This window comes from Pseudomonas sp. V98_8, from assembly GCF_029967975.1.
Taxonomy (GTDB): Bacteria; Pseudomonadota; Gammaproteobacteria; order Pseudomonadales; family Pseudomonadaceae; genus Aquipseudomonas; species Aquipseudomonas umsongensis.
This window is the reverse complement of the sequence record NZ_JASCAE010000006.1, coordinates 1-55,911: the sequence shown is the minus strand read 5'-3', so window position 1 is coordinate 55,911 and position 55,911 is coordinate 1. Positions and strand designations below refer to the sequence as shown.

At 60.3% G+C, this 55,911-nt stretch carries 54 protein-coding genes, 2 pseudogenes and 1 riboswitch (1 of these 57 only partly in view); of the genes and pseudogenes, 20 read left to right on the top strand and 36 right to left on the bottom strand.

From position 1 onward, the window contains the following. Positions 1-162, top strand: a pseudogene (locus QLG10_RS05895) (GlxA family transcriptional regulator) (its annotated part extends 738 nt beyond the left edge of the window); the annotation flags it as partial. Positions 163-233: 71 nt separating this feature from the next. Here the strand turns inward: QLG10_RS05895 and zapE are convergent. The 3 genes from zapE to QLG10_RS05880 form a co-directional block, all read right to left on the bottom strand. Then, complete coding sequence (gene zapE / locus QLG10_RS05890) at positions 234-1,328, bottom strand: cell division protein ZapE (protein WP_043302216.1); 1,095 nt, start codon at positions 1,326-1,328, stop codon at positions 234-236. A 90-nt stretch (positions 1,329-1,418) separates the two neighbouring features. After that, positions 1,419-2,774: a tryptophan--tRNA ligase gene (locus QLG10_RS05885; protein WP_282486094.1), complete on the bottom strand. Its 1,356-nt coding sequence runs from the start codon at positions 2,772-2,774 to the stop codon at positions 1,419-1,421. A 24-nt stretch (positions 2,775-2,798) separates the two neighbouring features. Continuing rightward, positions 2,799-3,428, bottom strand: a complete 630-nt coding sequence (locus tag QLG10_RS05880; protein ID WP_110751588.1) for an alpha/beta fold hydrolase — start codon at positions 3,426-3,428, stop codon at positions 2,799-2,801. Between the two features lie 144 nt (positions 3,429-3,572). Between QLG10_RS05880 and QLG10_RS05875 the strand changes: the two genes are divergently transcribed. Beyond that, positions 3,573-4,007 (top strand): DUF1043 family protein, encoded by a 435-nt coding sequence (locus QLG10_RS05875; RefSeq protein WP_033045648.1) that lies wholly within the window; start codon positions 3,573-3,575, stop codon positions 4,005-4,007. Positions 4,008-4,109: 102 nt separating this feature from the next. On the opposite strand, the gene QLG10_RS05870 is transcribed toward QLG10_RS05875, so the two are convergent. From QLG10_RS05870 to QLG10_RS05835, 8 genes are all read right to left on the bottom strand, one after another. Further along, positions 4,110-5,495 (bottom strand): aspartate aminotransferase family protein, encoded by a 1,386-nt coding sequence (locus QLG10_RS05870; RefSeq protein ID WP_110751586.1) that lies wholly within the window; start codon positions 5,493-5,495, stop codon positions 4,110-4,112. Between the two features lie 47 nt (positions 5,496-5,542). Beyond that, a complete protein-coding gene (locus QLG10_RS05865; RefSeq protein ID WP_110751585.1) occupies positions 5,543-7,015 on the bottom strand; it encodes an NAD-dependent succinate-semialdehyde dehydrogenase in 1,473 nt (490 codons plus the stop codon). Positions 7,016-7,244: 229 nt separating this feature from the next. Beyond that, a complete protein-coding gene (locus QLG10_RS05860) occupies positions 7,245-7,712 on the bottom strand; it encodes an Lrp/AsnC family transcriptional regulator (protein WP_110751583.1) in 468 nt (155 codons plus the stop codon). A 69-nt stretch (positions 7,713-7,781) separates the two neighbouring features. Next, entirely contained in the window at positions 7,782-8,783 is a 1,002-nt protein-coding gene (gene doeB, locus QLG10_RS05855; protein ID WP_188264153.1) for a N(2)-acetyl-L-2,4-diaminobutanoate deacetylase DoeB, read from the bottom strand. Positions 8,784-8,786: 3 nt separating this feature from the next. Next, positions 8,787-9,977, bottom strand: coding sequence for an ectoine hydrolase DoeA (gene doeA / locus QLG10_RS05850; protein WP_110751729.1), 1,191 nt, complete (start codon positions 9,975-9,977; stop codon positions 8,787-8,789). Between the two features lie 56 nt (positions 9,978-10,033). After that, positions 10,034-11,026 carry an ectoine utilization protein EutC gene (gene eutC / locus QLG10_RS05845; RefSeq protein WP_110751579.1) on the bottom strand — a complete coding sequence of 331 codons (993 nt, stop codon included), beginning with the start codon at positions 11,024-11,026 and terminating at the stop codon, positions 10,034-10,036. Between the two features lie 35 nt (positions 11,027-11,061). After that, the gene (gene eutB, locus QLG10_RS05840; protein ID WP_282486081.1) at positions 11,062-12,033 is read right to left on the bottom strand and encodes a hydroxyectoine utilization dehydratase EutB; all 972 of its coding nucleotides are present in this window, start codon (positions 12,031-12,033) and stop codon (positions 11,062-11,064) included. A gap of 107 nt (positions 12,034-12,140) precedes the next feature. Continuing rightward, positions 12,141-13,535: a PLP-dependent aminotransferase family protein gene (locus QLG10_RS05835; RefSeq protein ID WP_110751575.1), complete on the bottom strand. Its 1,395-nt coding sequence runs from the start codon at positions 13,533-13,535 to the stop codon at positions 12,141-12,143. Positions 13,536-13,822: 287 nt separating this feature from the next. Here QLG10_RS05835 and ehuB point away from each other — a divergent pair, with 287 nt between their 5' ends. The 4 genes from ehuB to ehuA all read left to right on the top strand — a co-directional run bounded on the left by ehuB (position 13,823) and on the right by ehuA (position 16,960). Next, positions 13,823-14,695: an ectoine/hydroxyectoine ABC transporter substrate-binding protein EhuB gene (ehuB, locus tag QLG10_RS05830; protein ID WP_110751573.1), complete on the top strand. Its 873-nt coding sequence runs from the start codon at positions 13,823-13,825 to the stop codon at positions 14,693-14,695. A gap of 77 nt (positions 14,696-14,772) precedes the next feature. Next, positions 14,773-15,432: an ectoine/hydroxyectoine ABC transporter permease subunit EhuC gene (ehuC, locus tag QLG10_RS05825; RefSeq protein WP_056853232.1), complete on the top strand. Its 660-nt coding sequence runs from the start codon at positions 14,773-14,775 to the stop codon at positions 15,430-15,432. Then, positions 15,429-16,085 carry an ectoine/hydroxyectoine ABC transporter permease subunit EhuD gene (ehuD, locus tag QLG10_RS05820; RefSeq protein WP_110751571.1) on the top strand — a complete coding sequence of 219 codons (657 nt, stop codon included), beginning with the start codon at positions 15,429-15,431 and terminating at the stop codon, positions 16,083-16,085. The genes ehuC and ehuD overlap by 4 nt, the downstream gene beginning before the upstream one ends. A gap of 80 nt (positions 16,086-16,165) precedes the next feature. Then, positions 16,166-16,960 (top strand): ectoine/hydroxyectoine ABC transporter ATP-binding protein EhuA, encoded by a 795-nt coding sequence (gene ehuA / locus QLG10_RS05815; RefSeq protein WP_110751727.1) that lies wholly within the window; start codon positions 16,166-16,168, stop codon positions 16,958-16,960. Between the two features lie 112 nt (positions 16,961-17,072). Here the strand turns inward: ehuA and QLG10_RS05810 are convergent, their stop codons facing one another. The 7 genes from QLG10_RS05810 to QLG10_RS05780 all read right to left on the bottom strand — a co-directional run bounded on the left by QLG10_RS05810 (position 17,073) and on the right by QLG10_RS05780 (position 27,773). Further along, the gene (locus QLG10_RS05810; protein ID WP_020799779.1) at positions 17,073-17,777 is read right to left on the bottom strand and encodes an OmpA family lipoprotein; all 705 of its coding nucleotides are present in this window, start codon (positions 17,775-17,777) and stop codon (positions 17,073-17,075) included. 104 nt (positions 17,778-17,881) lie between these two features. Then, positions 17,882-18,526 carry an MBL fold metallo-hydrolase gene (locus tag QLG10_RS05805; protein WP_110751569.1) on the bottom strand — a complete coding sequence of 215 codons (645 nt, stop codon included), beginning with the start codon at positions 18,524-18,526 and terminating at the stop codon, positions 17,882-17,884. Between the two features lie 74 nt (positions 18,527-18,600). Further along, a complete protein-coding gene (locus QLG10_RS05800; RefSeq protein ID WP_282486072.1) occupies positions 18,601-21,339 on the bottom strand; it encodes a LuxR C-terminal-related transcriptional regulator in 2,739 nt (912 codons plus the stop codon). 303 nt (positions 21,340-21,642) lie between these two features. Further along, the gene (locus tag QLG10_RS05795) at positions 21,643-23,007 is read right to left on the bottom strand and encodes a DUF1329 domain-containing protein (RefSeq protein ID WP_110751566.1); all 1,365 of its coding nucleotides are present in this window, start codon (positions 23,005-23,007) and stop codon (positions 21,643-21,645) included. A 26-nt stretch (positions 23,008-23,033) separates the two neighbouring features. After that, complete coding sequence (locus QLG10_RS05790; RefSeq protein WP_188264158.1) at positions 23,034-24,971, bottom strand: DUF1302 domain-containing protein; 1,938 nt, start codon at positions 24,969-24,971, stop codon at positions 23,034-23,036. A gap of 337 nt (positions 24,972-25,308) precedes the next feature. Beyond that, positions 25,309-26,991: a fatty acid--CoA ligase gene (locus tag QLG10_RS05785; RefSeq protein ID WP_248678765.1), complete on the bottom strand. Its 1,683-nt coding sequence runs from the start codon at positions 26,989-26,991 to the stop codon at positions 25,309-25,311. A gap of 152 nt (positions 26,992-27,143) precedes the next feature. Beyond that, complete coding sequence (locus tag QLG10_RS05780; protein WP_110751560.1) at positions 27,144-27,773, bottom strand: LysE family transporter; 630 nt, start codon at positions 27,771-27,773, stop codon at positions 27,144-27,146. 91 nt (positions 27,774-27,864) lie between these two features. Between QLG10_RS05780 and QLG10_RS05775 the strand changes: the two are divergent. From QLG10_RS05775 to QLG10_RS05765, 3 genes and pseudogenes are all read left to right on the top strand, one after another. Continuing rightward, positions 27,865-28,829, top strand: a pseudogene (locus tag QLG10_RS05775) (2-hydroxyacid dehydrogenase). A 33-nt stretch (positions 28,830-28,862) separates the two neighbouring features. Further along, positions 28,863-29,861, top strand: a complete 999-nt coding sequence (locus tag QLG10_RS05770; protein WP_083349743.1) for a class I SAM-dependent methyltransferase — start codon at positions 28,863-28,865, stop codon at positions 29,859-29,861. A gap of 40 nt (positions 29,862-29,901) precedes the next feature. Beyond that, a riboswitch (yybP-ykoY riboswitch) is annotated at positions 29,902-30,024 on the top strand. 90 nt (positions 30,025-30,114) lie between these two features. Further along, entirely contained in the window at positions 30,115-30,699 is a 585-nt protein-coding gene (locus QLG10_RS05765; protein WP_020799770.1) for a TMEM165/GDT1 family protein, read from the top strand. 138 nt (positions 30,700-30,837) lie between these two features. Here the strand turns inward: QLG10_RS05765 and QLG10_RS05760 are convergent, their stop codons facing one another. The 4 genes from QLG10_RS05760 to QLG10_RS05745 form a co-directional block, all read right to left on the bottom strand. Continuing rightward, positions 30,838-31,656, bottom strand: coding sequence for a M48 family metallopeptidase (locus tag QLG10_RS05760; protein WP_110751556.1), 819 nt, complete (start codon positions 31,654-31,656; stop codon positions 30,838-30,840). 164 nt (positions 31,657-31,820) lie between these two features. Beyond that, positions 31,821-32,444 (bottom strand): SOS response-associated peptidase, encoded by a 624-nt coding sequence (locus QLG10_RS05755; RefSeq protein WP_110751554.1) that lies wholly within the window; start codon positions 32,442-32,444, stop codon positions 31,821-31,823. A 35-nt stretch (positions 32,445-32,479) separates the two neighbouring features. Beyond that, a complete protein-coding gene (locus QLG10_RS05750) occupies positions 32,480-32,740 on the bottom strand; it encodes a DUF2007 domain-containing protein (protein ID WP_020799767.1) in 261 nt (86 codons plus the stop codon). A gap of 9 nt (positions 32,741-32,749) precedes the next feature. Beyond that, positions 32,750-32,932, bottom strand: a complete 183-nt coding sequence (locus tag QLG10_RS05745) for a CPXCG motif-containing cysteine-rich protein (protein ID WP_110751552.1) — start codon at positions 32,930-32,932, stop codon at positions 32,750-32,752. Positions 32,933-33,071: 139 nt separating this feature from the next. Between QLG10_RS05745 and QLG10_RS05740 the strand changes: the two genes are divergently transcribed. After that, positions 33,072-34,238 (top strand): 1-acyl-sn-glycerol-3-phosphate acyltransferase, encoded by a 1,167-nt coding sequence (locus QLG10_RS05740; protein WP_020799765.1) that lies wholly within the window; start codon positions 33,072-33,074, stop codon positions 34,236-34,238. 175 nt (positions 34,239-34,413) lie between these two features. Here QLG10_RS05740 and QLG10_RS05735 read toward each other — a convergent pair whose 3' ends face one another. Together QLG10_RS05735 and QLG10_RS05730 are read right to left on the bottom strand one after the other, a co-directional pair. After that, entirely contained in the window at positions 34,414-34,692 is a 279-nt protein-coding gene (locus QLG10_RS05735) for a hypothetical protein (RefSeq protein WP_110751551.1), read from the bottom strand. Positions 34,693-34,952: 260 nt separating this feature from the next. Next, positions 34,953-35,537 (bottom strand): YajG family lipoprotein, encoded by a 585-nt coding sequence (locus QLG10_RS05730; RefSeq protein ID WP_282486053.1) that lies wholly within the window; start codon positions 35,535-35,537, stop codon positions 34,953-34,955. Between the two features lie 199 nt (positions 35,538-35,736). Here QLG10_RS05730 and QLG10_RS05725 point away from each other — a divergent pair, with 199 nt between their 5' ends. Together QLG10_RS05725 and mqo are read left to right on the top strand one after the other, a co-directional pair. Next, on the top strand, positions 35,737-35,970 hold the full coding sequence (locus QLG10_RS05725; RefSeq protein WP_110751549.1) for a hypothetical protein: 234 nt from the start codon (positions 35,737-35,739) through the stop codon (positions 35,968-35,970). A 741-nt stretch (positions 35,971-36,711) separates the two neighbouring features. Beyond that, the gene (gene mqo, locus QLG10_RS05720; RefSeq protein WP_110751545.1) at positions 36,712-38,220 is read left to right on the top strand and encodes a malate dehydrogenase (quinone); all 1,509 of its coding nucleotides are present in this window, start codon (positions 36,712-36,714) and stop codon (positions 38,218-38,220) included. Between the two features lie 116 nt (positions 38,221-38,336). Here the strand turns inward: mqo and QLG10_RS05715 are convergent, their stop codons facing one another. The 4 genes from QLG10_RS05715 to QLG10_RS05700 all read right to left on the bottom strand — a co-directional run bounded on the left by QLG10_RS05715 (position 38,337) and on the right by QLG10_RS05700 (position 40,224). After that, positions 38,337-38,624, bottom strand: a complete 288-nt coding sequence (locus QLG10_RS05715) for a PA4642 family protein (protein ID WP_110751543.1) — start codon at positions 38,622-38,624, stop codon at positions 38,337-38,339. 63 nt (positions 38,625-38,687) lie between these two features. Continuing rightward, positions 38,688-39,173 carry a hypothetical protein gene (locus QLG10_RS05710; protein ID WP_282486050.1) on the bottom strand — a complete coding sequence of 162 codons (486 nt, stop codon included), beginning with the start codon at positions 39,171-39,173 and terminating at the stop codon, positions 38,688-38,690. Positions 39,174-39,189: 16 nt separating this feature from the next. After that, the gene (locus QLG10_RS05705; RefSeq protein ID WP_020799759.1) at positions 39,190-39,663 is read right to left on the bottom strand and encodes a WbuC family cupin fold metalloprotein; all 474 of its coding nucleotides are present in this window, start codon (positions 39,661-39,663) and stop codon (positions 39,190-39,192) included. Between the two features lie 3 nt (positions 39,664-39,666). Beyond that, complete coding sequence (locus QLG10_RS05700) at positions 39,667-40,224, bottom strand: hypoxanthine-guanine phosphoribosyltransferase (RefSeq protein WP_020799757.1); 558 nt, start codon at positions 40,222-40,224, stop codon at positions 39,667-39,669. Positions 40,225-40,386: 162 nt separating this feature from the next. Here QLG10_RS05700 and upp point away from each other — a divergent pair, with 162 nt between their 5' ends. Then, positions 40,387-41,025 (top strand): uracil phosphoribosyltransferase, encoded by a 639-nt coding sequence (upp, locus tag QLG10_RS05695; protein WP_008060213.1) that lies wholly within the window; start codon positions 40,387-40,389, stop codon positions 41,023-41,025. A gap of 2 nt (positions 41,026-41,027) precedes the next feature. Next, on the top strand, positions 41,028-42,302 hold the full coding sequence (locus tag QLG10_RS05690) for a uracil-xanthine permease family protein (protein ID WP_020799756.1): 1,275 nt from the start codon (positions 41,028-41,030) through the stop codon (positions 42,300-42,302). Between the two features lie 97 nt (positions 42,303-42,399). On the opposite strand, the gene hemH is transcribed toward QLG10_RS05690, so the two are convergent. Continuing rightward, entirely contained in the window at positions 42,400-43,425 is a 1,026-nt protein-coding gene (gene hemH, locus QLG10_RS05685; RefSeq protein WP_110751539.1) for a ferrochelatase, read from the bottom strand. Between the two features lie 13 nt (positions 43,426-43,438). Further along, a complete protein-coding gene (locus QLG10_RS05680) occupies positions 43,439-44,341 on the bottom strand; it encodes a TIGR01777 family oxidoreductase (protein WP_110751537.1) in 903 nt (300 codons plus the stop codon). Positions 44,342-44,539: 198 nt separating this feature from the next. Here QLG10_RS05680 and QLG10_RS05675 point away from each other — a divergent pair, with 198 nt between their 5' ends. The 6 genes from QLG10_RS05675 (at position 44,540) to QLG10_RS05650 (ending at position 50,301) form a co-directional block, all read left to right on the top strand. Then, positions 44,540-45,526 carry an NAD(P)/FAD-dependent oxidoreductase gene (locus QLG10_RS05675; RefSeq protein ID WP_110751535.1) on the top strand — a complete coding sequence of 329 codons (987 nt, stop codon included), beginning with the start codon at positions 44,540-44,542 and terminating at the stop codon, positions 45,524-45,526. 148 nt (positions 45,527-45,674) lie between these two features. Continuing rightward, entirely contained in the window at positions 45,675-46,634 is a 960-nt protein-coding gene (locus QLG10_RS05670; protein ID WP_110751533.1) for a DUF523 and DUF1722 domain-containing protein, read from the top strand. Next, on the top strand, positions 46,634-47,575 hold the full coding sequence (locus QLG10_RS05665; RefSeq protein WP_188264163.1) for a MerR family transcriptional regulator: 942 nt from the start codon (positions 46,634-46,636) through the stop codon (positions 47,573-47,575). The genes QLG10_RS05670 and QLG10_RS05665 overlap by 1 nt, the downstream gene beginning before the upstream one ends. 34 nt (positions 47,576-47,609) lie before the next feature. Further along, the gene (phrB, locus tag QLG10_RS05660) at positions 47,610-49,055 is read left to right on the top strand and encodes a deoxyribodipyrimidine photo-lyase (RefSeq protein WP_282486041.1); all 1,446 of its coding nucleotides are present in this window, start codon (positions 47,610-47,612) and stop codon (positions 49,053-49,055) included. A gap of 72 nt (positions 49,056-49,127) precedes the next feature. Continuing rightward, positions 49,128-49,910: an SDR family oxidoreductase gene (locus QLG10_RS05655; RefSeq protein ID WP_282486039.1), complete on the top strand. Its 783-nt coding sequence runs from the start codon at positions 49,128-49,130 to the stop codon at positions 49,908-49,910. An 85-nt stretch (positions 49,911-49,995) separates the two neighbouring features. Beyond that, positions 49,996-50,301 (top strand): YkgJ family cysteine cluster protein, encoded by a 306-nt coding sequence (locus QLG10_RS05650; protein WP_110751525.1) that lies wholly within the window; start codon positions 49,996-49,998, stop codon positions 50,299-50,301. A 60-nt stretch (positions 50,302-50,361) separates the two neighbouring features. Here QLG10_RS05650 and QLG10_RS05645 read toward each other — a convergent pair whose 3' ends face one another. The 6 genes from QLG10_RS05645 to hemA form a co-directional block, all read right to left on the bottom strand. Beyond that, on the bottom strand, positions 50,362-50,880 hold the full coding sequence (locus QLG10_RS05645; protein WP_188264166.1) for an acyloxyacyl hydrolase: 519 nt from the start codon (positions 50,878-50,880) through the stop codon (positions 50,362-50,364). Positions 50,881-50,996: 116 nt separating this feature from the next. Next, positions 50,997-51,788: a glutamate racemase gene (gene murI / locus QLG10_RS05640; RefSeq protein WP_188264167.1), complete on the bottom strand. Its 792-nt coding sequence runs from the start codon at positions 51,786-51,788 to the stop codon at positions 50,997-50,999. Beyond that, a complete protein-coding gene (locus tag QLG10_RS05635) occupies positions 51,781-52,536 on the bottom strand; it encodes a molybdopterin-synthase adenylyltransferase MoeB (protein ID WP_188264168.1) in 756 nt (251 codons plus the stop codon). The genes murI and QLG10_RS05635 overlap by 8 nt, the downstream gene beginning before the upstream one ends. Continuing rightward, positions 52,530-53,360 (bottom strand): peptide chain release factor N(5)-glutamine methyltransferase, encoded by an 831-nt coding sequence (gene prmC / locus QLG10_RS05630; RefSeq protein ID WP_083349750.1) that lies wholly within the window; start codon positions 53,358-53,360, stop codon positions 52,530-52,532. Before prmC ends, QLG10_RS05635 begins: the two co-directional genes overlap by 7 nt. Beyond that, positions 53,361-54,443, bottom strand: a complete 1,083-nt coding sequence (gene prfA / locus QLG10_RS05625) for a peptide chain release factor 1 (RefSeq protein WP_020799741.1) — start codon at positions 54,441-54,443, stop codon at positions 53,361-53,363. Beyond that, entirely contained in the window at positions 54,440-55,729 is a 1,290-nt protein-coding gene (hemA, locus tag QLG10_RS05620) for a glutamyl-tRNA reductase (RefSeq protein ID WP_188264169.1), read from the bottom strand. Before hemA ends, prfA begins: the two co-directional genes overlap by 4 nt. Positions 55,730-55,911: the final 182 nt, after the last annotated feature.

Below are 55,911 nucleotides of genomic sequence, written 5' to 3'. Positions count from 1 at the left end.
CATTACCTGCAGCGCCTGCGCATCGAAACCGCCAAAGGCTTGCTGTCCGGCAGCCGCAAGAGCATCAAGACCATCAGCTACGAAGTTGGTTACGACGATGCGAGCTTCTTCGCACGCCTGTTCCGCCAACACACGGAGTTGTCGCCAAATCAGTATCGGCAGCTCCTACAGGGGATCTTCAGCGCACAAAAAAAGGCCTGCATCTGCAGGCCCTTTTTATTTTCCGAATCGTCCTACGGCTTGTGCGCCCGGGACAGGAATTCGTGGGACTGCATTTCGAGCAAACGACTCAGGGTTCGCTGGAACTCAAAGTTCAGGCGACCACCGGTGTAGAGGTCCTTGAGTTCGACTTCGGCAGAAATGATCAGCTTGACGTTGCGATCGTAGAATTCGTCGACCATGTTGATGAAGCGTCGGGCGATGTCGTCGGTCGTGACGCTCATCTGCTCGACACCGCTGAGCAACACGGCGTGGAAGATTTTGCCCAGTTCGATGTAGTCGTTCTGGCTACGCGGACCGTCGCAGAGTTCGCGGAAGTCGAACCACGCCACGTCGTCACAGGTGCGAAGGGCACGAATTTCGCGGTTCTCGATCATCAGCACGTCGTTTTCGATCGCTGCGGTGCATTCCGGCGTCAGCGCGCGGAAGCTTTTGCGCAGGCTTTCGTGGGAGGCTTCGTCGAGCGGGAAGTGGAACAGCTCCGCTTGTTCGAGGTGACGCAGGCGATAGTCGACGCCGCTGTCGACGTTGACGATCTCGGTGTTCTGCTTGATCAGCGCGATGGCCGGCAGGAAGCGCGCGCGTTGCAGGCCGTCCTTGTACAAGCCGTCCGGCACGATGTTCGACGTCGCGACCAGCGTGACACCGTTCTTGAACAGTTCTTCCATCAAGGTGCCAAGGATCATGGCGTCGGTGATGTCGGAGACGAAGAACTCATCGAAGCAGATCACCCGGGCTTCGGTGGCGAAGCGCTTGGCAATGATGGTCAGCGGGTTTTTCTCGCCGCCCAGGGTCTTCATCTCTTCGTGCACGCGCTTCATGAAGCGGTGGAAGTGAGTACGGGACTTTTCCTTGAACGGCAGCGCTTCGAAGAAGGTGTCGACCAGGTAAGTCTTGCCGCGACCCACGCCGCCCCAGAAGTACAGGCCCTTGACCGGCGCCTGATCCTTCTTGCCAAACAGTTTGCCCAGCAGGCCCGGCTTGTTCTGCTCGGCCGCGACCAGATCGTCGTACAGGCGCTGCAGATGACGCACGGCAGTTTCCTGCGCGGCATCATGGAAGAATTCCGGGCGTTTCAGATCAGCTTGATATCGTTCTAGGGGCGTCATAATTCGTTAGCAAGGCAACAAAAACGGGCCGTCACTGTAGCGATGGCCCGTGGGAATGGCAATCAGCCCTTGGTCGGGCTGAGCCGTTGATTATTCCTGGACTGGCGTCAGGGCGATCCGCAAAGCCTCGATCGCCGCATCACGCGCGCCGCTGTCAGCGAACGCCGGGCTGTCACCCACGCACTGATCTTCCAGCCAGACGCTGAAGCCCAGGGCTTCGCTGCGCACGTCCAATGGCTGGCCCGACTGCAGCTGCTTGGTCACCTGCCCGGCGGTTTTACCATCGGCGAAGTTGCGCGACAGCAACAGTTGCTCGCCATCGGCCGCCAGCAAACGGAAGCGGAAACTGCCGTCATCTTCACGGAAGCTGACGAAACGCGCAGCCTTCGCGGCTTTCTTCTTGGTGGTCGTTGCCACTTGGGCCTGGGCAACGAAAGAACGCAGGCCTACCGCTTCGCGCAATTCGTTGAGGAAAGGAGTCGCAACTGCACGCGCCTTTTTCGCACCGTGCTGCAGGATGTCTTCAAGATCCGCCGGGCGCTCGATCAGTTGGTTGTAACGCTCGCGAGACTCGCCCAGTTCGCTGTCCAGCAGTTGGAACAGGCGGTTCTTCGCCTCGCCCCAACCCAGCCCCTGCAGCAGGTCGCTGCGGAATTCGTCAGCTTGCGCCGGGGTGGCGAACGCCTGGAACAAGGTGAACAGGTGGGAATTATCCGGATCCTTTGCCTCTCCCGGTGCACGGGAGTCGGTGACGATACGGGAAATCGCATCCTTCATTTCTTTGGCGCTGCTGAACAACGGAATGGTGTTGTCGTAGCTCTTGGACATCTTGCGACCGTCCAGGCCCGGCAGCGTGGCCACGCTTTCCTCGATCAACGCCTCGGGCATGGTGAAGAACTCCTTGCCCTGGCCGAACAGGTGGTTGAAACGCTGGCCGATGTCCCGGGCCATCTCCACGTGCTGGATCTGGTCGCGACCGACCGGCACCTTGTGCGCGTTGAACATCAGGATGTCCGCGGCCATCAGCACCGGGTAGCTATACAGGCCCATGGTGATGCCGGCGTCCGGGTCTTCACCGGCCTCGACGTTCTTGTCCACCGAGGCCTTGTAGGCATGGGCGCGATTGAGCAGGCCCTTGGCGGCGACGCAGGTCAGCAGCCAGGTCAGCTCGGGGATTTCCGGAATGTCGGACTGACGGTAGAAGGTCACGCGGTCCACATCCAGGCCACCGGCCAGCCAGGTCGCGGCGATCTCCAGGCGCGAGCGCTGGATGCGCAGCGGGTCATCGCACTTGATCAGGGCGTGGTAGTCGGCCAGGAAATAGAACGAATCGGCATTGCTGTCACGGCTGGCAAGGATCGCCGGGCGGATGGCGCCTGCGTAGTTGCCCAGGTGCGGCGTGCCGGTGGTGGTGATGCCGGTGAGGATACGGGTACGAGTCGTCATGGGTAATCGCTTGTCAGACTGCAATCAATTCGAGAGACGCGGCAGGATCAGATCCTTGAGATCGGTCAGCTTGCCATGAAAAAAGTGTCCGCATTCTGCCACTTTCAGCAGCTCATGGGGACGTTCGAGCTTGTCGGACCATTGGTAAACCAGCTGCGGATCGATCACTTCGTCGGTTTCGGGCTGGATCAACGTCAATTCGCCCTGCTGTGGCAGTTGATCCTCAGCGCCCAGACGCATGACCGCCGGTGCGACCATGAACAGATGCTTGAGCTTCTCGCCCTTGGCCTCGAGGCGTCCGCCGAGACTTGCCGCAACAAAACCGCCGAAGGAAAAACCGAACAGGGTCAGCGGCAATTCCGGGTGTCGGGCCCGAAACCACTCGGCGACGGCCTGGGCATCGTCGACTTCGCCGGTGCCCATGTCGTGGGTGCCTTCGCTGGCACCGACGCCGCGATAGTTGAAGCGCAGGGTGACCAGTCCGGCGTCGCGCGCAGTGCGCTGCAACGTCGACACCACTTTGTTGAGCATGGTGCCACCTTGCACCGGGTTCGGATGACAGATGAGCGCCAGGCCACGCGGCTGCTCGTTGTCCAGGTACAGTGCTTCCAGTTGGCCGACAGGGCCATCAATCACTACAGGTGTTTCGCGCATAAGCAAGGAAGGAACTCCGTGACCTCGAATCGGGTCGACTCGTCTAGCAAATTGTCTGTGGCTGTCTATTGCGAGTGAATCGCGGTATACAGCGCAGGTTCGAGCCGTTAACGTAAAGCAAAGCCGTTTATAGAGGAAGGACTCGTGGAACACTCGCTCTTAGTTTGGTTGTTACCGACTCTTGCCCTGGTTGTGGGTGTCGCCATTGGGTTTCTGATCGCTCGCCTTGCGCCGAATGCCGCGCCTAGCAGCACGCAACGTCAGCTGGACGATATTCAGGAACGTTTCGACAATTATCAGAACGAAGTGGTGACCCACTTCAACAGCACCGCGACACTGGTCAAGAAACTGACTCAGAGCTATCAGGAAGTGCAGGATCACCTCGCCGAGGGTGCCAACCGCCTGGCCCTGGACGAACAGACTCGTCAACGCCTGCTGGCTTCCCTGCACGCCGATGCGACGCAGGCTCCACGGGAACGCCTGACGCCACCGCGCAATCAGGAACCACCGCGCGACTACGCACCGAAAGCCCCGAACGCCCCGGGCATGCTCGATGAGCATTACGGCCTGAAGAAGTAATCAGGTTTCGCGCAATATGAAAAGCCCCCGGACAAGTGGTTGTCCGGGGGCTTTTTGTTTTTGCCTGTAGAAGCCTGTCGAGTGCAACGGGCTGCAATCTTGTTAACCAAGCACCTCACTGGCGACCTGATCAATCGCGCCTTGGGTGATCTCGACGATCAGGTCTGCCTCGGCCTCGGTCAGGACCAGCGGCGGTGCAAAACCAAGGATGTCGCCATGTGGCATCGCCCGGGCAATCATGCCGCGCTCCAGGCATGCCGCCGAGACTTTCGGGCCGACCTTCAAGGCGGCATCGAAGGGTGTGCGCTGTTCACGATCGGCCATGAACTCGACCGCCGCCAACATGCCGTCACCCCGTACTTCGCCCACCAGTGGATGGCCCTCGAGGGTTTCGCGCATCCGCCGATTGAGATAGGCGCCAACCTTATCGGCGTTGGCCGTGAGGTTTTCCCGCTCCAGGATGTCGAGGTTGGCCAGCGCCGCAGCCGCGCAGATCGGATGCCCGGAATAGGTCCAGCCGTGGCCCATGGCGCCCTGGGATTCGGAGGCCTTTTCAATCACGTCCCACACCTTTTCGCCGACGATCACCGCCGACAACGGCGCATACGCACTTGTCAGGCCCTTGGCCGTAGTGATCAAGTCCGGGCGCATGCCATATCGTTGGCTGCCCATCTTCGAACCCAGGCGACCGAAGGCGCAAACCACTTCATCGGCGATCAGCAGCACGTCGTACTTGTTCAGCACTGCCTGGATTGCCGCCCAATAGCCGGCCGGTGGAACGATGATGCCGCCAGTGCCCATCAATGGCTCGCCGATGAAGGCGGCAATGGTGTCCGGGCCTTCGGCGAGGATCATTTTTTCCAGCTCGTCGGCGCAATAGCGTACGAACGCGGCTTCATCCATGCCCGTCGGCGCCTTGCGATACCAGTGCGGGCACAGGGTGTGCTTGATGCCTTCAGCCGGCAGATCGAAATGCTGATGAAAACTCGGCAGGCCGGTCAAACTGCCTGTCATGATGCCCGAGCCGTGATAACCGCGATCGCGGGAGATGATTTTTTTCTTCTGCGGGCGCCCCAGGACGTTGTTGTAGTAGCGTACCAGTTTGATCTGGGTTTCGTTGGCGTCAGAGCCAGAGAGGCCGTAGTAGACCTTCTTCATGCCTTCCGGTGCCCAGTCGATGATACGTCTGGATAGCTCGATGATCGCTTCGGTCGAGTGGCCCATGTAGGTATGGTAATAGGCCAGTTCCCTGGCTTGCTTGTAGATCGCATCGGCCACCTCGGTGCGGCCATAGCCGATGTTCACGCAGTACAGGCCGGCGAAGGCGTCGATCAGTTCGCGGCCTTCGTGGTCGCGGATACGGATACCCGAAGCGCCTGTGATGATGCGCCCCTTGAGTGCGCCGCTGGCGTGGTCATGGGCGTGAGTCGAGGGATGCATGAAGTGCGCACGGTCTTGTTCGAACAGCGAGTCGAGTTCTTGGTTCATGGCATGTCTCCTGAGAACGGGCCTTGGAAATGGCCTTAGAATTGGCCTTAGAATTGGCCTTGATGGTGCAGGCAAAAGTATTTGGTTTCGACAAAGGCTTCGAAGCCCTCGGTGCCGCCTTCACGGCCCAGCCCCGAGGCTTTCATGCCACCGAACGGGATAGGGTGACCGGTGAACTTGACGCCATTGACTGCGACCATGGCGTGGTCGAGTCGGCGAATCAGCGGGTAAATCAGGTCCAGGCGGTTGGAACAAATGTAGGCCGCCAGGCCGTACTCGGTGTCGTTGGCCATCTCGACGGCCTGGTCGAGGGTGTCGAACGGCATCACCCCGGCAATCGGCGCGAAATTCTCCTCGCGGTAAATGCGCATCTGCGGCGTGACATCGGCCAGCACCGTTGGCTGGTAGAACAAGCCACCAAGGGCATGGGCCTCACCGCCCACCAGCCGTTGCGCGCCGTGTTGCAGGGCATCGGCTACACGCTCGGCGGTGACATCGAATGCGGCCTGGTGCATCAATGGGCCGACATCGACCTGTTGCTCGTGGTCTCCGACCATGGCCGGACCGACCTGCAACTCACGCACCGCCGAGGCAAACCGCGTGAGAAATTGCGGATAGACAGAGCGCTCGACCATGATGCGGTTGGCCGCACAGCAATCCTGGCCGGAGGTCTGGAACTTGGCGGCCACTGCGACTTTCACCGCCAACTGCAAGTCGGCATCGGCGCAGACAATGAACGGTGCGTTGCCCCCCAGCTCCAGGGATACCTTTTTCACATCCTCGGCGGCCGCTTGCAGAACCAGCTTACCGACGCGGGTGGAACCGGTGAAACTCACCGAGCGCACGCGGGTGTCCTGCACCAGGGTTTGCATAGTCACTTGCGGTTCGCCCAGCACCACATTGAACACGCCCGAGGGAAACCCCGCCTCCTCCGCCAGTTGCGCCAAGGCGAACGCCGAGTACGGGGTTTCGTGGGCCGGCTTGATCACCACGGTGCAACCGGCGGCCAGGGCGGCGGCGGCTTTGCGGGTAATCATGGCCGAGGGGAAGTTCCACGGTGTCAGCAGTGCGCAGACGCCGACCGGCTCCTTCACCGTCCCCAGGTGTGCGCCGGGAATGTGGCTGGGAATGTTTTGCCCGTACAGGCGCCGCGCCTCTTCGGCGAACCAGGGAATGAAACTGGCGGCGTAGGCGATTTCACCTCGGGATTCGGCCAGGGACTTGCCCTGCTCCAGACTGAGAATCCGCGCCAGGTCTTCCTGATGTTCCAGGATCAGTGCGGCCCAGCGCCGCAGGATTGCCCCGCGAGACTCGAGGCTTTGTTCGCGCCAGTCAGCGAACGCGCGATGGGCCGCATCGACGGCGGCGACGATTTGCGGTGGGTCGAGCAGCGGCACATGGCCGATCAATTTTTGATCAGCGGGGTTATGCACAGCGATGCTGTGGCCGCTGTCACTGTGCACCCAATGGCCATCGATGTAGCAAAGGGCCTTGAACAGCAGTGGATGTTTGTAAGTCATGGCGTTCACTCCAATCCGTGTGCGTGGAACCATGCTAGGGCAGCCGACCCTTGGGGATTTGGCGTTTGAACGGGTGCGGCAGGTGGTTTTTTCTGATTGGGTGGGGGTGGACAGCGGATTTTTGCCGTGTGGGGATTTATCCGTCGGAGCGGGTTGGCTCGCAATGCGGGGACAAGTACAGGGGGTATCAGACATCCGGCATTTTCGTTGACGACTCTCACCACCAAGCTCACTCCTGCGGGGGCAATGCGCCGCCAGTCTTGATGGTTTTGGTGACGATGTAGGTGAAGTAACGCTCGATGCCCAGGTCATCGAGCAGCAACTGGTCGATAAAGCGCTGGTAGTGATCGATGTCCGGTGCCTGGATCATCGCCATGTAATCGACACCTCCGCCGGTGGCATAACAGAACGCGACTTCGGGCGCCTCGCTCATGCGCTGCTCGAAGCGCCGCATGTCCTGCGCGGTATGCCGGGCCAGGGTGATCTCCACCAGGACGTGCTGAGTTTTGAACACCGCTCCCCAGTCGATTTGCGCCCGATAGCCCTTGATCAGGCCGAGGACCTCGAGCTTGCGCACCCGCTCCCAGGCCGGGGTCACCGAGAGATTGATCGCCTCGGCCAGGCTCGACTTGGTGATACGCCCGTCGTCAGCGAGAATCCGCAGGATCTTCAGGTCATAGCGATCGAGTTTGTGCATGGGCAGCAAATCTCCTGAATGAAAGGGGGAACCTTGCAGGAGCCCGCTCGCTCCCACAGGGGCGTTGGTTCAGGTCAGTACATCCGCGATCACTGCCAGGGTATCGCCACACCCCACCAGCCCGGGAAAGTGCCGGGCCGCCAGCAAACCGTTGCGTGCCGCTCGATACTCCACCGGGGCCACGCCACTGCGGGTGACGTCGTAGACGCGGGCAATCACCTCACCCTTGCTCACGTTTTCGCCCAGGTCCCGGCACATTTCCAGCAGACCATCGTGTTCGCTGGCAATGAAACAATCGCTGTCGGGCATGTCGAGCATGATCGACGGCGCCGTTTGCAGTTCGCCCTCAAGAATCCCGGCGTGCACCAACAGATTGCGCACGCCGCGCTCGGCTATCGCCACACTAAGCGCCGTAGACGAACCGCCGCCGCCCAACTCCGTCGTGACGAAGACTTTGCCCTGGGACTCGGCGGCGGTGTCGTACATTGCCCCGGCATCGAGTTCGAGCATTCGCATGCTGTACGGGGCATTGAATGCACGCATGCCGGCCTCGCACTGTGCCTGTTGCTGATTATCCGCCAGCACATGACACGCGGCGAACGGCAGGAAATCCAGGGTGCGCCCGCCCGAGTGAATGTCCAGCACGATGTCGGCCAGGGGCAGCAAGGTGCGGGTAAAATAATCGGCGATCTTCTCTGTCACCGTACCGTCCGGCTTGCCGGGAAAACTGCGGTTGAGGTTGCCTTTGTCGATGGGTGAGGTGCGCCGCCCGGCATGGAATGCCGGGGTGTTCATGAACGGGACGATGATGACCCGCCCGCTGACCTCGGCAGCCGTCAGGCTTTGTGCCAGTTTGCTCAACGCCACCGGGCCTTCGTATTCGTCTCCGTGGTTACCGCCGGTGAGCAGCGCAGTCGGTCCATCGCCGCGCGAAATCACCGTGAGCGGGATCATCACCGCCCCCCAGGCGGAATCGTCCCGGGAGTACGGCAACTTGAGAAAACCGTGCTGCACGCCTTGACGATTGAAATCCACCGTGGCGCTGATCGGGTTAACGGGCAGATCGCTCATGGCTCAATCCTTCACGAACAGTTGGCGTGGCACGTTGCACAGGGTTTCGACACCCGTATCGGTGATCAGGATGCTTTCGGTGATTTCCAGTCCCCAGTCGTCCATCCATAGCCCCGGCATGAAGTGGAACGTCATGCCCGGTTGCAATACGCTGGTGTCGCCGGGACGCAGGCTCATGGTGCGCTCGCCCCAGTCCGGCGGATAACTGATCCCGATCGGGTAACCGCAGCGGCTGTCCTTGTGAATGCCGAACTTCTCCAGCACCTTGAAAAACGCTACTGCAATGTCACCGGTGGTGTTGCCCGGCTTGGCCGCTTCAAGCCCGGCGGCGATGCCTTCGACCACGGCTTTCTCGCCATCGAGGAAATGCTGCGGCGGCTTGCCCAGGTAGATCGTGCGCGACAACGGGCAGTGATAGCGCTTGTAGCAACCGGCGATTTCGAAGAAGGTGCCGGCGCCCTTTTCGAACGGGGAATCGTCCCAGGTCAGGTGCGGTGCGCTGGCATCGGCACCGGTGGGCAGCAATGGCACGATGGCTGGATAATCGCCCCCATGGCCGTCGGCACCGAGGATGCCACTGCTGTAGATCTCGGCCACCAGTTCGTTCTTGCGCATGCCCGGTTCGATCCGTTCGAGGATCCTTGCGTGCATTTTTTCGACGATGCGCGCGGCGATACGCATGTAGGCGATTTCCTGCGGCGACTTGACCGCCCGCTGCCAGTTCACCAACCCGACCGCGTCGATCAACCTGGCCTTCGGCAGGTTTTTCTGCAGCGATAGAAATGCGGCAGCACTGAAGTAATAGTTGTCCATTTCCACGCCGAGGGTCAGCGCATCCCAGCCCCGGGCGCTGATCACTTCCCGCGACAGGTAATCCATGGGATGACGTTCGCGCGACTGCACGTAGATGTCCGGGTAGCCGATGATGTTTTCCTGCTGCATGAACACCGTGCGCTTGGCACCGTTGGCGTCCTGGCCACGACCGAACCATACCGGTTCGCCATCCAGCGCCAGCAGCACGCATTGATGAACATAGAACGACCAACCGTCATAGCCGGTCAGCCAGGCCATGTTCGACGGATCGGTGACCAGCAACAGCTCAATGCCCTGGGCCTGCATGGCCACTCGCACCTTGGCCAGACGCTGGGCGTATTCCTCCCGCGTAAACGGAAGATTGACGACTATCTGAGACATGCACATGCCCTCTCTTAGATGAAGCCGATAAATGACGCGCGGATGAAAAAAAACGATTAACTGGCGAACTGAAAACCCTTGCCGGCCGAACGCGCACGCTCGAATGCCAGATTGGCCATGGCCGTGTCCTGGGCACCGGTGCCTGTGAGGTCACACAAGGTGACCTGCGCAGCATCCGTGCGACCGGGCCGCTGGCCGGCCAGCACCTGACCCAGTTCGGCGAAGCCCGACTCGTCACCGACGACACCGGCCGCCAACGCGTGATGCAGTTCGCCGAGAATGCGGGTCTGACTGAGGTGATCCGCCACGTAGCGGTCGACTTGCGCCAGCGCCTGGGGGGAAATTTCGTTCTTGTGCTCGGCATCCGAGCCCATGGCGGTGATGTGCAGGCCCGGGCGCAGATGGTGCGAATCGATCAGCGGCGCGCGACTGGGTGTGCAGGTGATGGCGATATCGACCTCGGCCATGGCCTCGTCGATGGTGGCGCATGGCATGACGTCCAGGCCGCTGTCCCGCGCCAGGTCGACACTGAAGGCCTGGGCCTTGGCCAAGTCCCGCGCCCACACTCGCACGTTGTCGATGGGCCGCACCAGGCGCAGGGCCTGCAACTGCAATGCGGCCTGCTCGCCGGCGCCTATCAGGGCCACGCTACGGCTGTCGGCCCGAGACAATGCCCGCGCTGCCACAGCCCCGGCTGCTGCCGTACGCACCGCCGTCAGATAGCCGTTATCCAGCAACAAGGCATCGAGCAGACCGGTGCGCGCCGACAGCAACATCATCATGCCGTTGAGGCTGGGCAGACCGAGTTTGGGGTTGTCGAAAAAGCCCGGGCTGACCTTGATCGCAAAACGCTCAAGCCCCGGCAGATAGGCAGTCTTCACGTCCACTTCGCCGTTATGCTCGGGGATGTCCAGGCGCAGGATCGGCGGCATCGCCACGGCGGCGGTGGCCAGCAGCACGAACGCTTGCTGGATGGCTTCGATACTGGGCAGATCCAGGGCCACGCAGGCACGTAGATCCGCTTCGCTCAACAAGGTGATTTCACTCATTAACGCGGCGCTCCTTTGAGTCGTTATTGTCGGTTTCACGCATCAGCGCCGGCGAGCACGCGCAGATGCTGGTCAATGTCGACATTGCGCCCGCTCACCACCACCACGATCGGGCCGCGAGGCTCGATCAGGCCATCGAGCAATGCGCCGATCCCCACTGCGGCTGCGCCCTCCAGTACCTGGCGCTCCTCGCGATAGGCATGGCGGATGGCATTGGCAATGGAGGCTTCGCTGAGCAGGTGCAGGTGATCGCAGGTGTTGCGGGTCATGCTGAAGGTGTAACGGTTGTCCAGGCCGATACCGCCGCCGAGGGAGTCGGCCAGGGTTGGCAATTCTTCGACTTCCACCGGGTGGCCAGCTTCGACACTGGCGTGCATCGCCGCCCCACGGAGCATGCTGATGCCATGCGTGACGATTTGCCGGTTGGCGGCTTTCAACGCCAATGCCACGCCGGCAAACAGGCCGCCACCGGACAACGGCACCAGCACCTGGGCGACATCCGGTTGCTGTTCAAGAATCTCCAACCCCAGCGTGCCCTGCCCTGCAATGATTGCCGGGTGATCGAACGGAAGCAGCAGCGTCGCGCCCTGCTCGGCGCAAATTCGCTCGGCTTCGCGCTGGGCATCATCCTGGGACCGGCCGACGATGCACACTTGGGCGCCGAGATCGCGAATGGCCTGGACTTTGTTTTCGGGCACCAGATGCGACAGGCAAATCGTTGCCTTCACGCCTTGTCGGGAAGCGGCATACGCCAGCGCCCGTCCATGGTTGCCTGTAGAGGCAGCGACGACACCCAAGGCCTTTTGCCCGGCAGTGAGTTGCGCCACGGCATTGCTCGCGCCACGCAATTTGAAGCTACCGGTGATCTGCTGGGATTCGAGCTTGAGGTAGACCGGCACACCCAAGAGCCGGGACAGGCTGAAGGAATGCTCCATGGGCGTGCGTCGCACCAGCCGTTCGATACGCTGGCGGGCAAGGTAGACATCGTTGAGCTCAAGCACTGACATGACCGCATCCCGATGAGGTATTGGACGCAGTCTAAAAGGGCAGGATTGTCACGCTGAATGTACTAGGGCAATTTAGTCGACAATATTTTTGACGTCTTTTTCCCCGCTCAAAAGTCGTGGATCTGCGGGTACTGGCTGAAGATTGCGCGCATGTTCACCAACGCATCGCGCATTTCGTCATCGCTGCATTCAGCGCCGACACACATCCGCACTGCCCGCGCCCGCGGTGTACCTCGCACCGTAAAAGGGTCTGGCGAGGTGACTGCGATGTGCCTCTGCCGCAACGTCCGAACAAGGCTGTCGACTTCCCAGTGTACAGGTATGCCGACCCAGGCATTGAGCGCATTCGGATGTTGTCCCAGCACATGTTCGCCCAGATACTCACTGACCATCGCCTGGCGCCCGGCCAATAGCCGACGTTGCAACTGCACCAGGGTGTCGGCACGTCCGTCACGAATCCAGCGGGTGGCAATCTCCGCGACCATCGGCGTCGCCATCCAACTGTTGACCCGCAAAATACTTTCGGTACGCAATGCCAGTCGCTTGGGCATGACCAGGAAACCGACACGCAATCCGGTGAGCACCGACTTGGTCATACTGGTGCAATAGAAGGACAACTCCGGCAGGTAGTGGCTGATGGGCGGGGCGCGACGTTCGTCCAACAACGGCCCGTACACGTCATCCTCGATAATATGCACGCCGAAGCGACGGGCGATCTCGGCAATTTCGCGACGGCGATTGTCCGGCATCAAGCTGGTGGTGGGATTATTCAGGTTCGGCGTGCAGACCAGTGCGGTAATGCGTTCATTGCTGCACATATCCTCGAAATGCTCAGGGTCGATGCCGTGGCGGTCCATCTCCAGCCCCTTGAGGGTAAATCCCAGCACCTGGGAGTTTCCGATCACGCCATGGTCGCTGAGCCCCTCACAGAGCACCACGTCGTCGGGCCCGGCCAGCGAGGCCAGGGCCAGGAAGATTCCGTGGGCAGCGCCGTTGGTAATCAGGATATCGTCGCGCTCCACGCGCAGCCCCTGGCGCGCGATCCAGTGCATGGCCGCTTCACGGTGTGATTCGAAACCGGCGATTGGCCGGAACGCATGAATCCAGGGTTGATCCTCTTCGGTGCTCAACTCGCGGCAAGTGTCGCGCCAGAACTGGTCGTGCTCACGGGTGTGCAAGATCCGCGCGATGGAAAAATCCACCAGCGCCCGTTCAGGACTGTCGAGGATATAAGTGGCCACCCGGTCGCTCATGCGCCGCGAAACGAAACTGCCACGCCCCACTTCGCATCGCACCAGCCCCTGGCGCTCCAGCTCTTTATAAGCATTGGTGACCGTCTGTACGCTGATCCCCATGGCATCGGCGACCTGACGTTGCGGGGGCAGGCGTTGCTCGTTGGCCAACACGCCCTGCTCGATGTCGTCGGCAATCGCCTGAACCAGAATCTTGTATTTCGACTCGCCGCTACGTGCGAGTTCCAGTGCTGCTTTCCACTTGTCCATCGGCGTCGAACCCGCGTGTTTGCCAGTGCCGACAGCATCCCGCGAGAATCCATGCAAAGCAATTGTCCTAGTGCAATGCAATGTGGCGCGAGGCTTTTGTATGCTCGGTCCAAGGTCGATGCACAGGCGACAGAACCCGCCACCCACAATAACCAATCGATCTGTACCGGAACTGTGCCCCACGCCTCGGCTCAACAGGATACGGCTCTTGTACGCTTTGCTCTTGTCACACTGCCTCCTAACACAGAGCCGTCGACGACGGGTCCACAAGAAACAGGAGATTTTCGATGAGCAATTCCCTTCCCCGCAGCTCCTATACCCTAGGTGCCGGTGCGTTACGTCACCTGTTCGTGGCTTGCGCGATATTCGGCCTGGCTGCTGGCGCACACGCCGCCACGACCCTTGAAACCATCACGAAAAACAGCAATATCCGTATCGGCTACGCCAACGAAACCCCGTTTGCCTTCACCGAAACCGACGGTCGGGTGACCGGTGAATCGCCGGAAATCGCCAAAGTCATTTTCGCCAAGATGGGCATCAAGCAGGTCGACGGCGTACTGACCGAGTGGGGGTCCTTGATCCCGGGCCTGCGGGCCGGGCGCTTCGATGTGATTGCCGCCGGCATGTACATCACCCCTGAGCGCTGCAAGCAAGTCATCTTCACCGACCCGCAGTACCAGTTGCCTGACGCGCTCCTGACCGCCAAAGGTAACCCGAAAAATCTGCACAGCTATGAAGACGTCGCCAAAAACCCGGACGTGAAACTGGCGATCATGGCCGGCACGGTCAACCTGAAATACGCACGGGATTCCGGCGTGAAAGATGCGCAGATCCTCCAGGTACCGGACACCACTGCCCAGTTGCAAGCGGTGCGCGCCGGTCGTGCCGATGCCGCCGTGGGCACGCAACTGACCATGAAAGGCCTGGCCGCCAAGGGCGGTGAAAAAGTCGAAGCGGTCACCGACTTCAAGGATGACCCGTCGCATACCGGTTATGGTGCCCTCGCCTTCCGCCCGGAAGACAAGGACCTGCGCGATGCGGTCAACGCCGAGCTGAAAAAATGGCTGGGCTCCGAAGAGCATCTCAAGACGGTCGCCCCGTTCGGCTTCGACAAATCCAACGTGACAAGCAAAACGGCTGCCGAGCTCTGCGCGCCATAGCCGAAACAGGCATGGCGCCGTGGCGCGATGCCTGCTTCCCTGCTTAATCCGGATGTTGAACCGTGCAGGTGTGAACAATGGGTGAATTACTTCCGCTATTGATACAAGGCGCCTGGGTGACCCTCCAGGTGACATTCTTCGGCTCGATCCTGGCCATTGTCGCAGCCATTCTGGCGGCGCTGGGGCGCATGTCGCCGTGGCGGCCGCTGAGCTGGTTCTCGGTCGCCTACATTGAAGTGTTTCGCGGTACGTCGTTGCTGGTGCAACTGTTCTGGCTGTTTTTCGTACTGCCGCTGCCACCGTTCAATCTGGAACTGAGCCCCTACAGCGTGGCCATCGTCGGCCTCGGCCTGCACATCGGCGCCTATGGCGCGGAAGTGATGCGCGGTGCCATCAGCTCTGTGGCCAAGGGTCAGTACGAAGCAGCGACGGCGCTGAACTTCAGCGCCTACAAGCGTTTTCGCCGGATCATCCTGCCCCAGGCGCTGCTGGCGGCCATTCCACCGGGCACCAACCTGCTGATCGAGTTGTTGAAAAACACCTCACTGGTGTCGCTGATTACCTTGTCCGACCTGAGCTTTCGCGCTCGGCAACTGGATCAGGCCACGTTCCAGACCCTGGAAATCTTCAGCCTGGCGCTGGTGATGTATTTCATCCTGGCCCAAGCGATCAACCTCGGCATGCGCAGCATTGAGCGTCGACTGGCGCGCGGCCGGATGCGTGGAGGTTTGTCATGACCCTGTTCGACTGGACGTATGCCTGGCAGATCCTTCCCGATCTGCTGCGCGCCTCGCTCAACACCGTCGGTATTACCCTGATAGGCTTCCTGATCGCCATCGTGCTGGGACTGTTTCTCGCCATCGGCCGTCGCAGCCGCCTGTACTGGCTGTCGTGGCCCATTGCAGGAACGATCGAATTCATCCGCAGCACACCGCTGCTGATCCAGGTGTATTTCCTCTACTACGTGCTGCCCAACTACGGGGTAAGCCTGTCGGCCATGCAAGTGGGGATCGTCGGGATCGGCGTGCACTACGCCTGCTACATCGCCGAGGTCTATCGCGGCGGGCTGGATGCGGTGCCGCGGGCACAGTGGGAAGCGGTGACTGCGCTGAACATTGCGCCCTACAGCGCCTACCGCAACATCATCCTGCCCCAGGCCCTGCGGCCGATCCTGCCACCGCTGGGCAACTATCTGGTGGCGATGCTCAAGGACACGCCGGTGCTGTCGGCCATCACCGTGGTGGAAATCATGCAGCAGGCCAAGAACATCGGTTCCGAAAACTTCCGCTACCTGGAGCCGATCACCATGGTCGGCCTGTTTTTCCTCGCCCTGAGCATCGCCCTGGCTTATCTGGTACGGCGCCTCGAACTGCGCCTGGAGCTACGCTAATGACCTCTCCACTCTCGACCTCCAACGACCTTTCCCGGCGCGGCAACCTGACGCCGCTGCATCCGCAAGAGGCCACGGCCATGCATCCACCGCAAGCGCTCCAGCCGATTGTCAGCTTCCAGGACGTCACCAAAAGCTACGGCAATTTCACGGTGCTTGACCATCTGAACCTGGACGTCACGCCCGGCGAGAAGGTCGCGATCATCGGCCCCAGCGGCTCGGGCAAATCCACGCTGTTGCGGGTACTGATGACCCTCGAAGGCATCGATGACGGCTTGATCCGGATTGAAGATGATCTGTTGACGCACATGCCCAATCGCAACGGTGTATTGGTGCCGGCCAACGACCGGCACATCCGCCGCGTACGCGGCAAGATCGGCATGGTGTTCCAGAGTTTCAACCTGTTCCCGCACATGACGGCGTTGCAAAACGTCATCGAGGCGCCGGTGCAGGTACTGGGCATGAAACCCGCCGAGGCCCGCGAGCGCGCGGCGGATCTGCTGGAGCTGGTGGGGCTGGGCAGCAAGCTGGGGCACTACCCTTCGCAACTGTCCGGTGGGCAGCAGCAACGGGTAGCGATCGCACGCGCCCTGGCCATGCGACCCAAAGTCATGCTCTTTGACGAAGTCACCTCGGCACTCGACCCGGAACTGTGTGGCGAAGTACTTAACGTGATCCGCAAGCTTGGTGCCGAACATAACCTGACCATGCTGATGGTCACGCACCAGATGGGTTTCGCCCGGGAATTCGCTGATCGCGTGTGCTTCTTCTACAAGGGCCAGATCCATGAACAGGGCACCCCGGCGCAGATCTTCGAGCATCCGCAGCAGGAACGTACTTGCGCGTTCCTCAGTGCAGTGAAAGAGGCTAACTGAGGGGGCATCAGATCTGGACTCGTCGCGACGGGCCGGCACAGGCAACAAAAAAAATGCCCGATTATCGAATCGGGCATTTTTCATTGTGCCAAGTGTATTGCCGAACGCTGCCTTATTGCTGAGCACCGTACTGCTGGCCTGGAATCGCCTTCAGGTTGACCTCTACCCGGCGGTTCTGCGCCCGACCATTGGCATCGGCGTTGCTGGCGACCGGGTTATCCGGGCCGGCGCCACGGGCGCTCAGGTTGGTGCCGCTCACGCCTTGCGAGGTCAGGTAAGTCGCCACGCTTTGGGCGCGACGCTGGGACAGGTCCATGTTGTGCTGACGGCTGCCGGTGCTGTCGGTGTAACCGACGATTTCGATCTGGTTCTGGTTGAACTCTTTCAGCGAGCCGGCCAGGTTGTTCAAAGGCTGGTAGAAGCTCGAAGCGATGTTCGCCGAATCGGTGGCGAACGTGATATTGCCCGGCATGATCAGCTTGATCTGATCGCCCTCACGCTGCACTTCGACACCGGTGTTGGCCATGCTCGCCCGCAATTTTTTCTCCTGCTGGTCGGCGTAGTAGCCGTAACCGGCAGCGGAAGCGCCCACTACGGCTGCACCGATCAGCGCGCCCTTGCCACGGTTGTCGTGGTTGATGGCAGCACCGGCCACTGCACCTGCCAGAGCCCCGAGGCCACCGTACTTGGCGGTTTTGCTCATGCCCGTGGAGCCGCTATCGGCCTGGCCCTGGTTGTCGTAGGGGTTGGGCGATGCGCAACCGGCCAACAAAGCCACGGCAGTAGCGACAATAATCAAACGAGGCGTGGTGAACATGTAGAGCTCCTACTTTTTTGCATTCTGTGGTGCAACGGTTTCAAGCATCGAACCATTGCCGGTGTTGGATCGTTTCCCGAGGTAAAAATTCCACTCGTTACAAATCAGGCGCGAACAAAAGGGTTCTCGCGCATTTCATCACCCAAGCGCGTATCCGGACCATGTCCGGCCACGACCGTCGCCTCTTCGTCGAGGGTATACAAACGCTGCTTGATCGAACGCACGATGGTCGCCTGATCGCCGCCCCATAGATCCGTGCGCCCTACCCCGCGCCGGAACAAGGTATCCCCGGCAATCAGCAGCTTCGCGTCGGAAAACCAGAAGCTCATGGAGCCTGGGGTGTGACCCGGTGTGTGCAAAGCCACACCACAACCACACGCCAACTCTTCATCGTCGGCCAGCCAGCGGTCCGGCGACGGTACCGGCGTGTAGGGCACGCCGAACATCTGGCATTGCATCTCCAGGTTGTCCCAGAGAAATTGATCTTCCTTGTGCAGATGCAGGGTGGCGCCGGTTTTTTCCTTCAACTGGCCAGAGGCCAGGAAGTGATCGAGGTGCGCGTGGGTGTGAATGATACTGACCACCTTCAGGCCCAAAGCATCGAGCCGCGCGAGGATCAGTTCGTGATTGCCGCCCGGATCGACCACGATGGCTTTTTTCGTGATCGGATCGCCGATGATCGTGCAGTTGCACTGCAACGGGCCGACGGGGAAGGTTTCGCGGATCAGCGCAGGTTTGGCAGCGTCCATGGGTGTTCCTGGAAAAAATGGATGGCCTATTCTGGCACAGGCATGTCCGATTGCGGGGCGTGAGGGACCCAACGCTACACCAACACCCCCAATTCCTTCGCCCGCGCCACCGCCTGCGTGCGCCTCTCTACCCCCAGCTTGCTGTTGATATGGCTGGCATGGGTTTTCACCGTGTGCAGGGAAATGAATAGCTGGTCGCTGATTTCCTGATTTGAGCAGCCTTGGGCGATCAGGCGCAGGACGGCCATTTCCCGGGTGCTGAGTTGTTCTGACGCGGGGATGGGCTCCAGCGTCGGGCGAGAGGTCATGGCTGGAAGTTTGTCTGCAAGTTCCTGGGTAACCGGGGTCGACGCACAGAGTTGAAGCTGCCCACGCAGCCAGTCTGGGTGCTCGGCCAATAGCTTTTCAAAGGGTTGCAGTACGCCGCCGGCTGCGGCGTCCAGTGCCTGGACCAGCGCCTTGCGGGCCTCGGGTTCGCGGCCGCTGCCCAGCAACAGTAAAACTTTTTGCGTCAGCGCCATTGCGCTGAGCATCTGCCGACCGGTTTGCTGGCCGTGTTCGAGCAGCGCATTCAATCGCCCTTCGGCCAGCATCGGCTGGTTCTGGATAACCTCCAGCAACGCTTGCTGCAGTTCGATGTGCAGCGGCAATTGTGGATGGAATTCCGGTGGCGCGGCCGGCTGCTCGCCGTTATAGGTCTGCCCCAATCGCGCCAGCCAGGCTTGCGCCAGGTCGGTACGCCCCTGGGCCAGCCAGAGTTCGCATTTGACCAGGGTAATCATTGCCAGGTAGTAGATCGGCGGCACGTCCCAGATGTGCATCAGCCGCTCGGCTTCGGCGAGCTCGGCAAAGGCCTTGGCGAACTCACCGCTGTTGCCTTCAAGCCGGGCGATCACGCAATGGCCGATCAGGACGCTGATATCACGACAGGCGCGGGCTTCACCTAAACCGGCCTGCAAGCGTAGCCGCGCCGCCTGAGGTTGCAGGCGCAAGGCCAACAGGAAGCCCTCATACAACGTCAGTCGGGCACGTACGGCAAAGAGCCGCTGCGCCGGCAGCCCCTGCATGCGTTGCAGCCCTTGGCGGACTTCATCCAGTGCTCGCAGTATTTCGCCCCGCGCCTGCAATACGCGAGCGCGGTCGTAGTGGGCCAGCGCCTCGAACAACGGATTGCCAACCCGTTGCGCCAGCTCCAGGGAGTCACGGTTCAACGCCCTGGCACGCCACATGTCGCCATCGGCAATCGCCAGGTTGGACAGGGTCGAAAGGCACATCAATCGCTGGCCATAGCGCTTGCACGGAAGACTCTCCAGCGCTTCGGTGCAGTAACGCAGGGTCAGTTCGCGGTTACCGCGCCCGCGCGCGATGATCCCGCTCAGGGCCAGCCATTGCGCCAGCATCGACTTCTGCGCGGTGGCCGACGGCGCTGGCAGGAAGCGGCTCAGGTGGCTGGCCAGTTCCTCGGCAGCGTCCAGCTGGCAGGCCAGGCCCAACGCCCAGCTGTAGAGCACGATCAGGCGAGGCGTGCTGATCAGCAGGCTATCGGGCAAGTCCATTTTCCAGCGCAGCAACATGCCGACGTTCTGTTCGGCCAGCAGTTGTTCTTCGGAAAGGTTTTGCACCAGGTTGGCCGCAACGTCCAGGTGCCCGGCTCGCAACGCTTGCTCGACCGCTTCATCGAGCAAGCCCTGGGCGTTGAACCAGCGACAGGCACGCAGGTGCAGGCTGGCGGCCGGCACCATCGATTGCGCGCCCGGCCGGGTGCGCAGCAGGTCGGAAAACAGATGGTGATAGCGATACCAGTGGCCGTGTTCGTCCAGCGGCACCAGGAACACTTGGTGGGCAGCCAGGAAGCGCAGGATTTCGGCGCTGTCATGGGCATCGCGAATGGCGTCGCACAGTTCGCTGCAAAAACGCTCCTGGTGGGCGGTGTCGTAGAGGAAGGCTTGTACCTCGGCGGGCAGGCAATCGATCACTTCTTCGAGCAGGTAATCGCGGATCAACCCTTCCCCACCGTGCAGTGCCTGGGGCAATGCCCCCTGATTGCCTGCCTCGGAGGCGGCCAGCAACCAGAAGCGCAACCCGGCAACCCAGCCTTCGCTGCGCTGGATCAGGTTTTCCAGCGCCTCCCCACGCAACGAACTGCTGTGCCGATCGAGCAGGCTCAAGGCTTCATCGTGGGTCAGGCGCAAATCCTGCTCATGCAACTCCAGCAGTTGGCGCGACAGGCGCAACCGCGCCAGGTGCCAGTCCGGACGTTGTCGACTGGTGACCATCACCAGCAAGCCATCGGGAAGGTGGTTGAGGAAAAACTGCAGGCAGCGATCGAGCACCGGCCCCTGGGCCAGGTGATAGTCATCGAGCACCAGCAACAGGGGGCTCGCCGTCGATAGATGCACGGCCAGCTCGTCGAGCAGCCCGTCCAGCCATTCTTCGAAGGCGAACGGCTGATGACGCTGGCGCATCTTCAATAATCCGAGGGACTGCCTGCCCAGTTGCGGAAAAAAATCCTGCAGGCCTTCGAGCAACCGCTCGAGGAACCGGCCCGGGTCGTTGTCACGCGGGCTCAGCCCCAGCCAGAGACTTTGCCAGTGCGGCGGCAGTGCCTGACAGAACTCCACCGCCAACGAACTCTTGCCGAACCCGGCCGGTGCGCTGACCAGCAGCAACCTGCCACCGAGACCGGCGCTCAGGCGCTCGCACAAGCGTGGACGCAGCACATGGCCGTCCGGCAATGGCGGTCTGAAAAAGCGCCCGTCCAGCGCGGCGACAGCGACGCTTGCAGGACCTGGTGGTGGGGACAGATCAGTCATGGCCGGCTCTTGTTAGTGTTGCGGGTGGCGGCGTTGCAGATCTCCGCAGACTAGCGGTAAACGAGGACGGAATGAAGGTTATTGCTACAAATGGCTACAAAAAGTCTACACACACTGTAGGAGCGAGCCTGCTCCGGGCGGCGTTCCGACGATGGTCGTGAACGATAGCGCGTGAAGTCTGGCACCACGCGGTGCTCTCTGGTTTTTCGCGAGCAGGCTCGCTCCTACAGGGGAAAAGCCAAAAAAACGCCCCGAACCAGTCGGGGCGTTTTTCCAGAGGATGCGGCCTCAGGTCATTGCACGTTAGCGAACACCATCCTGGCGCAATGCGGCCGGGGTGAAGTCGCTGGTGGTGGCGGTGAAGCCGAAGTCATACGCCGACTTCTCTTCGTTCTTCATGCCCAGTGCCAGGTAACGACCCGATTGCAGGTCGTACAGAGCCTCCAGGGTGTACCACGGCACCTGGACGTTGTAATAGTTCTGGGCATGGGCTTCCGCCACGCGCCAGAGTTGATTACGACCGTCGTAGTGGTCGATCACAGCCGCCTGCCAGGTGTCTTCATCGATGTAGAAGTCACGCTTGGCGTAGATGTGGCGCTGACCTTCCTTCAAGGTCGCCACCACATGCCATACCCGGCGTAGCTCGTAGCGAGCCAGGTCCTGGTTGATGTGGCCGGCCTTGATGATGTCGCTGTACTTGAGCTTCGGATCATCGAGCTTGTAGGCGTCGGAAGCGATGTACATCTCTTTCTTGCCTTCGAGCTTCCAGTCGTAACGATCCGGTGCGCCGTTGTACATGTCCAGGTTGTCGGAGGTACGCAGGCCGTCTGCCGCAGTACCCGGGCCGTCATAGGACACTTGTGGCGCACGACGCACGCGACGCTGACCGGCGTTGTAGACCCATGCCGAACGCGGTTCCGCCACTTGGTCGAGGGTCTCGTGCACCAGCAGCACACCACCGGCCAGACGTGCCGGCGCGGTCACTTTCTGCTTGAAGTAGAACAGGATGTTGCCCGGGTTCGCCGGATCGTAGTCCTTCATCTTGTCACGGAATACGAACTGGTCCTGGAAGTACACCAGGCTGAACGAACCGTTCGGCTGTGGCGTGGCCTGGGTGACCAGTCGGGTTACGCTGCCGCCGCGATAACGGGTGATGTGGTTCCAGATGACTTCCACGCCGCTTTTCGGAATCGGGAACGGTATCGCGGTTTCAAAGTTTTTCAGCCCGTTGCCACCTGATACCAGCTCGGTGTTAGTGGCGTTCTTCTTGATGGCGGCGAACACGTCATCCGGCACGGTGGCACCGCGATGGGACGGGTAAACCGGCATCTTGTAGGTTTCCGGGTAGCGCTTGAACATCGCGTACTGCCCCGGAGCGAGCTTGTCCTTGTACTGGTCCACGTTCTGCGCGGTGATGGTAAACAGCGGTTTTTCGCTGGCGTACGGATCGGACAGGAAACCCTTGCTGTCGACGCTGCCGGCATTTTTCGGCATCGGTTTCCAGGCCGGGATCGAACCGTCGGCATTGCCCGCCATTTCGGCGCCCATCGGGGTCAGGCTCTTGCCCAGCTTGTCCGCTTCTGCCGCCGGGACCGCTGCCATTACGCTGGTCGCCAGCAACGACAGTCCCAGGACACCGGCGTGGAACAGACTCTTGGTTATTTTCATGTGTGTACTCGTCCTGAAAATAGTGCTTAGAAGTTCACGCCAAGGCTGAGCGCAACGAAGTCGCGGTCATCCACGGTGGTGTACTTGCCGTCGAAGAAGTTGGTGTACGCCAGGCTTGCGGTGTAGGTGTTCTGGTACTCGGCATCGACACCCAGGCTGACCGCCTTGCGACCTTCCTCGAAGTTGCCGCCTGGGCCAGGGGAGTAACCTTCCACGTCGTGGGACCAGGCCACGTTCGGCTTGAGGTTCACACCGGCGAATACGTCGTTGTATTCCCAGATGGCGCGACCGCGATAGCCCCAGGAGTTGGCAGTGGTAAAGCCGTCGTTTTCGCAGTAGCGACTGACGTTGTTTTGCGGTCCGCCCGCCAGCGTGCCGCTGTTCAAAGTCACGCACTGGTTGTTCGGCAATGGACCAGGGCCGTAGCTCGGGTCACGGCCGTAACGTGCCTTGGAGTTGCTTTCCAGGCCGCCGACGTGGGTCCAGCCGACTTCACCCACCAGGGTCAGACGCTCGGCGCCCATCACCTGATCGAAGAAGTGGGTCAAGGTCGTTTGCAGCTGGGTCACTTCCTTGCGGCGATAACCTTGCTGGTCCTGCCCTGGCGTGCCCTTAAGTACGGAAACGTTAGGGTTGAGCGGTGTCAGACCGGAAAACAGGATATCGGTTGTGTTGAGCTGGACCGGCGCATTCGGCCGGTAGCTGACTTCACCACTCCACGCGGTGCCGCTAGGCAATGTGGTGGAGAAGCTCAGGCCGTACAGTCGGATATCTTCAGGGTACTCGACGTAGTAGCTGGAGTTGCCCGCCACCACCAACGGCAGCAAGGTCGGCGCCAGGCCCGCCGCCACACCCAGCGGTAGGCCGGAGCCCACCAGCCCGCCTACCAGGCCAGCACCACTGTAAGCGCTCGCCGGCGCGCCATGGCCACTGAAAATCGGCGCACGGCTGTGGTAGTTCATGAAGTAGGCGCCGAATTCGGTGTCCAGCGGATCGAACATGTACTTGAAGGACACGCCGAACTGGCCGCTGTCACGGGCATCGCGATCCGGGCCACGACGAACGATCACGCCTTCGTCCGGGTTACCCCAGGTCACGCCCCTGGCGCCGAGGGTATTGATGGCAGCGTTACGCGCCCCGGCCGGCAGCCCCGCCGCCGCCAGCGCACTGTTGAGCCCGTTCTGGGTACGCAATACCGCCAGGTTGTTATCGCAACCATCAGCGATCACGTCCGGTTGCGAGAAGAACGTGCCGCAGTTGTCGACGACAGTCTGGTCCCATTCGATCTGGTAGAAGGCTTCGGTCGAGAGATTTTCGGTGAGGCTCTGGGACACGTAGAACATGTTGACCGGGATCAGGCCTTCCTTGATCTCGGCACCGGGACGACGGAATGCGGACACATCGATCGGGTTGATCGAGTTGATACCGCTGCCGATGAAGGTACTTTCACCCCAGCTCACCACTTGCTTGCCCAGGCGTACGGAACCTGGCTGATCGGCAATGGCGTAGTTGTGATAGACGAAGGCGTCGAGGATTTGGCCGCCAGCGGACTTGGCGCCTTCCTTGCGATTGTCGTCGCTGATGTCCTTGAACGGACGGCTTTCGTCCTTGAGTTCAAAGTCGTACCAATATTTGCCGCGCACGAAAATGCCGGTGTCGCCATACTTCAACTCAAGGTCATGGATGCCCTTGAAGATCTTCGAGAAAGTTTCACCGCTTTTGAAGTTCAGGTGGCCGTCATCGGAAGTCTGGGACAGGCCACGACCGCCGTTGTTGACGCCAATGAGGTTTTTGTTGGCGCTTTCAGTAGACCAACTCGCGCCGATCGACAGGGAAGAGTCGAATTGACCTTCGATTTCACCGATGTTGAAACTGACGCCGAATGCAGGCCCGGCGAGCGTAGAGGCAAGGCTGACGGCCAACGGCAATTTAGCCCGGCGCCAGAACTGGTTTACTGATGTCATCGACGCTTCTCCATGTGCATTTTATTGTTATGGCAAATAGCACTTCTAAAAACGCTTGGATAACAGGGAGCCATGGCTTCCCAAAGTCACTCCAAAGTTGCATCGCCCCGGTTTGTGCGTTTGCTCCGTTCTTAAAAATCCTTGAGCGGACTATAGCCAGCAGGTAGTAGTGCTTGATCCCTCTAAAGTGTGATTTGCGCCTGCCAGGCACTCTGGACCAGTCCATTGCCATGCCGACACCCGTCGGCCCGGCAAGAATGGCTGAAAATACGGATTTGACAAGCCAAGCGCTTGCTTGGGGGGGCTGGCGGGCCCTTTTGGGCACGCCAGGGGACGCTTAAAGCGTCGAGAGGAAGGTGCTGTTGTTGGCCTGCCATTCGGTGATGTCGACGCGAATTCGCTTCTTGTCGAGCTTACCGACACTGGTCTTGGGAATTTCAGTAACAAGGGCGATCTGGCTTGGAATGGCCCACTTGCTCAGGTGCCCCAGCTCAACGAACGGCTTGAGGTGTTCCTTGAGTTCCCGGGCGCCGATGGCATGGCCCTCGCGCAGCACCAGCAAGGCAAACGGTCGCTCGCCCCACTGCGGATCGGCAATCCCCACCACTGCTACTTCGCGTACCGCCGCATGGCGACTGATCAGGTCTTCGAGGTCCAGGGAGGAGATCCACTCGCCGCCGGTCTTGATCACATCCTTGATGCGGTCGCGAATGTCGATCACGCCCATGCTGTCCAGAGTCGCCACGTCCCCGGTGTGCAGCCAGCCACCCGCCCAGAGCTCGGCCCCCTTCTGCGGCTCGTTGAAATAGCCCTCGGTAAGCCACGGTGCGCGCAACACCAGTTCACCTTGGGTTTCCCCATCGGCGGGCAGGAAGTTGCCTTCTGTATCGACGATTGCCGCTTCCACCAGTGGCCCTGGCACACCGGCCTTGATCCGATAGGTGGTGCGTTCGTCCTCGGAGCCGGCCATCAATTCGTCATTGAGGTGAGCGCACGATACCAGTGGGCCGGTTTCCGACATGCCGTAGGCGGCGGTCAATTGAATGCCCTTGGCCTTGGCCGCATCGTACAACGCATGATTGAGCGCACTGCCACCAATGACGATTTTCCAGCCGCCGAAGTCGGTGTCCTGGGCAGCCTTGGCATTGAGGACCATTTGCAGGATGGTCGGCACGCAGTGCGAGAAGGAGACCTTTTCCTTGCGCCACAACGCCACCAGGTACTCCGGATCGTAGCGTCCCGGATACACCTGCTTGAGCCCGAGCATGGTCGCCACATAGGGCAGGCCCCAGGCATGCACGTGGAACATCGGCGTGATGGGCATGTACACGTCGTTGGTGCCCAGCAGGCGCACGCTGTCGATCGACCCCATGATCGTCGACACGCCCATGGTGTGCAGCACCAGTTGCCGATGGGTGAAGTACACGCCTTTGGGGTTGCCGGTGGTACCCGTGGTGTAGAACGTGGTCGCCACCGAGTTTTCGTCGAAGTCCTGGAAGTCGTAGTGCGGGCTTGCCGCCGCCAGCAATTGCTCGTACTCACCGACGAGGTTTGGCAGGTCGGCCGTCTTTTCCGGCAGGTCGGTCAGGAGCAGGGTTTTCTCGACCGTGGTCAGGTGCCCGGCGATCGCGTTGTACAGTCCCACGAACTCGCTGTTGACCAGGACAAAGCGGTCCACGGCGTGATTCATGGTGTAGAGGATCTGCTCCGGTGACAGGCGCACGTTGATGGTGTGGATCACCGCGCCGATCATCGGAATGGCGAACATGCATTCCAGGTATCGGTGGCTGTCCCAATCCATCACCGCCACGGTATCCCCGGGCTTGACCCCGGCAGCCGTCAGCACGTTGGCCAGCCGTGCGACCCGTTCGATCAGGGTCGGATAGCTGTAGCGCAACTGGTCGCGGTAGACGATCTCACGGGTTTTCTCATAACGCGCACCGGACATCAGCAGCCGTTTGATCAGCAGCGGATACTGGTAAGCGCCTTCGGCTGGGGGGATAACGCGAGTCTGCAACATAAGAATCCCTTTTCTGACTACTCGGTCGTGGCTGTAGAGTGAGCACTGTAGTGCCCCTGATCGCCAGCCAAATCAGCCAAAGGGATGATTTGCAAAGCCGCACGAATACCGGCATTGCGCCAGCATTCGCCGGTAAACGTGGACCGTTACGCTCAGTGCATCTCGGTCAATGCGAGTTTCACGCCAATGGCGATCAGCACCGCGCCCATGGTCCGGTCGAACCAGTGCCCCATGCGGGCGAAACCGGCGCGCACGCGCTGCTGGCTGAACAGCATGGCCACCAGGCAAAACCAGATCGCCGTTGCCACCGCCAGATAAACCCCGTAACCGGCCTGCACGGCCAGCGGCGTATGCGGGTTGATCACCACGGTGAACAGCGACAGGAAAAACAGCGTGGCTTTGGGGTTCAGGCCGTTGGTTACGAACCCGGAAGTGAAGGCGCCACGCGCGGTGCGCTCGCCGGCTTCCTTGTGCAGATCGTCTGTCACGGCCTTGGCCGGTTGCGCCCGCAGCGCCTTGAAACCGATGTAAAGCAGGTAAGCGGCGGCGGCCCATTTCAAGGCGTTGAACAGGACGATCGACTGCGACACGATCAGGCCGATGCCCAGCAGCGAGTAGCCGACGTGGAGGAAAATCGCCGTACCGACCCCAAGCGCCGTCCAGGTGCCGGCGCGACGACCATGGGTCACGCTTTCCCGTACCACCACGGCAAAGTCCGGGCCGGGGCTGGCGACGGCCAGCAGGTGAATCAGCGCAACGGTCAAGAACTCGGTCCAGTACATGAGGGCTCCTTCAGGCCAAGCGTAACTATTTATTTCATCTGGTAGGCTCGGCAGATTACGCCTTCAGTTCATTGCACAAAAGGTACAGTTGATGACGAACATTCACCGCGCTGTTTTCCTCGACCACCCGTCCCTGGACCTGGGCGATCTCGACCTCAGCCCCTTGCGCGCCTGTTTCAGCGAACTGCAGCTGTTTGCCCAGACCCTGCCCGACCAGGTGGTCGAACACCTCAAGGGCGCCACCGTCGCCATCACCAACAAGATCCGGATCGACGCGGCCGCCATCGCCGCCAGCCCCGAACTCAAACTGATCCTGATCAGCGCCACCGGCACCAATAACGTCGACCTCGAGGCCGCCCGAGCCCACGGAGTCACCGTGTGCAACTGCCAGGGGTACGGCACGCCATCGGTGGCACAACACACGATCATGCTACTGCTCAACCTGGCGACGCGCCTGGCCGACTACCAGAAAGCCGTCGGTGAAGGGCGCTGGCAACAGGCCAAACAGTTCTGCCTGCTGGATTACCCGATCGTTGAGCTGCAAGGCAAAACCCTCGGTTTGCTCGGTCACGGCGAATTGGGCGGCGCGGTCGCGCGCCTGGCCGAAGCGTTTGGCATGCGCGTGCTGCTGGGCCAGATTCCGGGTCGCCCTGCCCGGCCAGACCGCTTGCCGCTGGAGCAGCTGCTGCCGCAAATCGACGCGCTGACCCTGCACTGTCCGCTCAACGAACACACCCGTCACTTCATCGGGGTCCGTGAACTGGCGTCGATGAAGGCCGGCGCGTTCGTGGTCAACACCGCCCGCGGCGGCCTGATCGACGAGCAGGCCCTGGCCGATGCCTTGCGCAACGGTCACCTGGGAGGTGCCGCCACCGACGTGCTGAGCGTGGAGCCGCCGGTGAACGGCAATCCACTGCTGGCCCACGATATTCCCCGCCTGATCGTCACCCCACACAACGCCTGGGGCAGTCGCGAAGCGCGGCAACGAATCGTCGGCCAGTTGACCGAAACGCCCAGGGATACTTCAGCGCTAAGGCGCTGCGGGTCGTCAGTTGATAAACTGCGGCACTTTTTTCCACAGGAGCAGTTATGGATCCGCGCAGTGAAGTACTGCTTCGTCAGGCTGAATTATTCCAGGGTTCGGTGTTGTTGGCCGGTCTGCCCGCCGATGACTTGCTGGGCCGCCTGCCCGACGCCCATGGCTGGAGTTGGCACGCCGGCGATCAGGCCGCGCTGGATGCGCGCTTTGCCGAGCGCAGCCATTTCGGTGTTAATGCACCTGAGCGTGCATTTGATAGCGCCGTAGTGTTTCTACCCAAGTCCAAGGACCTGACCGACTACATCCTCAACGCACTCGCCTCGCGGCTGGCCGGTCGCGAGTTGTACCTGGTCGGAGAGAAAAAAAGCGGTATCGAAGGCGCAGCCAAACAGCTGAACCCGTTCGGCAAACCACGCAAGCTCGACAGTGCGCGGCATTGCCAGCTGTGGCTGGTCACCGTGGCCAACGCACCCGACGCCAAACCGCTGGAAAGCCTGGCCCAGACCTATGAGTTGCCGCTGGCCGAAGGCCCGTTGAAAGTCATCAGCCTGCCAGGCGTGTTCAGCCACGGCCGACTGGATCGCGGCAGTGCGCTGTTGCTGGAGCACCTGGATAAACTGCCAAGCGGCCACTTGCTGGACTTCGGTTGCGGCGCAGGGGTGTTGGGTGCGGCGGTAAAACGTCGTTATCCCCACAACCAGGTCACGTTGCTCGATGTCGACGCCTTTGCCGCTGCCAGCAGTCGCCTGACCCTGGCTGCCAACGGCCTGGAGGCAGATGTCATTACAGGTGACGGCATCGATGCGGCGCCGATGGGATTGAGCGCCATCCTGAGCAACCCACCCTTCCATGTCGGGGTGCATACCGACTATTTCGCCACAGAGAACCTGCTGCGAAAAGCAGCCAAACATCTGAAAAACGGCGGCGAACTCAGGCTTGTAGCCAATAGCTTCCTCAAGTATCAACCGCTGATCGAAGAGCACTTGGGGGTTTGTGCCATCAAGGCCGAAGGACAGGGTTTCCGTATCTACCGTGCCAAACGTGGATAAAACTTTGTGCTTGCGCAATGGATTTTGCCTAGGCAGAATCCGCTCCGTCCTAGGGGAGTAGTCTCCCACGAGCGCCATGCTCGTCCGGCATGCGTCAACATACTTGGTCAACAGGCCATGGCGCATGCGACCCAAGCGTCCGCTTCAGACGGATCGCAGGGTTTGACAAGACCTATGACACGAACACCTTACCCGGGGCGGGAAGGCTGTACGTGTCATAGCCGTGTCGACCCGCCCCTTAGGAAAACCCCTGATGCTGGATTCACTACTGGTCCCCACCGCAATCGTTGCCTTGGCCGAAATCGGCGACAAGACGCAATTGCTCGCGCTCATTCTCGCCGCCCGCTTCCGCAAACCCTGGCCGATCATCGCCGGCATCGTCGCCGCGACCCTGGCCAACCATGCGGCGGCCGGCGCGGTAGGCGCCTGGGTCGGCAGCTTCTTCTCGGATACGATGCTGCACTGGATTCTCGCCGCCAGCTTTGCCGCGACGGCGCTGTGGACCCTGGTGCCGGACAAAATGGACGATGACGAAGCCAGTACCGCCCGCAAGTTCGGACCGTTCCTGACCACGTTGATTGCGTTTTTCCTCGCCGAAATCGGCGACAAGACCCAGATCGCGACCGTGATGCTCGCCGCGCAATACCCTGAACTGTGGCTGGTGATCATCGGCACCACCCTCGGCATGCTGATTGCCAACGTGCCGGTGGTTCTGGCGGGTAACTTTGCCGCGGACAAACTGCCATTGACGTTGATCCGTCGACTGGCCGCGTCGGCGTTTTTCGTCCTGGCGATTGTCGCGGTGTACAAGGCGATGCAGAGCAGCGGGTGGGTTTGACGGCGTAGGTCGGTAGACCGCGTTAACGTTCTTCGTCGGAACGCCGCCCGGAGCAAGCTCGCTCCTACAGATGGAACGCGCTCCCCTGTAGGATCGAGGCTTGCCCGCGAAGGCGGCAGCGGTCTCAATGCATATTTATCAGTGATTCCTGGCCCGCTCGTAAAGCGGCATGACTTTCGGAATCGCCGCCTGCAACGAAGCAATACGACTGGACGAAGCCGGGTGAGTGCTCATGAACTCCGGCGGCGAACCTTCCGAGGCCTTGGCCATCTTGTTCCACAAGGTGATCGCAGCGTTCGGGTCGTAGCCGGCACGGGCGGCCAGCTCGAGACCGATCAGGTCGGCTTCGTTTTCATTGGACCGACTGTTCGGCAAGGTCATGCCGTAGTTGGCCACGGCATCCGCCAGCGCCAGGCTACCCTGGCCCAGGCCAAACAAGGCACCGGCGCCCTGCTTGGCCATTTCGATGCCATAGGCCTTGGACATCGCCTCTCGACCGTGCTCGCGTAGGGCGTGGGCGATTTCGTGACCCAGGATGGCGGCGATTTCGTCGTCGGTCAGCTGCAGCTTGTCCATCAGGCCGGTATAGAAAATGATTTTGCCACCGGGCCCACAATTGGCATTGAGCTCATCGCTCTTGATCAGATTGACTTCCCACTTCCACTGGGCCGAATCCGGACGGAAAACCGGAGCCTGGGCAATCAGCCGATCGGAAATCAACTGGATGCGCTTGGCATCACTGCTGGTCTTGTCCAGCACACCCTTGCTGTTCGCCTCGCCCACCGTATTCTGATAAGACTGGGCGTACATCTGATTGACCTCATCAGTGGACAGCATGCTGAACATGTATTGCTTGCGCTCAACACCCACGGCGCCACCGCTGGTGGTATTGACCGACTGGCAGCCGGCGAGCAGCAGCGCTGCGCCCAGAGCACCTACAACCAAAATCTTGTTCATCGAAAAACTCCATGAAAACTGCCGCCTATCCTAGGCGTGGAAATGTATCGACGCCAGATACACTGGAATTAAGACGTTTTTTTCAGGCAAAGCTCTCATCGACGCAGGAAAAAATTCACAGCCCCGCCCATCCAATGCAGGAGCCGCCGCAGGCTGCGATCTTTTCAACCCGGCGTAAGACACTCCGGCCCATTGAGCTTCGGATCATTGACCATGTTGGCCAGCACCCGCTCACGCAACGCAGCAGGTTCGCTGGCGAGCAACGCTTGCAGGGCATGCAGCGGGGTTTCGGGATCGAGCCAGATTTGCTGCCCCACTTCATCGAGAATCAACGGTCGACGCTGACTCGCCGCCGGTTGCGTGATCACCGCCGTGCTCAGCCACACCTGTTCCTGCACCGGATAGGCCTCCCAGATGGCGGCAAAAAACAACGATGAGCCCTCCCCCGGTGTCAGCCAGTACGGCCGCTTGCGAGTGGTGCCGCGCCATTCGTAGAAACCGTTGGCCGGCAACAGGCAGCGGCGCTCGCGCAAGGCTTGGCGAAACATCGGCTGTTCGGCGACGGTTTCGGCCCGCGCATGGGCCGGAGTGCGGGACAAGTCGGTCAGCCACGGCGGGGTCAGGCCCCAGCGGGCACGGGCCAGTTCACGCTGCCCGTGCGGACCTGCCCGCAGCATCAGCACCGAATCGTTGGGAGAAATGTTCCACTGGGCCTGCTGATCGGCCGGAAAACCTGGCAGGGTCGCGAAGTCGCGATTCCAGCGAAACAGGGCATAACGTCCACACATGGGGATGCACGACTCTTGATCAAACGAACGCCAGCCTAACAGACCAGCGTGCCGGGAAAGCTGTCCGGTTCATCGCCAGACAGCGGCAGCGCAGCATTGTACGCAGTGATCAGCTCACGGGCGTATTCAGCCTGGTCATTTTCCACCGCCAGTCCCAGCAGGCCGAAGATCGGCAATTCACCCGTGGCGCCCACCAGATCGCGCCCTACCAGGTGCGCCTCGACACCCTCGCTGGCGAGCATGCCCTGCAGCAACTCGCCTTCCATCAGGTTTTCCGGTTCGTAGATTCGCTGCATGGGCGCCTCTCACTCGTTTTCACTGAAGACCTCAAGAAACCAATCCTCTCCGTGAACCTGCAACACGAACGTGATCGGCCGACAACATACCTGACAGTCCTCGATATAGGTCTGATCGCCGCCGGACAAGTCCACCGTCGTTTCGACTTCTTCACCACAATACGGACATTCATACTGCGCAGATTCCAGCATCGCGGTCTCCCAGGTGACTTGTGCGTATAATCGCCGGTCTATTTGCAGGGCTATTTTTGTCTGGCTACTTTTTCAGACCGTGCCCTGCTGGTTTTCGATCAAAACCTTTACTTACCCTAGCCGTTTCTAACAAGAGAGCATGATGGGCGAATTCGATGCCATCCGACCTTACGACGATAGCGAAGTCCCAGCGGTGCTGGCACGACTGCTCGGCGACAAGGCGTTTCTAGATATCCTCACCCACTTCCGCTTTCCGCGTTTTGCCGGCGCCTTAGGCTGGGCGCTCAAACCCCTTATAGCTCATCGGCTACGCCGTGAGTTCGCCGGTATCACGTCGGTGGCCACCCTGCAGGACAAAGTCGAGTACTACGTAGACCACACGATCGAGCGCGCCACGGACGGTGTGACGTATACCGGCGTGGAGCAATTCAAGTCCGGCAGTGCCTATCTGTTCATCGCCAACCACCGCGACATCGTGATGGACCCGGCCTTCGTCAATTACGCCGTGTACCACGCCGGCCTGCCGACCCCGCGCATCGCCATCGGTGACAACCTGCTGCAAAAGCCCTTTGTCAGCGATCTCATGCGCTTGAACAAGAGCTTCATCGTGCACCGTTCGATCACCGGACGTCGCGAGAAGATGGCGGCGTACCAACTGCTGTCGGCGTACATCAATCATTCGATCCGCAACGATTGCGCCTCGATCTGGATCGCCCAGGCCGAAGGCCGTGCCAAGGACGGCGACGACCGCACCGAGTCGGCGATCCTGAAGATGTTCCACATGAGCCGCAAGGACGAGCCGTTCGGCGAGGTCATCCGCTCGCTGAACCTGACCCCCGTGTCGATCAGCTACGAGTACGACCCCTGCGACCAGGCCAAAGCCCGCGAACTCTACATCCGCGCCACCACCGGCAGCTACACCAAGGCTCCGGGCGAGGATGACGTGAGCATCGCCAAGGGCATCACCGGCTACAAGGGCCGGGTGCACGTGAACTTTGCGGCACCCATCACCGAGTTGTTCGAAGACACCAAGCAATTGGCGATCGAGATGGACAAGCAGATCCTTGGCGGTTACCGCTTGTTCCCGGTGCACTACCTGGCCTACGCCCAATGGCAAGGTGCCGATCCGCAACTGCAGGTGCCAAGCGCCAGCAAGCTGTTCCCGGCCGACGAACTGGCCAAGGCTCAGGAACAATGGCAGCAACGCCTGGATGCCTGCCCCGAGGAGCATCGCCCGTACCTGGTGCTGCAATATGCGAACCCGGTGCGCAATCAGTATCGGGTCAAGGCTGGATTGCCGCTTTAACTGATTGTGGCGAGGGGATTCATCCCCGTTGGACTGCGAAGCAGTCCCAAAACCTGTGACTGCGATATTTCTGATTCATCGCATTCTCAGGGTTTGCGGCTGCTTCGCAGCCGAACGGGGATAAATCCCCTCGCCACAAAAGAACCCTTCACCACACCCCCCTCACCACAATGATTCAGACGCGCGTACTGATCCAGGATACGAGCAGCGCCAAACTGAGGCAGGCAAAACCGAAGCGATAGAAAAAACGATTCATGCGCAGGGTTGCCCAATCCAGCGTCGGTTCCTGACTTGGACTGCTCTGGCGCTGCGCCTGGAGACTGGCCATCGCGCGCTGTTCGCGGCGACGCGTGGCGTGCAGCAGCCAACTGCCCGGGAAGGCCAGCAGCAAAGCCAGCAAATTGATCAATTTTGCGGGATGGGCGGTAAACAGCGTCATCAAATGCAGCGACATTACGAACCTCAAACAAAACAGGTAGGGCAGACGCCGACCGACGACCGCGGCCGTGATTCTACCGAATGCCTTGCAGCCTTCCCTGTCTTTCCGACAATTAACGCCGTTTTGCTCAAGACCGCCTGCGATCCTTTTGTAGGAGCTGCCGCAGGCTGCGATCTTTTGACTTTGCTTTTGGGGGATTTGGAACTGCCGAAGATCAAGGTCAAAAGATCGTCCGAACGCGGCCCGAACCTTCGGCAGCTCCTACGGGGCTCGCATTACTCGCCGAGAACCTGACCCACGGTTGGATCCTTGAACAAGCGGGTCAACGCATCGCTCAACACGTCGCTGACCAGCTTGGTGTTGGTTTCCTGGTTGGGTGCCATGCCAAAACGCTGGTCGAGGGACGCGCCGTAGCGACCGCTGTAGCGACGGTTGGCATTCTGTACATCGGAACGGAACGTCGCCCCAATGGTTGCCTCGGTCACGTACATCCCTTCTTTCGGCGACTGGTACTTCAATTCGGCCAGGGTCACGGTGATTTGTGGCGCGTTCAGCGCATTCGCCGTCGGGGTAAAGCCCAGCAAACGCACGGCCGCTTCAGCCTGCGCCTGCAGTTTCGGGAGGATCTGCGCGCCCTGCACGGTAATCGCGCTGGTCTCCGGGTACAGGCCGCCACGGGTGCCCAGGGTTGGCGACGGGCGCCCGTTGACCACTCGCACCACCACCGGCTGGCCGTGGCCAACCGGCGCCAATTGAGCCGTCAGCTTGGGTTCCGGGTTCAGTTGTTGCGGGCTGTGGGCGCAGCCGACCAACGTCAAGCTGGTCACAGTGATCAAACCGAACAACAGGCGTTGCAACATTCTCTTCTCTCCAGAATCAGGCACTAACAGGTCCGCAGTATAGCGGTGCGCCGCTGCAGCGAACCAGCGCAACCAGTGCAGAAAATTCTGACAAAACTTTCAGAAACCCCTTCGTGTCACGCAACTGTCACCCTCCCTACACTTGCACGTAACGGCTCACTGCGATTCTTGATAACAGTCACTCAGAAGGTACTTTGCCATGCGCTTTCTCGTTTCGCTGTTCGCCCCACGCCCAAGGCACCGCAGCTTTGCCCTGCTCGACAGCAACGGGCATTGCCAGGCATTCAAGCAGTGCAGCCTCCAGCCCATGGGCGATGGCTGGGTCGAAATCGAAGAAATTCGCCTCAACTGGTTGCACCAACCGCTGCCCGCCAGTGCGCGTGTCAGCCAGCCCCCATCGCGCTCACGGGTACAAAACCTGATGGCGACCTGACCAGACGCCTAATAAAAGTCATTAAACACGACCAATTCCCTGCGTTTCTTCGCTACAATCTCCCCCCGATTATAAGGACGTCTCCTGATCGGGCCTCGCAGCATCGTCAATGCTTCGGTTTTGGCACCCCGCACCGCCCACAGAGAGCCGCCCACACAGATCGAGTGAAGCTGGCGCGCTTGCTGTTCCTCAAGCACAACCTCCACTTTTCGCGAATCTGCAGAGCTGTCATTACGCTCGGTCACTGAGCTGTTTGCCCGTATTGCCTGCCTGGGTTCCCCCTGGCGACCAATCATCCGGGCACGGTGCCAGGCTGGGACAGCCCTTTTTTGAGGTTCACGTCTTCAAAAGAGCGTGAAAAAAACGGGTTTTCACAACTTCACAAGAGTGTGGCGAGCAAATGAATAGTTTTGCGTCTGAATATGCACCATTAGCGTCCAGTACAGCCCAACGACACAGGACCGAGTACACCTCGAATACCGGAGCCTGAAGCCTGTCCGCTACGGATTTGGTTGCACAAGCGGATGTATCGACCATAAGTCGAATTGCCAGTCGCACGTTGAAATGAGTTCATGGGACTCTTATTAGACCCGGCAGGTAGCGTCCGTCGAAGTTGCGAAAAATTGCGAAGATTCGGACATGGCGATCCTGCCATGGGTACCTGGGGCAACACAGACACGCCCCGTCACTCCTGGCAGCCATGCCGTCAATTTGGTGCTGCAGATTTTGGAGACGCGTTAAATGGCGCATAACGAAGCAGTCGACGTAGTACTGGTAGGGGCCGGCATCATGAGCGCCACCCTCGCGGTATTGCTCAAAGAGCTCGACCCCGCGATCAAGCTGGAAGTCGTCGAGCTGATGGATTCCGGTGCCGCGGAGAGTTCCAACCCGTGGAACAACGCCGGTACCGGTCACGCCGGCCTGTGCGAGCTGAACTACACGCCGCAGGCTGCCGATGGCACCGTCGACATCAAGAAAGCCGTGCACATCAACACCCAGTTCGAGGTGTCGAAGCAATTCTGGTCATACCTGACCAAGAAGGGCACGTTCGGCTCGTGCAAATCATTCATCAGCCCGGTGCCACACCTGAGTTTCGTGCAGGGCGAGAGCGGCGTGTCGTTCCTCAAGGAACGCTTCAACGTGCTGCATAAGCACCACGCCTTCGCCGATATGGAATATACCGAAGACAAGGCCAAGATGGCCGAGTGGATGCCGCTGATGATGCCGGGGCGCGATCCTGGTGAAATTCTTGCGGCCACTCGCGTGATCAACGGTACCGACGTCAACTTCGGTGCCCTGACCAACCAGTTGCTCAAGCACCTGACCAGCGCTCCCGATGCCCAGGTCAAATACTGCAAGCGCGTAACCGGCCTCAAGCGCAACAACGGCGGCTGGACCGTCAGCATCAAGGACGTCAACAGCGGCAACAGCCGTGAAGTCGACGCCAAGTTCGTCTTCCTCGGTGCGGGTGGCGCGGCATTGCCGCTGTTGCAGGCTTCGGGCATCGAAGAGAGCAAAGGCTTCGGCGGTTTCCCGATCAGTGGCCAATGGCTGCGTTGCGACAACCCGGAAGTGGTCAAGCACCACCAGGCCAAGGTCTACAGCCAGGCTGCCGTGGGCTCGCCACCGATGTCCGTCCCACACCTGGACACCCGCGTCGTCGACGGCAAGAAATCCCTGCTGTTCGGACCATACGCCGGTTTCACCACCAAGTTCCTCAAGCACGGCTCCTTCATGGACCTGCCGATGTCGGTTCGCGCTGGCAACATCGGCCCGATGCTGGCGGTGGCGAAAAACAACATGGACCTGACCAAGTACCTGGTCAGCGAAGTAATGCAGTCGATGGAGCAGCGCTTGGAGTCCCTGCGTCGCTTCTACCCTGAAGCGAAAGCCGAAGATTGGCGCCTGGAAGTGGCCGGCCAACGGGTGCAGATCATCAAGAAAGACCCGAAAAAAGGCGGCGTCCTGCAATTCGGTACCGAACTGGTCGCGGCCAAGGACGGTTCCCTTGCCGCCCTGCTCGGCGCCTCGCCAGGTGCTTCGGTAACGGTTTCGATCATGTTGGAACTGATCGAAAAATGCTTCCCGGGCAAAGCCAAGGGTGAATGGGCTGCCAAGCTGGCAGAGATCTTCCCGGCGCGGGAGAAAGTCCTCGAAACCGACGCGGCGCTCTATCGCAAGATCAACACGCAGAACAACGTCGCCCTGGAACTGGTTGAAGCCAGCAGCGAGACTGAAAGCTACGCTTGATCCGGCCCCATGAAAAACGCCCCGTCCATCATTGATGGCGGGGCGTTTTTTTTATGCCGGATGAAACGAATATCGCTGTTCCACCTGACTTTGTGGCGAGGTTCGCCACAGATGGATCAGCCGCGCGCCTTTTCGATCAGCTCGATGTATTCCTGTGCATTGCGCTGATCCTGGATCAGTGCGATGAAGGTTTTGCCATGTTCGTCCTTGCCGTTCACGTCATAACCGGCCTCGACAAAGAACGTCAGGAAACGCTCGAAGTCGTCGATCCGCAGACCACGGTACGCCTTGATCAGCTTGTGCAGGGACGGAGAAGTCGCGTCGACCGGTTCGAAATCGAGGAACAACTTGATCTGCTCATCGCCGATCTCGTCACCAATCACTTGTTTCTTATCTTTACGCATTGCCGACTCCAGCTCGCAGACATTTCACGGGGCGGGCAGTTTACCCCTGCGCGGGCGCCGGGCTCAACGCGGACGAACAGCCCCGGTGTGCAGATCGGCCCAGATGTGGCCGTTGGCGTAGCTGAGAAACTGACAATACACCGTGTCGTTACGCAACAAGTCCATGATTACCCGGTATTGAGCCTGCGGGTAAAAAAGCGTCAGCGTCTTGCTCTTTTCGTCGTAGAGCGGTTTTTTCAGGCTTTTGCTTTCGCCATCGAAATTGACCAGCACCTGACTGATGGTCGCCCCCTTGTTCAAGGATTTGCCCTTGAGGCGGATCATCAGCGGCGAGGTGACGGGGATCGGCTGCTGGCTGGACTGACGCTGACTGCCGACCACCACCGAATACTCGGTGACTTGCAGCAGTTGTTGCTGCTCTGGTTGCGCATCACGCAGGGCCAAGTCGTCCGGCGGCAGGAATTGAGCGTGCATGGGCACGGGGGCGGCGGCCAGGGGCAGGCTGAGGGTCAGCAACAGGGCGGCGCAGCAACGGATCAACAGGTTCATGAAAAGCTCCAAGTGATCAATCGAACTGCGCGCGCATCCAGGCCTGATACTCGGCAACACCGGGTTCGCCTTCACGTGGCGCCCAGTGCGCCAGTTCACCTTCGCCCACCGGGCGATAGGGACCCGCCTTGCACTCGAACATCAGGCTATCGGCTTCGAGCACCACCAGCCCGTGGAACACGCCCGTAGGCAAGTCCACGCCGACACAGTCGCCACCGGCCTGCAGCACCGTCTTGCTCAGGACTGCGCCCGACTCATCGAAGATCAATACGCCCAGCCGCCCCTTGAGCACCAGCAAGGTTTCAGCCTTGTTGTCGCCCAGGTGACGATGAGGCGGGATATACGTCGAGGGTTGCAAGCCCACGGCCATGCGATGGCAGGCGTCTTCCATCTGGTGGAAGTTGTGATGCTGGCGTCCACGAGGGTTGGCCGCCGCTTTCTCGGCCAATTCGGCGAACAGGGTGTGGTCAAGAAAGCGAGGCGAGGTCATGTCTTACATTCCTTTAACGGCAAAAATCCCGTTGGCGTTGCGCCAGTAGCCTTTGTAGTCCATGCCGTAGCCGAAGATGTAACGGTCGATGCACGGCAAACCGACGAAATCCGCCTTCAGGTCCGGACGAGCCTTGCGGTCGTGGTCTTTGTCGATCAGCACGGCAGTGTGCACTTTACGCGCGCCAGCGTGCTTGCAGAAGTCGATGATGGCACCCAGGGTGTGACCTTCGTCAAGGATATCGTCGATGATCAGCACGTCTCGGTCGATGAACGACACTTCAGGCTTGGCTTTCCAGAACAGTTCGCCGCCGCTGGTTTCGTTGCGATAGCGGGTGGCGTGCAGGTAGGAGGCTTCCAGCGGGAATTGCAGATGGGTGAGCAGTTTGCCGGAGAAAATCAACCCGCCGTTCATCACGCAGAACACCACCGGATTGCTGTCCGCCAATTGTTCGTTGATTTGCGCACCGACACGGGCGATGGCCGCCTCGACTTCAGCTTCGGTGTACAGGCAGTCAGCCTCTCGCATGATTTGACGGATATGCTCGAGATCAGCGGACATAGCGCTCTCCAGGGGGGGCAGTTTCGGAAAAGTCGGCAAAGGTACGCATCAAGTGAGGCCAGATCAAGCGATTGTGGACTAACGTACTCTATGTCTATAGGACATCACCCTCGGATAGATTAATCTAGCCCGGTTTTTTTGCCCGCCGCCGGAGCCTTTCCCATGCCCATCCTCGAGATCCGCCACCCGCTGATCCGTCACAAACTTGGCCTAATGCGCCGCGCAGACATCAGCACGAAGAATTTCCGCGAGCTCGCTCAGGAAGTCGGCGCCCTGCTGACCTATGAAGCCACCAAAGACCTGCCGCTGGAAACCTACGATATCGAAGGTTGGTGCGGCACCGTGTCGGTCGAGAAAATCGCCGGCAAGAAAATTACCGTCGTGCCGATCCTGCGTGCCGGTATCGGCATGCTCGAAGGCGTGCTGAGCCTGATCCCGGGCGCCAAAGTCAGCGCCGTGGGCGTGGCCCGCAACGAGGAAACCCTCGAAGCCCACACCTACCTCGAGAAGCTCGTACCGGAAATCGACGAACGCCTGGCCATGATCATCGACCCGATGCTCGCCACCGGCGGCTCGATGGTAGCCACCATCGATCTACTGAAAAAAGCCGGTTGCAAAGACATCCGTGCCATGGTCCTGGTCGCTGCACCAGAAGGTATTGCCGTGGTCGAGAAAGCTCACCCGGACGTGATCATCTACACCGCGTCCATTGACCAGAAGCTCAACGAACACGGTTACATCATCCCGGGCCTGGGCGATGCGGGCGACAAGATCTTCGGCACCAAGCAGAAGGACGCGTGAGCATGCAGCAAGAGTTCAACGATCCGCTCTGGCGCACGGTGCTGTCTGGCGCCCAGATGCTGTTCGTGGCCTTCGGCGCCCTGGTGTTGATGCCGCTGATCACGGGGCTCGACCCCAACGTGGCACTGTTCACCGCAGGCCTGGGGACGATATTGTTCCAGGTCGTCACCGGGCGCCAGGTGCCGGTGTTCCTGGCATCGAGCTTCGCGTTCATCACCCCGATCATTCTCGCCAAGGGCCAGTTCGGCCTCGCTGCGACCATGGGCGGCGTGATGGCGGCCGGTTTTGTCTATACGTTCCTCGGCCTGGCAGTGAAAATCAAAGGCACCGGCTTCATTGATCGCCTGCTGCCACCGGTGGTGATTGGCCCGGTGATCATCTCCATCGGCCTGGCAATGGCGCCGATCGCCGCCAACATGGCGATGGGCAAGGCCGGCGATGGTAGTGAATTGATTCATTACCAGACGGCGATGCTGATCTCGATGCCGGCGTTGCTGACCACCCTGATCGTCGCAGTGTTCGGCAAAGGCATTTTCCGCCTGGTGCCGATCATTTCCGGCGTCTTCGTCGGGTTTGCCATGTCGTTCTACTTTGGCGTGGTCGATACCGCGAAAATTGCCGCTGCACCATGGTTCGCCATTCCCCACTTCACCGCGCCAGAATTCAACTGGCAGGCGATCCTGTTCATCGTTCCGGTAGCCCTGGCCCCAGCCATCGAGCACATTGGCGGCGTGATCGCCGTGGGTAGCGTGACCGGTCGCGATTACTTGAAGAAGCCTGGCCTGCATCGCACCCTGCTGGGCGATGGCATTGCCACCACCGCCGCCGGCCTGTTCGGCGGTCCGCCCAACACCACCTATGCCGAAGTGACGGGCGCGGTGATGCTGACCAAGAACTACAATCCGAAAATCATGACCTGGGCGGCGATCTTCGCCATTAGCCTGGCGTTCATCGGCAAATTCGGTGCGCTGCTGCAAAGCATTCCGGTACCCGTGATGGGCGGGATTCTCTGCTTGTTGTTCGGCTCGATTGCGGCCGTGGGGATGAACACGTTGATTCGCCACAAGATCGACCTGGGTGAAGCACGCAACCTGGTGATCGTCTCGGTGACGCTGGTGTTCGGTATTGGCGGCGTGCTGGTCGGCACGGGCACAGGCCCGGACGATTTCGGCCTCAAAGGCATCGCGCTGTGCGCGGTGGTGGCGATTGCGCTGAACCTGATCCTGCCCGGCAATGACAGCTGGAAGCACAAGAAGGCGCAAGATCCGCTGTTGTAATGCCTTGAGTTCATCACCGTCGATGAAATAGCTTTCGCGAGCAGGCTCGCTCCCACAGAGGAGATCTATTGTGGGAGCGAGCCTGCTCGCGAAGCTTTTAAAGCACCAGCGGTGCTCGCTCGCACAACGCGCTCAACGCCTTCGCCCACTGCGGATCATCATTGAGGCACGGCACCAGCACCAACTCCTCCCCTCCCGCCTCGCGGAACTGCTCCAGCCCCCGATCGCCGATTTCTTCCAGCGTCTCGATACAATCGGCCACGAATGCCGGGCACATCACCAGCACCTTTTTCACGCCGCTTTTGCCAAGCTCATCCAGGCGAGCCTCGGTGTAGGGTTCGATCCACTTGGCGCGCCCAAGGCGCGACTGGAACGACACCGACCATTTGTCGTCCGGCAATCCCATTCGCTTGGCGAACTCGGATGCCGTGCGCAGGCATTGGGCGCGGTAGCAGGTCGCCAATACTTCTGGCGAAGCGGTCTGGCAGCAATCAGTGCTTTTGAAGCAATGGTGACCGGTAGGGTCGATCTTGCTCAGGTGCCGCTCCGGTAATCCATGGAAGCTCAACAACAGGTGATCGTAACCCTGCAGCAAATACGGGTTGGCGCTGGCCACCAGCGCGTTGAGGTATTCCGGTTGATCGTAGAACGGCTGGAGAATCGAAAACTGCACATCCAGCCGCTTCTCGCGCACCACTCGCTTGGCCTCCTCGATCACCGTGGTCACGGTGCTGTCGGCGAACTGTGGATAGAGGGGTGCGAGGGTGACCTTCTTGTGCCCTTGGGCCGCCAGGCGTACCAACGTCGATTCAATCGATGGCTCGCCATAACGCATTGCCAATTCCACCGGGCCGTGATGCCACTGCTCAGTCATAGCCTGTTGCAAGCGACGGCTGAGCACCACCAACGGTGAACCCTCGTCCCACCAGATCGACGCGTAGGCATGCGCCGACTGTTCGGGGCGCTTGATCAGAATCAGCGAAACCAGCAAGCGTCGCACCGGCCATGGCAGGTCGATCACATACGGGTCCATCAAAAATTGATTGAGGTAACTGCGCACATCCGCCACCGAAGTGGAAGCCGGTGAGCCCAGGTTGACCAGAAGCAACGCGTGATCGGTCATGCAACGTCCTATTTCAAAGGCGGCTGGAAAGGTCGTCCAGGGCCGCGCGCAAATCAGTGAACTGGAAAGTGAATCCCGCTTCCAGCAAGCGAGCCGGTACTGCCTTTTGGCCGCCCAGCAACAACAATGACAACTCACCCAGGCCGACCTTCAATGCCAGGGCCGGCATGGGCATGAACGTCGGGCGATGCAGCACGCTGCCCAACGTCTTGGCGAACTCTCGGTTGCGCACCGGTTTGGGCGCGCAGGCATTATAAGGACCACTGGCGCTTTGCCGGTGCAGAAGAAAATCAATCAGGGCAATTTGATCGTTGATATGGATCCACGGCATCCACTGCCGGCCACTGCCGATAGGCCCGCCCAGCCCCAGTTTGAAAGGCATCAACAGGCGCGACAAAAAGCCGCCCTCTGCCGACAACACCAGTCCGGTACGAATGAAAATCACGCGAATGCCCAAACCTTCGGCGCGCTGGGCGGTTTCCTCCCAGGCAATGCATAACTGACTGGCAAAATCATCGATGACCGGTGGTGAATCCTCGGTCAGTTCGCGTTCACCGCCATCGCCATACCAACCGACCGCGGACCCAGAAATCAGGACCGGCGGCTTCTGTTCACGGCTTTCGAGCCATGCCAGCAGGCTTTCAGTCAGGGTGATGCGGCTACTCCACAACAGGGCTTTGCGTTTGTGGGTCCATGGGCGATCGGCAATGGGGGCACCGGCCAGATTGACGATGGCGTCGAGCGGGTCTTGGCCGATTTCTTCAAGCCGCCCAATGCCGCGCACTTGGGCGCCGCAGATCTTGGCGACCTTTGCAGGCGTGCGGCTCCAGACGGTAAGGCGATGCCCTTGACTCAACCAGTGCCGGCAGAGCTGACGTCCTATCAAACCAGTACCGCCGGTCAGCAATATGTGCATGACTTCTTCCTCGCGTGGCGTTTTACTCTGATCACTAGTCTATTTTTATAAGCAAGGGATCTTTTGGTATCGGGTAGGCTCTGTGTTTAACAATAGGCCAAGCTGTCAGAACGAGAACGCTGAAAGTTATACCAAAAAACAATATTGTACAGGTTTCAACCCCGGCGTAGTCTGTACAGACAGGTAAACGAGGCCCTTATGACTGTACCTATCGCAATCATCGGCACCGGCATTGCCGGACTCTCAGCCGCACAAGCCCTGACCGACCTGGGGTATGTCGTGCAACTTTTCGATAAAAGCCGCGGCAGTGGCGGACGCATGTCGAGCAAGCGCAGCGATGCGGGTGCCCTGGACATGGGTGCGCAATATTTCACCGCCCGCGACCGTCGTTTTGTCACCGAAGTCCAGCGCTGGCAGGCCCGGGGCTGGGTCGCCGAATGGACACCGCAGCTGTACACCTTCCATGGTGGCCGGCTCGATCTGTCGCCGGACGAACAGACGCGCTGGGTTGGCACCCCGCGGATGAGCGCAATCACCCGCTCCCTGCTGGGCGACCTGGAAGTGCATTTCGCCTGCCGGATCACCGAGGTGTACCGCGGCGAAGAACACTGGCACCTGCAGGATGCCGAAGGCTTCACCCATGGTCCGTTCAGCCATGTGGTCATCGCCACCCCGGCACCCCAAGCAACCGCGCTGCTGGCCTCCGCGCCAAAACTCGCTGGTGCCGCCGCCGGGGTGAAAATGGACCCTACCTGGGCCGTTGCACTGGCGTTCGAGACGCCCCTGGAAACCCCCATGGAAGGCTGCTTCGTGCAGGACAGTCCGCTTGACTGGCTGGCTCGTAATCGCAGCAAACCAGGGCGCGACAACACCCTCGACACCTGGGTGCTGCACGCCAACAGTGCCTGGAGTCGCCAACATATCGACTTGCCGAAAGAAGCAGTGATCGAGCAATTGCACGGCGCGTTCGCCGAGCTCTTGCATGATGCCATGCCCGCACCCAGCTTCAGCCTGGCCCACCGCTGGCTCTATGCCCGCCCTGCCAGCAGCCATGAGTGGGGCACCCTGGCCGATGCGGACCTGGGCCTGTATGCGTGCGGCGACTGGTGCCTTTCCGGACGCGTCGAAGGTGCTTGGCTCAGCGGCCAGGAAGCTGCCCGACGCTTGCATGCACACTTGCAGTGAACTGCATCAGACCGAGTTGAAGGCTGGTAACCGTAGGAGCCGCCAACAATCCTGTACAAACAATTTGACTTGTACACCTTTGAATCTATGATGAACCTATGTTGTACAGACTTTCAGCTCTGTACAGGTTTAGATTCCGAGGTGTTCGATGCCCATGCCCCCTGCCAAACCGAAAATCGCCATCAGCGCCTGCCTGATGGGTTTTGACGTGCGCTACAACGGCGGGCACAAGGCATCGCGCCTGTGCATCCAGGTCCTCAGCGACTATTTCGACTTCGTCCCGATCTGCCCTGAAGTCGCCATTGGCCTGGGCACCCCGCGCCAGCCAATCCGACTGGTAGGGGATGCGGATGCACCTCAGGCCGTCGGCACTGTCGACCGCGAGATCAACGTCACCCGGCCGCTGGCGGACTATGGTCGGCAAATGGCGGCGGAACTTGACGATATCTGCGGTTACATCTTCATGCAGCAATCCCCTTCCTGCGGCCTGGAGCGGGTCAAGGTCTACCACGTCAATGGCGCACCGCAGAAGGGTGGAGGCCGGGGCATCTACGCCCAAGCGTTCTGTGCCCAGCAAGGGGACCTGCCGGTGGAAGAAGACGGTCGGCTGAACGACCCGGTGCTGCGAGAAAACTTTATCACCCGCGTATTCGCCTACAGCGCCTGGCAACAGTTGCTGCAGGAAGGCCTGAGTCGCCGCGCACTGACAACATTTCACTCACGCTACAAGTACCTGCTGATGGCCCACAACCCGGTGCAATACAAAGCGCTCGGCAATTTGCTGGGCAACATGGGGCAGACCGACCCGAAAGAGCTCGGACCACGCTACTTCAGCCTGTTGATGGCGGCCCTGAAGCAATGCGCAACCCGCCGCACCCACACCAATGTCTTGCAGCACCTCTGCGGTTACCTGAAAAAAGCCATCAGCGCCGAGGACAAGAAAGAGGTGCAAAACCTGATCGGCCAATACCGCCAAGGCATCGTGCCACTGGTGGTGCCGCTGACGTTGCTCAAGCATCACTTTCGCCAGCATCCCGACCCGTACATCGATCAGCAGGCGTACCTGCAACCCCACCCGGAAAACCTCAGCCTGCGAAACGCAATCTAATGAAATCCCGACTCGACAGCAGCGCCAGCGAAGACTTTGGTGCCGACTTCAAGAAGGCCCTGGACGAGGGCTGGCTGCCGATTCGCGAAGTCGCCCGGCAGACCGGGGTGAACGCCGTGACGCTGCGAGCCTGGGAACGTCGCTACGGCCTGATCGTGCCGCACCGCACGCCCAAGGGGCACCGGCTGTTCTCGGCTGAACATGTGCAACGGATTCTGACGATTCTCACCTGGCTCAACCGCGGCGTGGCCGTCAGCCAGGTCAAGCAATTGCTCGACACACCGCAAGCTTTCAGCGAGCTCGTTGAAAACGATTGGCAAGTGTTGCGCCATACCCTGTTCACCGCCGTCACCCAGCTGACCGAACGCCCCCTGGACGACACCATCAACCAGGCCATGGCGTTGTACCCGCCGCGCACCCTGTGCGAGCAGTTACTCATGCCCCTGCTGGCGGAACTGGAACAACGCTGGCAAGGCCAGTTCGGCACGCAAATGGAGCGAGGATTTTTTTACTCCTGGCTCAGAAGCAAATTTGGCGCGCGCCTCTACCATAACAACCGTCAGTTACACGGCGCGCCACTGCTGTTGATCAATCACTCGGATCTGCCACTCGAACCTCACGTGTGGCTCACGGCCTGGCTGATCAGCAGTGCCGATTGCCCGGTGCAAGTGTTTGACTGGCCATTGCCCGCCGGTGAACTTTCACTGGCTGTCGATCTTCTGCAAGCACGCGGCGTGCTGCTGTATTCCAGCAAAGCCATAAAACTTTCAACGTTGCCGAAACTTTTAAACAGCCTTAGCTGCCCAAAAATGATCGTCGGAGCCGCGGTGAGCATCCACCACCCCGAGTTGTGCGCAATAACTTCCGAAATCAGTGACTTGTACCTGGCCGACAGCCCCTTGGCGGCGCACCAGGCACTCGTTCAACGCGGGCTCATCTAATGGCGTTTGTTCAATGAAACGGGCGAACACAACAATGCAATTGATCTGGCTGCGCAGCGACTTGCGCCTGCATGACAACACCGCCCTCTCGGCCGCGGCAGCCCGTGGCCCGACGGTGGCGGTGTATCTATTGAGCCCGGAGCAATGGCGCGAACATGACGATGCCCCCTGCAAAGTGGACTTCTGGCTGCGCAACCTGCAGGCGTTGAGTGGTGCGCTGGGGCAGTTGAATATTCCCCTGCTGATCCGCCATGCCTCACGCTGGGATGACGCACCGGCAGTGCTGCTCGAATTGTGTCGGCAATTGCAGATCGATGCGGTGCATCTCAACGATGAATACGGCATCCACGAAACCCGCCGCGATGCAGCGGTAGCCCAGGCCCTGAAAGCAGAAGGCATTGAGGTCCAGGGCTACCTCGATCAACTGCTGTTCAAGCCCGGCAGCGTGCTGACCAAAACCGGCGGTTACTTTCAGGTCTTCAGTCAGTTCCGCAAAGTCTGTTATGAACGACTGCATCATTCACTGCCCAGCCTGGTACGCACACCACTGGCGCAAACGGCATTGAATATTGCCAGCGACGCCATCCCGACGCAGGTCAAAGGGTTCGACGCCCCACCCGATAGCCTGCGTGAGCTGTGGCCGGCCGGTGAAGACGAAGCCCGGCGCCGCCTCGACAGCTTTACCGACATACAGATCGACTACTACCAGAGCGAGCGCGACTTTCCGGCAAAACCCGGCACCAGCCAGCTCTCGGCCTATCTGGCCGCCGGGGTGATTTCGCCCCGCCAGTGCCTGCATGCCGCGCTGCAAAGCAACCAGGGCGAGTTCGAAAGCGGCAAGGTCGGCGCCATCACCTGGATCAATGAACTGCTGTGGCGCGAGTTCTACAAACACATCCTGGTGGGCTACCCCAGGGTTTCTCGTCACCGTGCCTTTCGCCCGGAAACCGAAGCGCTGGCGTGGCGCAACGCCCCTGAAGAACTGGCCGCCTGGCAGCAGGGCCGCACCGGTTTGCCGATCATCGACGCAGCCATGCGCCAACTGTTGGAAACCGGCTGGATGCACAATCGCTTGCGCATGGTGGTGGCGATGTTCCTGACCAAGAACCTGTTGATTGACTGGCGCGAAGGCGAACGCTTTTTCATGCGCCACCTGATCGATGGTGACCTGGCCGCGAACAACGGTGGCTGGCAATGGAGTTCGTCCACCGGCACCGATTCGGCGCCTTACTTCCGGATTTTCAACCCGCTGAGCCAGTCGGAAAAATTCGACGCCGAAGGCTTGTTCATCAAGCACTGGCTCCCGCAACTGTCGGGGCTCGATAAAAAGGCTGTGCACAACCCGGCGCATCTTGGCGGTTTGTTCGGTGTGGCAGGTTATCCGGCACCGATCGTCGACCTGTCCAGCTCCCGGGCCCGCGCCCTGGCTGCTTTCAAGAACCTGCCGTCGCGGCAGACTGCCGGGAGCCTCCATGAATAGCCTCCTGCAGCGTCTCTATGAACACCAGATGGAATTTGGCCGGGCGGTTGGCTGCCTGCGAAGGAGAATGGGATGAGTCTTACTTCCGAGCGACGATACTGGTTGACCGGTGCGAGTAACGGCATTGGCGCCGCGCTGGCTGAAGAAATACTCAAGAGCGGCGCCCACCTGGCCGTTAGCGCCCGCTCGCTGGCCCCACTGAAAGTCTTGTCCCAACGTTATCCCGGAAAAGTATTGGTGGTCGCTGGCGACTTGACCAACAGCCAGACTGTACGTGAGATCGGCGAACGGATCGCTCGGGACTGGGGCGCTCTGGACACCGTGATCCTCAACGCCGGCACCTGCGAATACGTGAATGGCAAGCAGTTCGACGCCTCGATCATCGAGCATGTGGTGCGCACCAACCTGCTTGCCAGCAGCTTCTGCATCGAAGCCGCGTTGCCATTGCTGCGCGCTGGCACCGCGCCGCACCTGGTGGGCCTGGCCAGCTCGGTGACGTACCTGCCACTGCCCCGCGCCGAAACCTATGGCGGCTCCAAAGCCGGGATGCGTTACCTGTTCGAATCCCTGCGCATTGACCTCGCACCGGAAGGGATCGAAGTCACAATGGTCAATCCCGGGTTCGTCGAGACGACACTGAACGGGAAAAATGAGTTTCTCATGCCACTCTCCTGGAAGGCAGGAAAAGCGGCGCAGCACATCTTCCACGAAATCAGGCAGCGGCCACTGGAGATCGCACTACCGGGGATGTTGATGTCCACTCTGTGGCCGCTACCGAAAACGCTCGACCGGACAAAGTTGGCGATTGGCAAACGCATGGTTCGCAGCAGCCCGCCAATCATGGATCAGTTGTGATGAAAAGGCTTTCAGCGGATGCCCGCGACTGAGCGTCCGTCAGAGCTTTCACACGGTGGCGGCTGACTGCCTTACACTGCGCGCCATGAAAAACATCCCTCACATACAAATCGCCACCCCGGCGGTGACCTGCTCGACTTGTGCAGCCTGCTGCTGCCAGCTGGAAGTCATGCTGATCACCGATACCGGCGTGCCCGAGCGATTCATCGACACCGATGACTGGGGCGGGGAAGTCATGTTGCGCCTGGACGACGGCTGGTGCGCCGCGCTGGATCGCAACACGATGATGTGCACCATCTACGAAAAACGCCCGCTGATCTGCAGGGAATTCGAGATGGGGGCGCCGGAATGCATCGAAGAGCGCCAAGGGATTTCGACGGCGTATCGCTGAAACTCAATGTGGGAGCCAGCAGGCTGGTTCCCACAGGGCATGTCGCTCAAACAGTGATCCTTACAACGGCATCGTGTAATGCAGTGCATAACTTTCTATACCATCGTTCGGGCTGGTAATCCCGGCATTGGAATAGTGCGTCGCGCGAATTCCGACTTCATGCCCACCGGCAAAGCGCAGGCCCACACCTAAGCGGTCCTCGAACTGAAACGCGCTGCCCAGTTCATTGCTTTCGACTTCAGTACTGGCGAACACCGCCACGCCAAACCCGAGCTCGACGTAAGGTTTAACGCTTTGACCGGCGAACTCGTAAACAAACACTGGCGAAAATGAAAGGCTGTGATTACTGCTGGTCTCGTCGCCATCCCAATAGGTGTAGGCGCCGCTCCAGTAACCGGTCAAACGACCAACGTCGCTCTGCCACCAACTCTTGTCCCAATCGAATTGCATGCCCAATCGATAAGTCATGGTCGATTCGCCGGTCTCACCGACTCCGAACTCCACGCCTGCTGCTTGCGCAGTAAAACTGTGCCCCATCAATGCAGCCGCAATCGCGGCCAAGCAAAATAGTCGCTTCATAGAAACATCCTTTTCCCAACGATTACGTTTGGTTTTTTATTGCTCTACGTTCACTGCTATAGAAGTCGACGGTTATTCAGAAGTTCAGCCCAGATTCTTCCCCTGCCCACAATTGCTTACCCTTCAAAGCTTCGCACAACACCAGCGTTATTCCACAGTATCGGCAATATATTTGTGAAATGAACAGGGTCGGCGCTCGTCCAGAATTGCGCAGCACGAGCAGGCCCGGCGGCCAGTAATTCGCGCTCGGCGAGCAATCGCTGAAGCTGACGCGCAACCGCCGCACCTGTATCGATCAGGCTGATGTCGTCGGGGATCATCTGTTTGAGCAAGGGCTTGAGGAAAGGGTAATGGGTGCAGCCCAGGATGATCGTGTCGGCGCCCTCGGCAAGCAGCGGCTGGACGTAACGCTCCAGCAACTGGCGCAGGACGGGACTGTGCAGGTCGCCTTTTTCGATTAACTCGACCAACCCGGGGCAAGGTTGGGTGATCACTCGAACGTCGGTGGCGAAGCGGTCGAGCAATGCGGCGAACTTGGCGCTCTGCAAGGTTCCCGTCGTGGCCAGCACGCCGACCACGCCACTGCGGGTAGCGGCAGCGGCCGGCTTGACGGCGGGCTCCATGCCGACGATGGGCCATTGCGGGAAATCGCGGCGCAAGTCGGCAACACCGGCGACAGTGGCGGTGTTGCAGGCCAGGACAAGGGCCTTGGCGCCCTGGCGTTGAAAAAACTCGGCCATGACGCTGCAACGCTGGCGGATGAATTCCGGGGTTTTCTCGCCGTAGGGAATGTTCCCGCAATCGGCGACATACAACAGGGATTCGTCAGGCAACAAACGCTGGATCTCGGCTAGCACCGAAAGCCCGCCGACACCGGAGTCGAATACGCCAATCGGCGCTTCACGCATGCTTGGGCCCACAGACGCTGCAACCCGGATCTCGCTTGACTCGCAACTCGCGAAAGCGCGAACCCAAGGCGTCGATCAACAACAGGCGCCCCACCAACGGCTCGCCGAATCCGGCCAGCAACTTCAGCGCTTCAAGCGCTTGCAGGCTGCCGACCAATCCCACCAACGGCCCGACCACCCCGGCCTCACTGCAGGTCAATTCGGCTTCGCTGCCGTGCCCATACAAACAGTGGTAGCACGGGCTTTCTGCTCGACGCGGATCGAACACCGACAACTGCCCTTCAAGGCGAATCGCCGCGCCACTGACCAACGGCTTGCTGGCGCTCACGCAAGCCGCGTTGACCGCTTCACGGGTGGAGAAATTGTCGGAGCAATCGAGGACCAGGTCTACGGCGGCTACAGTAGCGGCCAGGGAATCTGCATCGAGCGCTGCACGATGAGCGATCAACCGGATTTCGGGGTTGATCGCCGTCAGGCGCTTGATTGCCGAATCGACTTTGCCCATGCCGACGCTGTCGGTGTCGTGAATGATCTGGCGCTGCAGGTTGGTCAGGTCGACCGTGTCGAAGTCCGCCAGATGCAATTCGCCAACCCCTGCGGCGGCGAGATACAGCGCTACCGGCGCACCAAGGCCTCCGAGGCCGACGATCAATACTCGGCTGTCCTTGAGCCGCAACTGGCCGTCGATATCGATGTGTTGCAGCAGAATCTGCCGACTGTAACGCAGCAACTCCTGATCATTCAGCACGGCAGGCGCCCCAGACTGATGCGTTGGTGACCGCCCAGATCGGTGCGGCTGTGAACTTGCTCAAACCCGCGGGTCAACAGCAAATCGCGGACGGCCTCGGCCTGATCGTAACCATGCTCGAGCATCAGCCAGCCGCCCGTGTCGAGATGGTCTGGCGCCTGGGCGACGATCAGACGCAGATCGTCAAGCCCGTCGACACCGGCCACCAGGGCGCTGGCCGGTTCAAAACGCACATCGCCCTCGACCAGGTGCGGGTCGGTGGCTGCAATGTAGGGCGGGTTACTGATGATCAGTTGAAAACGTTGACCTTCCAGGGCGCTGAACCAATGGCTGCTCAGTACCTTGGCGTTATTCAGATGCAGGCGTTGGCGGTTGCGTTCGGCCAGGGCTACGGCTTCCAGCACGCGATCCACGGCAGTCACGCTCCAGGCCGGACGCTCGCTGGCCAGGGCCAAGGCAATCGCGCCACTGCCAGTGCCCAGGTCGAGTACGTTGGCGGGGGTGGCCGGCAACAGCTCCAACGCGGCCTCCACCAGCAACTCGGTGTCTGGCCGCGGGATCAGCGTGTGCGGCGCAACTTCCAGGTCGAGCTTCCAGAAACCTTGCTGGCCAAGAATGTACGCCACCGGTTCACCGCTGCGGCGGCGCTGCAGATACTCGGCGAAGGTCAATGCCGCTTCGCTCGGCACGATGCGTTCCGGCCAGGTGTGCAGGAAGCTGCGGGACTTGCCCAGCGCGGCCGCCAGCAACAATTCGGCATCCAGGCGCGCCGTGGGCGAGTCGGGCAGATCGGCTGCGCGCAACAAACTGGCAATGATCGTCATTTACTCACCTATCGCGGCCAGTTGATCGGCCTGGTATTCGGCCAGCAACGGCTCGATCACGGCATCGACGCCCCCGGCGAGGATTTCGTCGAGCGAATACAGCGTCAGGTTCACCCGGTGGTCGGTCACCCGGCCCTGGGCAAAGTTGTAGGTGCGGATACGTTCGGAGCGATCGCCCGAGCCCACCAACAGCTTGCGCTCACTGGCGATGGCATTGGCGGCGGCACTGGTTTGCTGGTCATTGAGCTTGGCCGACAGCCAGGACATCGCCCGCGCACGGTTCTTGTGCTGCGAACGCTCTTCCTGGCACTCCACGACAATACCGGACGGCAAGTGCGTGATGCGGATCGCCGAATCGGTCTTGTTCACGTGCTGACCGCCCGCACCGGAGGAGCGGTAGGTATCGATGCGCAGGTCTGCCGGGTTGATCTCGATCGCTTCCTGCTCGTCCGGCTCAGGCAACACCGCCACAGTGCAGGCCGACGTGTGGATGCGTCCCTGGGATTCGGTCGCCGGCACCCGTTGCACGCGGTGGGCGCCGGACTCGAACTTCAGCTTGCCATAGACGTTGTCGCCTTCGACTCGCGCAATCACTTCCTTATAGCCGCCGTGTTCACCCTCGTTTTCCGAGAGAATCTCCACCCGCCAGCCGCGACGCTCGGCGTAACGCGAGTACATGCGGAACAAGTCGCCAGAGAAAATCGCCGCCTCGTCACCGCCGGTGCCGGCGCGGATTTCGAGGAATACGTTGCGCCCGTCATTCGGGTCCTTGGGCAGCAACATGCGTTGCAGATTGGCTTCGAGCTCGACCAGGCGCTCCTTGGCTTCGCGGACTTCTTCCACGGCCATCTCGCGCATGTCCGGGTCACTATCCTTGAGCAACGCCTGGGCGCCTTCGAGGTCGCCCTGCACCTTGAGCAACTGTTTGTAGGTTTCGACGATCGGCTCGACTTCCGCGTATTCCTTGGAATAGGCGCGGAACTTGTTTTGATCGGAAATGACCTCGCCATCGCCAAGCAAGGCGGTCAATTCCTCGAAACGGTCCTGGAGGATGTCCAGCTTATTGAGCAGTGACGCTTTCATTGCGGTTTCTTATCCGAAAAGCTATCCGATGAGCCCTCACCGAGGGCAAAGAGTTCCTGGGCCATCGCCAGCGCATCGAGGCGACCTTCGGCAGAGAGCTTTTTCAACTGCACGCTCGGTGCGTGCAAGAGTTTATTGGTCAGGCCGCGCGCCAGTTGCACCAGCACCTCCTCGGGGCTGCTGCCATTGGCCAGCAGGCGCTGGGCCTTTTGCAATTCTTCGTCGCGCAAGCGTTCGCTCTGTTGACGATAGGCCTTGAGCACGTCCACCGCCGCCAACTCACGCAGGCGCACCATGAAGTCTTCGGCGCCCACCGAGACCATCTCTTCGGCCGCCTGGGCTGCACCCTGGCGACTCTTGAGGTTCTCGGCGACCACTTCGTGGAGATCGTCGACGCTGTAGAGGTATACGTCGTCCAGCTCGCCGACTTCTGGCTCGATATCCCGTGGAACGGCAATATCGACCATGAAGATCGGTTTGTGCTTGCGCAGCTTCAGGGCGCTTTCAACAGCGCCCTTGCCAAGTATCGGCAACTGACTCGCCGTGGAACTGATGACAATGTCGCTGCGCACCAACTCCGCTGGAATGTCCGATAGCAGCACCGCATGGGCGCCAAACTGCTCGGCCAGAATGTTCGCGCGCTCCAGCGTGCGGTTGGCCACCACGATACGCTTCACGCCCAGGTCGTGCAGATGGCGGGCGACCAGTGTGATGGTCTCGCCGGCGCCGATCAGCAAGGCCTGGCTACGTTGCAGGTCACTGAAAATCTGTTTGGCCAGGCTGACCGCAGCAAACGCCACGGACACCGGGTTCTCGCCGATGGCGGTGTCGGTGCGCACTTGCTTGGCCGCATTGAACGTCGCCTGGAACAAGCGCCCGAGCAAAGGCCCGACAGTGCCGGCCTCGCGAGCCACGGCGTAGGCCGACTTCATCTGGCCGAGGATCTGCGGTTCGCCCAACACCAGCGAATCAAGCCCGGAGGCGACTCGCATCATGTGACGAACTGCCGCATCGTCCTCGTGCACATAAGCGCTTGCGCGCAGCTCGTCGAGGCTCAAATGATGATATTCGGCCAGCCAGCGCAGCACGGTATCCGCCGACAGGTGATCCTGTTCTATATAGAGTTCACTGCGATTGCAGGTGGAGAGGATCGCAGCTTCGCGGCTGTCGGTGAGTCGGCAGAGCTGCTGCAAGGCCTCGACCAGCTGCTCAGGGGTAAAGGCCACGCGCTCGCGGACGTCTACTGAAGCAGTCTTGTGGTTAATACCGAGTGCAAGGAAGGCCATTCAAAGTCGCTGGTGGTGACGTGAAGCCGGCAATTGTCCTACTTCGTCAGATTCAGAACAACTACTCGATATCTATTGGCCTGGTAGGCGGTATCCCGACCTGCGATCCATTCTCGTTTCAGCCTTTGTAGGAGCTGCCGCAGGCTGCGATCTTTTGATCTTGAAAAAGCAAAATCAAAAGA

What these genes read in the sequence shown, in the direction of transcription:
- QLG10_RS05730 (WP_282486053.1), bottom strand. Translation starts at nt 35,537, where the DNA reads ATGTTGCAACGCCTGTTGTTCGGTTTGATCACTGTGACCAGCTTGACG.
- QLG10_RS05690 (WP_020799756.1), top strand. Translation starts at nt 41,028, where the DNA reads ATGCAGCAAGAGTTCAACGATCCGCTCTGGCGCACGGTGCTGTCTGGC.
- doeB (WP_188264153.1), bottom strand. Translation starts at nt 8,783, where the DNA reads ATGAGCGATCTGCCCGTTAACCCGATCAGCGCCACGGTGGATTTCAAT.
- ehuA (WP_110751727.1), top strand. Translation starts at nt 16,166, where the DNA reads ATGCATCCACCGCAAGCGCTCCAGCCGATTGTCAGCTTCCAGGACGTC.
- QLG10_RS05760 (WP_110751556.1), bottom strand. Translation starts at nt 31,656, where the DNA reads ATGAACAAGATTTTGGTTGTAGGTGCTCTGGGCGCAGCGCTGCTGCTC.
- prfA (WP_020799741.1), bottom strand. Translation starts at nt 54,443, where the DNA reads ATGAAAGCGTCACTGCTCAATAAGCTGGACATCCTCCAGGACCGTTTC.
- prmC (WP_083349750.1), bottom strand. Translation starts at nt 53,360, where the DNA reads ATGACGATCATTGCCAGTTTGTTGCGCGCAGCCGATCTGCCCGACTCG.
- QLG10_RS05795 (WP_110751566.1), bottom strand. Translation starts at nt 23,007, where the DNA reads ATGAAAATAACCAAGAGTCTGTTCCACGCCGGTGTCCTGGGACTGTCG.
- QLG10_RS05665 (WP_188264163.1), top strand. Translation starts at nt 46,634, where the DNA reads ATGAAATCCCGACTCGACAGCAGCGCCAGCGAAGACTTTGGTGCCGAC.
- QLG10_RS05800 (WP_282486072.1), bottom strand. Translation starts at nt 21,339, where the DNA reads ATGACTGATCTGTCCCCACCACCAGGTCCTGCAAGCGTCGCTGTCGCC.
- QLG10_RS05835 (WP_110751575.1), bottom strand. Translation starts at nt 13,535, where the DNA reads ATGGACAAGTGGAAAGCAGCACTGGAACTCGCACGTAGCGGCGAGTCG.
- QLG10_RS05710 (WP_282486050.1), bottom strand. Translation starts at nt 39,173, where the DNA reads ATGAACCTGTTGATCCGTTGCTGCGCCGCCCTGTTGCTGACCCTCAGC.
- murI (WP_188264167.1), bottom strand. Translation starts at nt 51,788, where the DNA reads ATGCGTGAAGCGCCGATTGGCGTATTCGACTCCGGTGTCGGCGGGCTT.
- hemH (WP_110751539.1), bottom strand. Translation starts at nt 43,425, where the DNA reads ATGACCGATCACGCGTTGCTTCTGGTCAACCTGGGCTCACCGGCTTCC.
- QLG10_RS05670 (WP_110751533.1), top strand. Translation starts at nt 45,675, where the DNA reads ATGCCCATGCCCCCTGCCAAACCGAAAATCGCCATCAGCGCCTGCCTG.
- QLG10_RS05805 (WP_110751569.1), bottom strand. Translation starts at nt 18,526, where the DNA reads ATGGACGCTGCCAAACCTGCGCTGATCCGCGAAACCTTCCCCGTCGGC.
- QLG10_RS05755 (WP_110751554.1), bottom strand. Translation starts at nt 32,444, where the DNA reads ATGTGTGGACGTTATGCCCTGTTTCGCTGGAATCGCGACTTCGCGACC.
- mqo (WP_110751545.1), top strand. Translation starts at nt 36,712, where the DNA reads ATGGCGCATAACGAAGCAGTCGACGTAGTACTGGTAGGGGCCGGCATC.
- hemA (WP_188264169.1), bottom strand. Translation starts at nt 55,729, where the DNA reads ATGGCCTTCCTTGCACTCGGTATTAACCACAAGACTGCTTCAGTAGAC.
- QLG10_RS05870 (WP_110751586.1), bottom strand. Translation starts at nt 5,495, where the DNA reads ATGAACCAAGAACTCGACTCGCTGTTCGAACAAGACCGTGCGCACTTC.
- QLG10_RS05655 (WP_282486039.1), top strand. Translation starts at nt 49,128, where the DNA reads ATGAGTCTTACTTCCGAGCGACGATACTGGTTGACCGGTGCGAGTAAC.
- QLG10_RS05880 (WP_110751588.1), bottom strand. Translation starts at nt 3,428, where the DNA reads ATGCGCGAAACACCTGTAGTGATTGATGGCCCTGTCGGCCAACTGGAA.
- ehuD (WP_110751571.1), top strand. Translation starts at nt 15,429, where the DNA reads ATGACCCTGTTCGACTGGACGTATGCCTGGCAGATCCTTCCCGATCTG.
- QLG10_RS05785 (WP_248678765.1), bottom strand. Translation starts at nt 26,991, where the DNA reads ATGTTGCAGACTCGCGTTATCCCCCCAGCCGAAGGCGCTTACCAGTAT.
- QLG10_RS05750 (WP_020799767.1), bottom strand. Translation starts at nt 32,740, where the DNA reads ATGCAGCGAATCTACGAACCGGAAAACCTGATGGAAGGCGAGTTGCTG.
- QLG10_RS05790 (WP_188264158.1), bottom strand. Translation starts at nt 24,971, where the DNA reads ATGACATCAGTAAACCAGTTCTGGCGCCGGGCTAAATTGCCGTTGGCC.
- QLG10_RS05860 (WP_110751583.1), bottom strand. Translation starts at nt 7,712, where the DNA reads ATGCACAAACTCGATCGCTATGACCTGAAGATCCTGCGGATTCTCGCT.
- QLG10_RS05865 (WP_110751585.1), bottom strand. Translation starts at nt 7,015, where the DNA reads ATGACTTACAAACATCCACTGCTGTTCAAGGCCCTTTGCTACATCGAT.
- QLG10_RS05745 (WP_110751552.1), bottom strand. Translation starts at nt 32,932, where the DNA reads ATGCTGGAATCTGCGCAGTATGAATGTCCGTATTGTGGTGAAGAAGTC.
- QLG10_RS05735 (WP_110751551.1), bottom strand. Translation starts at nt 34,692, where the DNA reads ATGTCGCTGCATTTGATGACGCTGTTTACCGCCCATCCCGCAAAATTG.
- QLG10_RS05675 (WP_110751535.1), top strand. Translation starts at nt 44,540, where the DNA reads ATGACTGTACCTATCGCAATCATCGGCACCGGCATTGCCGGACTCTCA.
- QLG10_RS05680 (WP_110751537.1), bottom strand. Translation starts at nt 44,341, where the DNA reads ATGCACATATTGCTGACCGGCGGTACTGGTTTGATAGGACGTCAGCTC.
- QLG10_RS05715 (WP_110751543.1), bottom strand. Translation starts at nt 38,624, where the DNA reads ATGCGTAAAGATAAGAAACAAGTGATTGGTGACGAGATCGGCGATGAG.
- QLG10_RS05700 (WP_020799757.1), bottom strand. Translation starts at nt 40,224, where the DNA reads ATGTCCGCTGATCTCGAGCATATCCGTCAAATCATGCGAGAGGCTGAC.
- ehuB (WP_110751573.1), top strand. Translation starts at nt 13,823, where the DNA reads ATGAGCAATTCCCTTCCCCGCAGCTCCTATACCCTAGGTGCCGGTGCG.
- QLG10_RS05725 (WP_110751549.1), top strand. Translation starts at nt 35,737, where the DNA reads ATGCGCTTTCTCGTTTCGCTGTTCGCCCCACGCCCAAGGCACCGCAGC.
- QLG10_RS05780 (WP_110751560.1), bottom strand. Translation starts at nt 27,773, where the DNA reads ATGTACTGGACCGAGTTCTTGACCGTTGCGCTGATTCACCTGCTGGCC.
- zapE (WP_043302216.1), bottom strand. Translation starts at nt 1,328, where the DNA reads ATGACGCCCCTAGAACGATATCAAGCTGATCTGAAACGCCCGGAATTC.
- ehuC (WP_056853232.1), top strand. Translation starts at nt 14,773, where the DNA reads ATGGGTGAATTACTTCCGCTATTGATACAAGGCGCCTGGGTGACCCTC.
- QLG10_RS05770 (WP_083349743.1), top strand. Translation starts at nt 28,863, where the DNA reads ATGGATCCGCGCAGTGAAGTACTGCTTCGTCAGGCTGAATTATTCCAG.
- eutC (WP_110751579.1), bottom strand. Translation starts at nt 11,026, where the DNA reads ATGAGTGAAATCACCTTGTTGAGCGAAGCGGATCTACGTGCCTGCGTG.
- QLG10_RS05885 (WP_282486094.1), bottom strand. Translation starts at nt 2,774, where the DNA reads ATGACGACTCGTACCCGTATCCTCACCGGCATCACCACCACCGGCACG.
- QLG10_RS05810 (WP_020799779.1), bottom strand. Translation starts at nt 17,777, where the DNA reads ATGTTCACCACGCCTCGTTTGATTATTGTCGCTACTGCCGTGGCTTTG.
- doeA (WP_110751729.1), bottom strand. Translation starts at nt 9,977, where the DNA reads ATGTCTCAGATAGTCGTCAATCTTCCGTTTACGCGGGAGGAATACGCC.
- phrB (WP_282486041.1), top strand. Translation starts at nt 47,610, where the DNA reads ATGCAATTGATCTGGCTGCGCAGCGACTTGCGCCTGCATGACAACACC.
- QLG10_RS05650 (WP_110751525.1), top strand. Translation starts at nt 49,996, where the DNA reads ATGAAAAACATCCCTCACATACAAATCGCCACCCCGGCGGTGACCTGC.
- QLG10_RS05740 (WP_020799765.1), top strand. Translation starts at nt 33,072, where the DNA reads ATGATGGGCGAATTCGATGCCATCCGACCTTACGACGATAGCGAAGTC.
- QLG10_RS05645 (WP_188264166.1), bottom strand. Translation starts at nt 50,880, where the DNA reads ATGAAGCGACTATTTTGCTTGGCCGCGATTGCGGCTGCATTGATGGGG.
- upp (WP_008060213.1), top strand. Translation starts at nt 40,387, where the DNA reads ATGCCCATCCTCGAGATCCGCCACCCGCTGATCCGTCACAAACTTGGC.
- eutB (WP_282486081.1), bottom strand. Translation starts at nt 12,033, where the DNA reads ATGTCAGTGCTTGAGCTCAACGATGTCTACCTTGCCCGCCAGCGTATC.
- QLG10_RS05765 (WP_020799770.1), top strand. Translation starts at nt 30,115, where the DNA reads ATGCTGGATTCACTACTGGTCCCCACCGCAATCGTTGCCTTGGCCGAA.
- QLG10_RS05705 (WP_020799759.1), bottom strand. Translation starts at nt 39,663, where the DNA reads ATGACCTCGCCTCGCTTTCTTGACCACACCCTGTTCGCCGAATTGGCC.